General features: G+C 44.9%; 48 protein-coding genes and 5 pseudogenes (1 of these 53 running past the window's edge). 4 read left to right on the top strand and 49 right to left on the bottom strand.

Features of this window, described 5'->3' with window-relative positions; genetic code table 11:
- The 12 genes from HF992_RS08035 to HF992_RS07980 form a co-directional block, all read right to left on the bottom strand.
- Positions 1–6,278: part of a YSIRK-type signal peptide-containing protein coding region (locus tag HF992_RS08035; protein WP_168549523.1), annotated on the bottom strand (this coding region is incomplete at its 3' end). Its footprint begins 1,869 nt before the window's first position; the window shows 6,278 of its 8,147 annotated nt.
- A 470-nt stretch (positions 6,279–6,748) separates the two neighbouring features.
- Positions 6,749–7,753: a FecCD family ABC transporter permease gene (locus HF992_RS08030; RefSeq protein WP_168549522.1), complete on the bottom strand. Its 1,005-nt coding sequence runs from the start codon at positions 7,751–7,753 to the stop codon at positions 6,749–6,751.
- Entirely contained in the window at positions 7,750–8,847 is a 1,098-nt protein-coding gene (locus HF992_RS08025; RefSeq protein ID WP_168549521.1) for a FecCD family ABC transporter permease, read from the bottom strand. The genes HF992_RS08030 and HF992_RS08025 overlap by 4 nt, the downstream gene beginning before the upstream one ends.
- A 1-nt stretch (position 8,848) precedes the next feature.
- A complete protein-coding gene (locus HF992_RS08020; RefSeq protein ID WP_168549520.1) occupies positions 8,849–9,784 on the bottom strand; it encodes an iron-hydroxamate ABC transporter substrate-binding protein in 936 nt (311 codons plus the stop codon).
- A 204-nt stretch (positions 9,785–9,988) separates the two neighbouring features.
- Positions 9,989–10,777, bottom strand: a complete 789-nt coding sequence (locus HF992_RS08015; RefSeq protein ID WP_168549519.1) for an ABC transporter ATP-binding protein — start codon at positions 10,775–10,777, stop codon at positions 9,989–9,991.
- Between the two features lie 138 nt (positions 10,778–10,915).
- Positions 10,916–11,254, bottom strand: a complete 339-nt coding sequence (locus HF992_RS08010; RefSeq protein ID WP_168549518.1) for a YlbF/YmcA family competence regulator — start codon at positions 11,252–11,254, stop codon at positions 10,916–10,918.
- Between the two features lie 17 nt (positions 11,255–11,271).
- Complete coding sequence (locus tag HF992_RS08005; protein WP_168549517.1) at positions 11,272–12,378, bottom strand: prephenate dehydrogenase; 1,107 nt, start codon at positions 12,376–12,378, stop codon at positions 11,272–11,274.
- A 2-nt stretch (positions 12,379–12,380) separates the two neighbouring features.
- The gene (gene aroC, locus HF992_RS08000) at positions 12,381–13,547 is read right to left on the bottom strand and encodes a chorismate synthase (protein WP_168549516.1); all 1,167 of its coding nucleotides are present in this window, start codon (positions 13,545–13,547) and stop codon (positions 12,381–12,383) included.
- On the bottom strand, positions 13,548–14,612 hold the full coding sequence (gene aroB, locus HF992_RS07995; RefSeq protein WP_168549515.1) for a 3-dehydroquinate synthase: 1,065 nt from the start codon (positions 14,610–14,612) through the stop codon (positions 13,548–13,550).
- 158 nt (positions 14,613–14,770) lie between these two features.
- The gene (locus tag HF992_RS07990; protein WP_168549514.1) at positions 14,771–15,622 is read right to left on the bottom strand and encodes a shikimate dehydrogenase; all 852 of its coding nucleotides are present in this window, start codon (positions 15,620–15,622) and stop codon (positions 14,771–14,773) included.
- On the bottom strand, positions 15,612–16,289 hold the full coding sequence (gene aroD / locus HF992_RS07985; RefSeq protein ID WP_168549513.1) for a type I 3-dehydroquinate dehydratase: 678 nt from the start codon (positions 16,287–16,289) through the stop codon (positions 15,612–15,614). The genes HF992_RS07990 and aroD overlap by 11 nt, the downstream gene beginning before the upstream one ends.
- Positions 16,290–16,292: 3 nt before the next feature.
- The gene (locus tag HF992_RS07980) at positions 16,293–17,450 is read right to left on the bottom strand and encodes a class I SAM-dependent rRNA methyltransferase (RefSeq protein WP_168549512.1); all 1,158 of its coding nucleotides are present in this window, start codon (positions 17,448–17,450) and stop codon (positions 16,293–16,295) included.
- A gap of 138 nt (positions 17,451–17,588) precedes the next feature.
- Here HF992_RS07980 and HF992_RS07975 point away from each other — a divergent pair, with 138 nt between their 5' ends.
- Positions 17,589–19,805 (top strand): LTA synthase family protein, encoded by a 2,217-nt coding sequence (locus HF992_RS07975; RefSeq protein ID WP_168549511.1) that lies wholly within the window; start codon positions 17,589–17,591, stop codon positions 19,803–19,805.
- Positions 19,806–20,122: 317 nt separating this feature from the next.
- Here HF992_RS07975 and HF992_RS07970 read toward each other — a convergent pair whose 3' ends face one another.
- From HF992_RS07970 to HF992_RS07920, 11 genes are all read right to left on the bottom strand, one after another.
- On the bottom strand, positions 20,123–21,490 hold the full coding sequence (locus tag HF992_RS07970) for a PTS sugar transporter subunit IIC (protein WP_168549510.1): 1,368 nt from the start codon (positions 21,488–21,490) through the stop codon (positions 20,123–20,125).
- A complete protein-coding gene (locus tag HF992_RS07965) occupies positions 21,483–21,932 on the bottom strand; it encodes a DUF3284 domain-containing protein (RefSeq protein ID WP_168549509.1) in 450 nt (149 codons plus the stop codon). The genes HF992_RS07970 and HF992_RS07965 overlap by 8 nt, the downstream gene beginning before the upstream one ends.
- Positions 21,922–22,266 carry a PTS lactose/cellobiose transporter subunit IIA gene (locus HF992_RS07960; protein WP_168549508.1) on the bottom strand — a complete coding sequence of 115 codons (345 nt, stop codon included), beginning with the start codon at positions 22,264–22,266 and terminating at the stop codon, positions 21,922–21,924. The genes HF992_RS07965 and HF992_RS07960 overlap by 11 nt, the downstream gene beginning before the upstream one ends.
- Position 22,267: 1 nt before the next feature.
- Positions 22,268–22,579, bottom strand: coding sequence for a PTS sugar transporter subunit IIB (locus tag HF992_RS07955; protein ID WP_168549525.1), 312 nt, complete (start codon positions 22,577–22,579; stop codon positions 22,268–22,270).
- Positions 22,579–24,573 carry a BglG family transcription antiterminator gene (locus tag HF992_RS07950; protein WP_168549507.1) on the bottom strand — a complete coding sequence of 665 codons (1,995 nt, stop codon included), beginning with the start codon at positions 24,571–24,573 and terminating at the stop codon, positions 22,579–22,581. The genes HF992_RS07955 and HF992_RS07950 overlap by 1 nt, the downstream gene beginning before the upstream one ends.
- On the bottom strand, positions 24,560–25,666 hold the full coding sequence (locus tag HF992_RS07945; RefSeq protein WP_168549506.1) for a DUF871 domain-containing protein: 1,107 nt from the start codon (positions 25,664–25,666) through the stop codon (positions 24,560–24,562). The genes HF992_RS07950 and HF992_RS07945 overlap by 14 nt, the downstream gene beginning before the upstream one ends.
- A 9-nt stretch (positions 25,667–25,675) precedes the next feature.
- Entirely contained in the window at positions 25,676–27,052 is a 1,377-nt protein-coding gene (locus HF992_RS07940; protein WP_168549505.1) for a glycoside hydrolase family 1 protein, read from the bottom strand.
- Positions 27,053–27,504: 452 nt separating this feature from the next.
- Positions 27,505–27,792 carry a hypothetical protein gene (locus HF992_RS07935; protein ID WP_168549504.1) on the bottom strand — a complete coding sequence of 96 codons (288 nt, stop codon included), beginning with the start codon at positions 27,790–27,792 and terminating at the stop codon, positions 27,505–27,507.
- 771 nt (positions 27,793–28,563) lie between these two features.
- Positions 28,564–28,932, bottom strand: coding sequence for a nuclear transport factor 2 family protein (locus tag HF992_RS07930; RefSeq protein ID WP_168549503.1), 369 nt, complete (start codon positions 28,930–28,932; stop codon positions 28,564–28,566).
- Between the two features lie 142 nt (positions 28,933–29,074).
- A complete protein-coding gene (locus HF992_RS07925; RefSeq protein WP_168549502.1) occupies positions 29,075–30,043 on the bottom strand; it encodes an aldo/keto reductase in 969 nt (322 codons plus the stop codon).
- Positions 30,044–30,045: 2 nt separating this feature from the next.
- Positions 30,046–30,480 (bottom strand): nuclear transport factor 2 family protein, encoded by a 435-nt coding sequence (locus HF992_RS07920; protein WP_168549501.1) that lies wholly within the window; start codon positions 30,478–30,480, stop codon positions 30,046–30,048.
- 147 nt (positions 30,481–30,627) lie between these two features.
- Between HF992_RS07920 and HF992_RS07915 the strand changes: the two genes are divergently transcribed.
- A complete protein-coding gene (locus HF992_RS07915; protein WP_168549500.1) occupies positions 30,628–31,518 on the top strand; it encodes a LysR family transcriptional regulator in 891 nt (296 codons plus the stop codon).
- A gap of 85 nt (positions 31,519–31,603) precedes the next feature.
- Here HF992_RS07915 and HF992_RS07910 read toward each other — a convergent pair.
- The 22 genes and pseudogenes from HF992_RS07910 to HF992_RS07805 form a co-directional block, all read right to left on the bottom strand.
- Positions 31,604–32,734: pseudogene (locus tag HF992_RS07910) on the bottom strand (IS3 family transposase).
- A 103-nt stretch (positions 32,735–32,837) separates the two neighbouring features.
- Positions 32,838–33,067, bottom strand: a pseudogene (locus tag HF992_RS07905) (DUF1797 family protein).
- A 238-nt stretch (positions 33,068–33,305) separates the two neighbouring features.
- A complete protein-coding gene (locus tag HF992_RS07900; RefSeq protein WP_168549499.1) occupies positions 33,306–33,698 on the bottom strand; it encodes a VOC family protein in 393 nt (130 codons plus the stop codon).
- Between the two features lie 9 nt (positions 33,699–33,707).
- Positions 33,708–34,148, bottom strand: a complete 441-nt coding sequence (locus HF992_RS07895; protein WP_168549498.1) for a VOC family protein — start codon at positions 34,146–34,148, stop codon at positions 33,708–33,710.
- A gap of 1,194 nt (positions 34,149–35,342) precedes the next feature.
- Positions 35,343–35,933: a 3-isopropylmalate dehydratase small subunit gene (gene leuD, locus HF992_RS07890; protein ID WP_168549497.1), complete on the bottom strand. Its 591-nt coding sequence runs from the start codon at positions 35,931–35,933 to the stop codon at positions 35,343–35,345.
- Between the two features lies 1 nt (position 35,934).
- Positions 35,935–37,323, bottom strand: a complete 1,389-nt coding sequence (gene leuC / locus HF992_RS07885) for a 3-isopropylmalate dehydratase large subunit (RefSeq protein WP_168549496.1) — start codon at positions 37,321–37,323, stop codon at positions 35,935–35,937.
- Positions 37,320–37,601 (bottom strand): DUF1294 domain-containing protein, encoded by a 282-nt coding sequence (locus tag HF992_RS07880; protein ID WP_168549495.1) that lies wholly within the window; start codon positions 37,599–37,601, stop codon positions 37,320–37,322. Before HF992_RS07880 ends, leuC begins: the two co-directional genes overlap by 4 nt.
- Complete coding sequence (gene leuB, locus HF992_RS07875; RefSeq protein ID WP_168549494.1) at positions 37,598–38,635, bottom strand: 3-isopropylmalate dehydrogenase; 1,038 nt, start codon at positions 38,633–38,635, stop codon at positions 37,598–37,600. The genes HF992_RS07880 and leuB overlap by 4 nt, the downstream gene beginning before the upstream one ends.
- Positions 38,635–40,185, bottom strand: coding sequence for a 2-isopropylmalate synthase (locus tag HF992_RS07870; RefSeq protein ID WP_168549493.1), 1,551 nt, complete (start codon positions 40,183–40,185; stop codon positions 38,635–38,637). The genes leuB and HF992_RS07870 overlap by 1 nt, the downstream gene beginning before the upstream one ends.
- A 680-nt stretch (positions 40,186–40,865) precedes the next feature.
- Entirely contained in the window at positions 40,866–41,627 is a 762-nt protein-coding gene (locus tag HF992_RS07865) for an SDR family oxidoreductase (protein ID WP_168549492.1), read from the bottom strand.
- Positions 41,628–41,651: 24 nt separating this feature from the next.
- On the bottom strand, positions 41,652–43,028 hold the full coding sequence (locus HF992_RS07860) for an MATE family efflux transporter (RefSeq protein ID WP_168549491.1): 1,377 nt from the start codon (positions 43,026–43,028) through the stop codon (positions 41,652–41,654).
- A gap of 203 nt (positions 43,029–43,231) precedes the next feature.
- Positions 43,232–44,158: a dihydroorotate oxidase gene (locus HF992_RS07855; protein WP_168549490.1), complete on the bottom strand. Its 927-nt coding sequence runs from the start codon at positions 44,156–44,158 to the stop codon at positions 43,232–43,234.
- A gap of 714 nt (positions 44,159–44,872) precedes the next feature.
- Positions 44,873–45,379: a GNAT family N-acetyltransferase gene (locus HF992_RS07850; protein ID WP_168549489.1), complete on the bottom strand. Its 507-nt coding sequence runs from the start codon at positions 45,377–45,379 to the stop codon at positions 44,873–44,875.
- A 1-nt stretch (position 45,380) separates the two neighbouring features.
- Complete coding sequence (locus HF992_RS07845) at positions 45,381–46,022, bottom strand: ABC transporter permease (protein WP_018369188.1); 642 nt, start codon at positions 46,020–46,022, stop codon at positions 45,381–45,383.
- Entirely contained in the window at positions 46,022–46,789 is a 768-nt protein-coding gene (locus HF992_RS07840; protein WP_168549488.1) for an ABC transporter ATP-binding protein, read from the bottom strand. The genes HF992_RS07845 and HF992_RS07840 overlap by 1 nt, the downstream gene beginning before the upstream one ends.
- A 9-nt stretch (positions 46,790–46,798) precedes the next feature.
- Positions 46,799–47,716 (bottom strand): glycine betaine ABC transporter substrate-binding protein, encoded by a 918-nt coding sequence (locus HF992_RS07835; RefSeq protein WP_168549487.1) that lies wholly within the window; start codon positions 47,714–47,716, stop codon positions 46,799–46,801.
- A gap of 13 nt (positions 47,717–47,729) precedes the next feature.
- Entirely contained in the window at positions 47,730–48,362 is a 633-nt protein-coding gene (locus tag HF992_RS07830; protein WP_168549486.1) for an ABC transporter permease, read from the bottom strand.
- Positions 48,343–49,338: a zinc-binding dehydrogenase gene (locus tag HF992_RS07825; protein WP_168549524.1), complete on the bottom strand. Its 996-nt coding sequence runs from the start codon at positions 49,336–49,338 to the stop codon at positions 48,343–48,345. The genes HF992_RS07830 and HF992_RS07825 overlap by 20 nt, the downstream gene beginning before the upstream one ends.
- Positions 49,325–49,798, bottom strand: a complete 474-nt coding sequence (locus tag HF992_RS07820; RefSeq protein WP_168549485.1) for a MarR family winged helix-turn-helix transcriptional regulator — start codon at positions 49,796–49,798, stop codon at positions 49,325–49,327. Before HF992_RS07820 ends, HF992_RS07825 begins: the two co-directional genes overlap by 14 nt.
- A 140-nt stretch (positions 49,799–49,938) precedes the next feature.
- Positions 49,939–50,874: a 4-hydroxy-tetrahydrodipicolinate synthase gene (gene dapA, locus HF992_RS07815; RefSeq protein WP_168549484.1), complete on the bottom strand. Its 936-nt coding sequence runs from the start codon at positions 50,872–50,874 to the stop codon at positions 49,939–49,941.
- Positions 50,875–51,040: 166 nt separating this feature from the next.
- Positions 51,041–51,331, bottom strand: a complete 291-nt coding sequence (locus HF992_RS07810) for a hypothetical protein (RefSeq protein ID WP_168549483.1) — start codon at positions 51,329–51,331, stop codon at positions 51,041–51,043.
- Positions 51,332–51,366: 35 nt separating this feature from the next.
- Positions 51,367–52,443 (bottom strand): aspartate-semialdehyde dehydrogenase, encoded by a 1,077-nt coding sequence (locus HF992_RS07805; protein ID WP_168549482.1) that lies wholly within the window; start codon positions 52,441–52,443, stop codon positions 51,367–51,369.
- A gap of 309 nt (positions 52,444–52,752) precedes the next feature.
- Between HF992_RS07805 and HF992_RS07800 the strand changes: the two genes are divergently transcribed.
- Positions 52,753–54,870 carry a 5'-nucleotidase C-terminal domain-containing protein gene (locus HF992_RS07800; RefSeq protein ID WP_168549481.1) on the top strand — a complete coding sequence of 706 codons (2,118 nt, stop codon included), beginning with the start codon at positions 52,753–52,755 and terminating at the stop codon, positions 54,868–54,870.
- A 191-nt stretch (positions 54,871–55,061) separates the two neighbouring features.
- Here the strand turns inward: HF992_RS07800 and tnpC are convergent.
- The 3 genes and pseudogenes from tnpC to tnpB all read right to left on the bottom strand — a co-directional run.
- Positions 55,062–55,676, bottom strand: a pseudogene (gene tnpC / locus HF992_RS12230) (IS66 family transposase); the annotation flags it as partial.
- Positions 55,677–55,776: 100 nt separating this feature from the next.
- A pseudogene (locus HF992_RS12225) lies at positions 55,777–56,441 on the bottom strand (IS66 family transposase); the annotation flags it as partial.
- The gene (gene tnpB, locus HF992_RS12040; RefSeq protein WP_168549480.1) at positions 56,356–56,604 is read right to left on the bottom strand and encodes an IS66 family insertion sequence element accessory protein TnpB; all 249 of its coding nucleotides are present in this window, start codon (positions 56,602–56,604) and stop codon (positions 56,356–56,358) included. The gene tnpB and the pseudogene HF992_RS12225, both read right to left, overlap by 86 nt.
- 316 nt (positions 56,605–56,920) lie before the next feature.
- Between tnpB and HF992_RS07775 the strand changes: the two are divergent.
- Positions 56,921–57,142: pseudogene (locus tag HF992_RS07775) on the top strand (transposase); the annotation flags it as partial.
- 89 nt (positions 57,143–57,231) lie between these two features.
- On the opposite strand, the gene HF992_RS07770 reads toward HF992_RS07775, so the two are convergent.
- A partial coding sequence (locus HF992_RS07770) for an LPXTG cell wall anchor domain-containing protein (protein ID WP_168549478.1) occupies positions 57,232–57,671 on the bottom strand: 440 nt, incomplete at its 5' end.

Raw genomic sequence — 57,671 nt, 5'->3', positions numbered from 1 at the left:
ACGGTTGGCGTGTAAATCGCCTTGGCTGGCGTTCCGTTCTTATCAACACGTTTCACCTCGACACCTGTGCCTTTACCAGTGAAGGTTGAATCTGGTGTGAAGGTTACCGTACCATCTGGGGCAACTTTATAAGTTCCCTCACCTTGGATGGTCTTGGATGTTGTGCCATCTGTGAAGGTAGCTGGAACACTATCATCCATTGGAACCTTCTCATTTCCTGGGGTAAATGGAATCTTAGCTGACTGCGGTTTGCCTTGAGGAGCGGTGGTCTGTTTAGACTCTGCGCTTGGTGTAACCGGAGTTACCATTGGCGTGTAGGTCGTCTTAACCTCAGTACCATTTGTATCTTTTGCACGGATAATTGCTGGTTCTGGAGTACCGACGAAATCTGTATTTGGCTGGAAGGTGATGACGTTATTATTGTCGATAATATAAGTTCCGACTTGTTTACCATCTTTATCCAAAGCAGGAATCTCATCCTCAATCGCTCCATCTTTTCCAACTAGGAAGATGGAATCTGGATTAATTGAAGTTGTCGCACTGCCTGGAGTGAACAGTGCTGTGGCATCCGTTGTTTGTGGTTGACCTTGAATATCACTAGTCGTTGCAGGCTTGACTGTCGGGGTAACAGCAGTGACAGTCGGCGTGTAAATCGCAGTAGCTGGCGTACCGTTCTTATCTTTGACCTGAACGATAACTGCATCAGGTGTTCCAACAAAGCTTGGTTTTGGTTGGAAGGTTACCTGACCAGTCTTAGGATCAATGGTGTAGGTTCCAACTTCTTTATCATCTTTCAGGGCTGGCAACTGAGTCTGATCAGTCTCCTTGCCTGTTGTTGGATCAATAAATTTGGCCGGTTGCTTATCTGTGATGGTGATTGGTGCAGTCTTATCCCCTTCTTCGAAGATCAGATTAGAGGTCTGTGGTTGACCTTGAACATTTGTGGTATCTGAATCCTTACCAGTCGGGTTCACCGGAGTTACCGTTGGCGTATAGGTCGTCTTAACAGTTGTGCCATTTTTATCCGCTGCTTGGACGTTGACCGGCTCTGGAGTACCGACAAAGTCTGGGTTCGGTTGGAAGGTGATAGTTCCTGTTTCCTTATTAAGCGTGTAGGTACCAACTTGTTTGCCGTCCTTCATCGCTGGAACAGGTTGGTTAGTCGGATTACCTTGAGCATCAAGAAGCGTAATACTGTCGTTGTTAATCGGTGCAACTGCATCACCTGCTGTGAACAAGACTTTAGCGTCAGTATTTTGTGCCACACCTTGCTTGTCCTTAGTTGTTGCTGGTTCTGCTGTTGGTGTTACTGGCGTTACTGTTGGTGTGTACGTTGACTCGGCTGGGGTGCCGTTAACGTCCTTGGCTTGAACCTTAATCGGTTGAACTGGAACTTCTCCTATGTAGTCCTTATTTGGCTTGAATGTCACATCTCCAGTCAATGGATTCAGCTCAAATTCACCGATGACGTTACCAGTTGTGTCCTTAGCTGGAACTTTAGTCTCGTTAATTGGCTGATTCTTCTCATCCAAGAATTTGGCTGGCTGATCAGCGTCAATCTTCATCGGTACATCGGCGTGACCTGGGGTGAAGTCGAGTTTACGGCTTTGTTCTTGACCTTGTTTGCCTGTTGACGTTTCTGCCTCACCTGTCGGTTTCACTGGCGTTACGGTTGGCGTGTAAATCGCCTTGGCTGGCGTTCCGTTCTTATCAACACGTTTCACCTCGACACCTGTGCCTTTACCAGTGAAGGTTGAATCTGGTGTGAAAGTTACCGTACCATCTGGGGCAACTTCATAAGTTCCCTCACCTTGGATGGTCTTGGATGTTGTGCCATCTGTGAAGGTAGCTGGAACACTATCATCCATTGGAACCTTCTCATTTCCTGGGGTAAATGGAATCTTAGCTGACTGCGGTTTGCCTTGAGGAGCGGTGGTCTGTTTAGACTCTGCGCTTGGTGTAACCGGAGTTACCGTTGGCGTGTAGGTCGTCTTAACCTCAGTACCATTTGTATCTTTTGCACGGATAATTGCTGGTTCTGGGGTACCGACGAAATCTGCATTTGGCTGGAAGGTGATGACGTTATCATTGTCGATAATATAAGTTCCGACTTGTTTACCATCTTTATCCAAAGCAGGAATCTCATCCTCAATCGCTCCATCTTTTCCAACTAGGAAGATAGAATCTGGGTTAATTGAAGTTGTCGCACTACCTGGAGTGAACAGTGCTGCGGCATCCGTTTTTTGTGGTTGACCTTGAATATCACTAGTCGTTGCAGGCTTGACTGTCGGGGTAACAGCAGTGACAGTCGGCGTGTAAATTGCAGTAGCTGGCGTACCATTCTTATCTTTGACCTGAACGATAACTGCATCAGGTGTTCCAACAAAGCTTGGTTTTGGTTGGAAGGTTACCTGACCAGTCTTAGGATCAATGGTGTAGGTTCCAACTTCTTGATCATCTTTTAGGGCTGGCAACTGAGTCCGATCAGTCTCCTTGCCTGTTGTTGGATCAATAAATTTGGCCGGTTGCTTATCTGTGATAGTGATTGGTGCAGTCTTATCCCCTTCTTTGAAGATCAGATTAGAGGTCTGTGGTTGACCTTGAACATTTGTGGTATCTGAATCCTCACCTGTCGGTTTCACTGGCGTTACCGTTGGCGTGTAAGTTGACTCGGCTGGGGTGCCGTTAACGTCCTTGGCTTGAACCTTAATCGGTTGAACTGGAACTTCTCCTGTGTAGTCCTTATTTGGCTTGAAGGTCACATCTCCAGTCAATGGATTCAGCTCAAATTCACCGATGACGTTACCAGCTGTGTCCTTAGCTGGAACTGTAGTCTCGTTAATTGGCTGGTTCTCCTCATCCAAGAATTTGGCTGGCTGATCAGTGTCAATCTTCATCGGTACATCGGCGTGACCTGGGGTGAAGTCGAGTTTACGGCTTTGTTCTTGACCTTGTTTGCCTGTTGACGTTTCTGCCTCACCTGTCGGTTTCACTGGCGTTACCGTTGGCGTGTAAATCGCCTTGGCTGGCGTACCATTCTTATCTTTGACCTGAACGATAACTGCATCAGGTGTTCCAACAAAGCTTAGTTTTGGTTGGAAGGTTACCTGACCAGTCTTAGGATCAATGGTGTAGGTTCCAACTTCTTGACCATCTTTCAGGGCTGGCAACTGAGTCTGATCAGTCTCCTTGCCTGTTGTTGGATCAATAAATTTGGCCGGTTGCTTATCTGTGATAGTGATTGGTGCAGTCTTATCCCCTTCTTTGAAGATCAGATTAGAGGTCTGTGGTTGACCTTGAACATTTGTGGTATCTGAATCCTTACCAGTCGGTTTCACTGGCGTTACCGTTGGCGTGTAAATGTTAGTTGCTGTTTTAGTAGCTGTTGTTCCATCTGAACTTGTAACTGTTGCTGTAGCAATAACCTTAATACCTCTACCAGTACCTGTAAAGCTTGGCTCTGGGGTGAACGTTACCTGACCTGTTTTTGAATCAAGAGTATAAGTTCCTTCGTTTTCAATTTTTTGTCTAGTTACTCCACCCTCAAATGTATAATTTGTAATAGTAATATTCTCAGGACTAATTGGCCGATTATTATCGTCAACAATAGTTGCAACAAAGTTAGAAGGACTATTTTGTGCTACTCCTTGAACACCCGTTGTGTTAGCTGTCGTTCCTTTAACATTAAAGTCCTTAACCGTTGGGACATAGACTGAGTCCATGGATTTATTCACAGCGGTATGAGTACCATTATTTACGTTATCTTGTCCGTGATAATCCTTATCTGCCGTCCAACCACTGTTAAAACCATTTTTATCTGTCGCTCGAAGAACAATCCCTTTAGCTGTACCTGTGAAACTCGCTTCAGGAATAAAAGTGACAGTGCCATCTGCTTTTACTGTGTAGGTTCCTTGACCAGGTTCTTTCCAAGTGCTAACAAGTTGACCTGAAGGATTTACAATTTGAACAGCTACATTACTATTGATACTATTATCTGTCGTACCGTCAGAAATCAGTTTACCGTAAGCAGTAAAATTGACTTTGCTCTTCTGTTCCTGACCTCTTAATCCTTCTGTCTCTTTTCGTTCACCGATTGGTGGGAATCCTAAAGGAATTTGAAAATCTTCAACTTCTCCCGTCCCTGCTACACCTACTGGGGAACTAATCTCATCTGCTACACGCGAAATACGAATACGCGCACCTAATTTCGCTAAATTAGTATCTTTGATATCTGGCTTATTCCAAGACAATGTGTAGCTACCATTTTGATTAACCGTAACAATGTCAGACGCTTCATTCTCATCAAAAACACCATTATTGTTAAAGTCAATAAAACCACGTGTATAAGCTGTTTCACCATTGCCATTAGCAAGGATTGTTAAATTATATGTTTTTCCATGCCCATCAACTTGTGGCAAAGTAGTACGTCCAGTTAACTGCTGATTCCCCTCATCTCCGCCTACTAAGTCATCAGAATTCCATCCCATACCAGCCGAAATATCAACGTCTCCCGGAACAGTACCTAAGTACGGAGGATTAGGATTTTTTGTTTTGTTTATATAGTGGGTTGCAACGCCATAAGAATCAGGTGCATCTCCCATATCTGGAAGAATAAATCCAATGACAGCGTGTTGTGAACCTCGAGTATTGACATATGTCGTTATTGTTAAACCTTGTTCAGCTGTACCTGTCGTTGTTAGTATTGGAACAGAATTGCCATCAATATTGGTTCGCACAGGACCAAACACTTGAGTCCCCAAGCCTCCAGTCACCTTATCTGGATTAATCCACTTCTCAGCTTCTGCATAAGAGTAGTCTTTACTTCCTAAATAAACTGGATGATAAAAACCATTCCCTTGGTTTTCACTATAAAGTGTATTAGCTGTAATCGGTGCAAAGTTACCAGTTGCATAAGTTCCGTCATGCATTGCTAAATCAGGAGCAGTTGGATCCCCTTTTGCTACATCTGTTTTTACATTAGCAAAGAGCTTAAACGGTGTACCACTGGTTTTAAAAATCAGAACCTCTCGATCACCTTGTTCTTCACCATCTGCCACAACAACTGTAGGCGCTACTGGTTTACCGTTATATTTAGCAGTGATTTTTAAAGTAAAACCAATATTTGCACCATCAATTTCTGAGCCAAAAGCTGCCTTCTCATTACCTAAAACTCCTGCTACACGTAAGTGTGACCACTCCTCACTCGGTGTTTGAATAGACACTCCCACTGGTAGATTTGCAACTTTTTTTCCTTTATAATCACTCGCGTCTGGCCGCATAGTATTTGTTGCATTAATACGGAATGGCTTTAGCTCCACAACCTCTGCGGTAACTACATAACCCGGACCAATCTCATTAACATATTTAGTCCCAACTTTTAAAATTTCCTTACCTGGCTCAAGTGTTCCCTTATCTAAATTAGTAATCACAGCAGTTGGACTAGAAAAATCAATCCAGTTAATTGCTGATGCAAGAGAGGATATTGAAACTTCTTTACCCTCAGCATCTATAGCTGTTGCTTTCGTGACTTGCCCCCAGCGTTCTCGAGAATTTGATCCTGTTAATGTTGCATTATCCGTTGCATAAAAGGCACTAGACTCATTGGTCAAAGAATTATCAATGTTTGAATCGAATACTTCTTTGCGCACATCAAAGTTGACCAGATTGTTCTTGCCACCACGTTCCACAACTACAGCTGCCTTAGCAGTGTCTTGTTCATTAACCAAGCGGTAGTTCGCCAAAGCAGGCGCTGTTGCCATTTCGCTATTGACCACAACATTAAACTGAACAGGCTCTTCTTTGGGTTGAGTCGTCTGCTCACTGACAGAGTGGCTACGACTATAAACCACCTCACTGGTGTCCACATCTGTATAGGTGACTTTGTAGGTTGTCGCAGCAGTACGTACTATAACAGGCTCATTTGCCACTGTCTCTTCCGCTAGTGTTTCTAAATGAGACGCCTCGGTTGGTGCTCCAGTCTCAACGACTGCTTGCGTAGAATCCTCACTGATAGAAGCCGCTACTTCCGATGGCGATTCCGGCTCACTCGTCATTGTTGGCGCTTCAATCGCATTTGACTCCTCTGAGTTAAGTTGCCCTATCTGGTCTTGTGGCGTTACAATATCCGCACTAGAAGACACAGTAGCCAGGGTATCAGCCGATACGGTACCGCCAGCCATGAAAAAGGCCGCTACCGCAACGGAAGCTACCCCAACATTAAATTTACGAATTGAAAAGCGCAATCTTTTATCAGGCTGTTCTGATGAATTATGTCGCATAAATTCTCCCATATTTTTTATTTCATTTAAGGAATAGTATCCCACAATATAATACCCCCCCCCCGAGTTTTTGTCAAATATTTGATCTCAATAAAAATGTACCACACACATAAAGCGCAATTTCCTATTTGTAAACAATAGCCATCATTTATGCTACCAATCTAGTGCCTTTTCAGACTACGAATTGAAATGGGCAACTCGTATTTAAGCAGTTCTTATCCGCTGTTTTATACTATCTACACCAGACTTCAAATACTGTCATTGAAGAAACGTTATCACGACTATGGTGGTCTGTTGAAGAGCTGCCCCAGCCATTGTTGTCCAGCGAAGATTGAGTTTTAGACACCAATTGGTTCGGATATTTCTCATGATTCGCTGTTACTACCTCTAGGACGCTCATGAGATCTCACGGGATAAATCGCACCAAAAAGACAGCCATCTTTATGGGATGACTGTCTTTTTTAAATAACTTAAGACCGAAGTTGGGCCATCAAATAAAGGAAATAAGGAGCACCTAAACTAGCGACAATCAGCCCTGTGGGAATACCAGTGCCCACTAACAGAATTCGACCAATAGAATCAGCTACTAGTAAGAGCAACATGCCAAACATAAGGCTGGCAGGAAGAGACAGCCGATGATTGGCTCCTATCAGCCGTCGGCTGACATGACCTGAAACTAGGCCGACAAAGGTGACATTCCCGACCAAAACAACACTCAAGGCTGCGAGGCCTGTGGCTAAAACAAGCACCCTTAACCGTTCCTTAGGCACATCAAGCCCTAAAGCAAGAGCTGTTTGCTCATGTAAACTGAGCACATTGAGTTTATGGCTAAAATAATAAGTCAAACACCATAAGACTATGAGAAGAGGCACCATAACCGTTACGGTTCGCCAATTTCCCCCAGTTCCTCGGCCGCTCAGCCAATTGACAATAGCCTCGACCTTATACGGGTTAACATTGCCGACTATAGAAACCATCGTTCCAGAAATCATACTGCTTAACCCTACGCCTGTAATAATCAAACGAACAGGACTTAATCCTTGGTCTCCTTTTTTCGCAATATGGTAAACAATAACGATGACCAAACACCCTCCCAACATGGCTAACATTGGCATAAGGCGAATCATCCATCGGCTTTCTAAGGAAAAGTAAGCAATGACAATCGCCACCACGAGACCTGCCCCTGCATTGATCCCCAAAATTCCCGAATCTGCCAGAGGATTCCTCGTCAGGGTCTGTAAGAGGCTACCACTGAGGGCAAGAGATCCTCCAGCCACCATATAGGCCAAGATACGGGGCAGACGAATCCTCATAATAATCTGATAAACTTGCTGGCTCGCTTTGCCAGAAAAGACCCTTAGGACATCCGAAAAATCTGCTCCGCTATCCCCCAAAGACAAGGAAAAAATAAAACTAACAAAAAGTAGGATAGTCAGAATCCCAAAGAGCCACAAATGGTTTTTTGGTTTTATCATAACTGATCCCCCTTTCGGACCAGCCACAAGAAGCATGGCAAGCCGACAAGGCTAATAATTGCATTCAAAGGGGTCTCATAGGGAGGATTGTAGATACGACAAACCAGATCCACCCAAAGCATAAAGGTGGCACCACCAAACAGGGTTAAAGGGAGCAAGATGCGATAATCTTTGACCACAAAATGTTTGACAGCATGCGGTATAATCAGCCCTACAAAAGCAATTGCCCCAATCATAGCTACTCCAGCTGCAGATAAGAGCAAAGTGATCCCCAGTAGAACAACGGTCATAAGGTTAGTTCTCTGCCCCAAGGATTTGGCTATCGTTTCGTTAAAGCTAAGGATGGTTAACTGATGGGCGAAAAGTTGAGCAAGACTAAGCCCTACTATGATAATCGGTCCGATGATTCGAATCATCCCCCAATTAACACCGATCAGACCACCAGCCTGCCAACCAATCACTGCTGTCGATAATTTAAAGTAGATAGTGATCGCTTGGCCGATGGCTGAAAACAGCGAAGACACCATAGCGCCGGCTAAGAGCAGACGTAACTGGTTGTAACCTCTCCCAGGCACATAAGATAACCCATAAACCAAGGCACTCGAAAGGACAGAGCCTAACAGGCACAACAGCAATATCCCGCTATAATGCATGCTGCCAAAAAGCGCGTAACCAATTACCAATGCCAGTCCAGCCCCTGCGTTAATCCCTAAAAAACCTGGATCAGCGATAGGATTTCGGGTGATTCCTTGCATCATGAGACCAGCAGTGGCCATGGCCGCACCAACCAAAATGGCCGCCACCATTCTTGGCAGGCGCAGGTCGATGATAACATCCTGTAATTCGTTGGAGACCAAGGGCTGTCGTAAGACTGACCAAATCTCTGCATGGCTATAGCTCACTGCTCCAAAACGTAAGGATAGGTAAAAGCCAATGGTAAAAAGCACCAGCAGGACAAGAAAAAGTCGGATAGGCCCTTTGGCTTTAGAAGGATTGCTTTGGAAAGAAAGTCGAGACGGCACTAAATAGCCTGCTCTCGACTCGCTTTTTATCAGTGATTGATCAGCTTTAAAAGGATTAAACGTTCGGCTCATCTTATTTTACAGTTGCTAAAATAGCTTCTCTCAAGGTTTCTAATTCATATTCCAAGGACATAGGATCGTTGAAATAGAAGGCATTAGCATCTACACGGATCACATGACCGTTTTTAACGGCAGGAATGGCCTGCCAAACGTCGCTTTCATAAAGAGCAGTCCCTGTCTGATCGTCTTCTGCTGCGACCACCAGATAATCTCCAGCATAGTCGCCAACCACTTCTTGCGAAATCGCCAAATACCCAGGTCCAAAGACTTCATCAACGACCTTTTGAGGGGCTTTAAACCCTAAAGCTTGGTGGACAATCTCGCCACCTCTGCCCCAATTTTCTCCAAAGAGGTAGATTTCCTTCTCATAGAGCCCCATGATCGTAAAGGTCGAGTCTTCACCGATGGCTGCCTTGAGTTCCTCGGCAATTGCTTTGGTCTTAGTTTCCCAATCGCTTAACCACTTAGCAGAAGCCTCTTCCTGATCAAAGATTGCTCCAAAGTCTGTTACCAATTCAAGGTAACTTCTAGCGCCATAATCAATAGCAACAACAGGGGCAATCTCTGCCAGTTCTGATACATTTTCTTCGGTTGTCCCTACCACAATAAGGTCAGGCTCTAATGCTAAAATAGCTTCTAAATCAGTCGCCGCGACTTCCTTAGCTTGGGTCAGATGGTCCTTCAAAACAGGATTTTTCTTGTCGTAAGAGGTCACCCCAACCAAATTCAAGTCCAAATTCAAGAGATAACCTGTATAGGTTGACGACACAACAACGACTCGCTGAGGATTTGCAGGCACATCGCCGTAATAGGTAAACCCTTTGATTTCAGGCTTTTTCGACAAGGTAACTTGGGCTGTCGATACGTCCTTCGTTGGTTTTGCTTGACCACAAGCCACTAGACATAAACAGGAAAAAAATGTCACTACTAACATCAAATATTTTTTCATAAAAACTCCTTTTCTCTTTTCTTAAAAACTGTCCTTAGCAGTAAAGGTCTTGGCTAAACTGCTCATTATTGCTCATTCTCGTCTCAATCAACATCCATTTCCTTAACCCAAGTCAACCAAAGTTGTAAAAACGATTGATGAATGAGACGCAAGGCAACCATCCGTCACGCGCTGAGGCATGTTTCTCATTTTTCGATCATAACTTCAGGATTTGTCTAAGCGGTAGGTTAGCAGGATTGGACAATGGTGAATCGGATCTTGAACAATTTCAACCTCCACCTTAAATAGGTCTTTCAGGATTTCCTTGGTCATCACCTCAGCAACCTGCCCATGTAGTTTGATTTTTCCATCCTTCATGGCAATCAACCGGTCTGAATAACGGGCTGCTAAATTAAGATCATGCAACACCATGACAATCGTTTTTCCCATAGTTTGGTTTAAGTGCTTGAGCAGGTCTAAAACCTCCAATTGATGGTTCATATCCAAATAGGTGGTTGGTTCATCCAGAAAGATAATGTCGGTGTCCTGCGCCAATGCCATGGCAATCCAAACCCGCTGCCTTTGACCACCGGACAAACTATCCACATGAAGTTGAGAATAGCTCTTCGTCCCTGTTGCCTCTAGCGCCCAGTCAATCCGTTCGCGGTCAACATCCGTCAATCTCCCCAAACCTGACTGATGCGGAAAACGTCCATAAGATACCAGTTCGTAAACGGATATCCCTGCAGTGGCTTCTAAAACCTGAGGAAGCAGAGCCATTTTTTGAGCGACCAACTGCGTCGGCATCTCCGCAATGATTTGGCCATCTAAATAAACATGTCCTGCTCTAGCAGGTATGATGCGTGTCAAAGCCTTAAGCAAAGTAGACTTGCCACAACCATTTGCTCCAATGATGGTTGTGATTTTCCCATCCTCTATGGCTAGGGTTAAGTCTGATAAAATGTGCTGTTCGGCATAGGCAACTGTTAAGTTTTCTGATTGAATCCTTGACATCTTACCTCCTTGATCCGTTTCATATAAGATAGTCTATCCTTAGTTTAGCACATCTTTCGAAAAAAGAAAAGATAAAATTAAAGTTTTCAGATAATTTAATCAAAATAAAAACAGACAGGAAATCCTATCTGCTTCTTCTTAAATCAAGTCCTGCAAAGGCTTGAAGACAATACGTTCAATATCTGACAAATAGACCGATAATTGCTGTTGCTTAACCAAATAGTTTGACACGATTGCATTAGCTTCCAAACGCTGGCTCAACTCTTTCATCCGATCTTGCAAGTCTTGACTGGGCAGTTGTCCTGTCTGCATCAAGCCCTGTAATTCAGCCTGAAAGTCTGTGTATTCTTTGAACAGGGTTGCCGCTTCAGGATTCTGTTCAATTTCTTTTTTAGCACTGGCCACCGCTTCATATTCTGGCAACTTGCGAATGGCACGTTCCAAATGATTGGCTAAATCATAAATGTTTTCTGACATATTCCTCTCCTTTTCATTTAGTGGTCAATAAAGACCTGATAATCTGTTGCTGCCTCAATGATTTCCTTGGAGCGCAACTGGTCTGCCTGAGTCTTGAAGGTAATCTGTAAAATGCCATGGATATCTTCTCGGTTTTCTTCGTTGATGCGTAGATTCATTAGTGAAGTTCCTCTGAGCAATTCCATGATCTTAAGGATTTCATCTTCTTCATCAGGGATGTTGACATAGAGATCGTAGAAACTATCAACTCCACCACGCTTGTGAATTTCCATTTCTTTTCGGGTTGCTCTGCCCTGATCAAAAAAAGTCCATAAAGCGTCTTCGTTACCGGTTTTTAAAAGAGTTGCCACCTGGTCTAACCGCTCCTTGAAATCCTCAATCCGGTCTAACATCACCGCTTGATTAGTCAATAAGATACTCGTCCACATGCCGGGTTCTGCTTCTGCGATCCGCGTCATATCCCTGAAACCACCGGCTGCTAAGTGCTGAGTCAAGGCATACCTTTCTCGATAATCACCAGCCTGAAGCATCAGACTTGAGGCCAAAAGATGTGGGAAATGGCTCACCTGTCCCGTCACCCGATCGTGCTCGCTTGGATCCATCTGGATTAGGCGGACATGAAGTCCCTTGAGCAAATCGCCCAATTCTTCAATCGTATCAGGAGTCGTTAGGCGCGACGGGGTCAGAATGTAATAAGCATTTTCAAATAGGTTAACATCCGCTGCCTGAGCACCAGACTTATGGCTCCCTGCCATCGGATGACTCCCGATAAATCGGACCTTTGTCGGATCCAAGTAGCTGTCAGCCACATCAACAATGGCCTGCTTGGTTGAACCAGCATCTGTAATAAGGACATTAGGTTTGAGGTCCAGCTGAGCCAGTTCTTTAAGAAAGGCCATGGTTTGCTTGATCGGAACTGCCAAGATAATCACATCTGCTAAGGGAGCAAAACTCGCAAAATCATCTGTTACCTCATCTACCATCTGACGGTCAAGAGCGATCTTACGAGACTGTTCCCCGCGGTTATACCCTAAAAGGCGGTAATCCGGATGTCCTCGCCTGATGCCAAGGGCCATAGAAGCCCCTATCAAGCCCAACCCTGCAATATATACGGTCTTGCTCATGGTTAAAATTCTTTCGTGTAACGCCTATGGGCTTCAACGGCAGCTTTCAATTCCTCCAAATTATCCGAAGAAAATTTATCGAGGATTTCGGTTGCCAAGACAGTTGCCACAACAGATTCCATAACAACGGCAGCAGCTGGAACAGCCGTCGGATCTGAGCGTTCGACGGTTGCCTTATAGGGCTCATGGGTGGCAATATCGACACTCATTAAGGGCTTGTAAAGGGTTGGAATTGGCTTCATGACCCCACGAATGACCAGAGGTTGGCCATTGGTCATCCCACCTTCAAAACCACCTAGGTTATTGGTCCTTCTGGTATATCCTTCTGCTTCTGACCAGAGGATTTCATCCATCACCTGACTGCCCTTGAGGCTTCCTGCCTTAAAACCAACCCCGAATTCGACCCCCTTGAAGGCATTGATAGAAACCACCCCTTGGGCTAATTTAGCATCCAGCTTTTTATCCCATTGCACAAAGGACCCTAGACCGACTGGAACACCACCAACCACGCATTCGATAACACCGCCGATGGTGTCACCATCCTTTTTGATTTGGTCAATATAGGTCTTGATCGCGTCCTCGTGTTTGGAATTGACAATAGAGACCTCTGATTGACTGCTCAGTTCTTTAATTTGTCTAACCGTCAAACCGTCTGGTATTTCTACCTCAATCCCACCAAAGGTCACGATATGACTTGCAATTTCAACACCAATTTCTTCTAGGAGACGTTTCGCCACCGCACCAACAGCTACCCGCATGGTGGTTTCACGCGCTGATGAACGCTCTAGAGAATTTCGCAAATCATTGAAACGGTACTTGATTCCACCGACCAAATCTGCATGACCAGGCCTAGGCTTAGTGATTTTGCGCTTGGTTTTAAGGCGGTCCTCAATATCCTCAACCGCCATAATATCCAACCATTTTTCATGATCCTTGTTGGTAACATTCAGGGTAATCGGTCCTCCCATGGTCACTCCATGGCGAACCCCTGATGTGATCTCCACTTGGTCGCTCTCAATCTTCATCCGACCACCGCGCCCATAGCCCCCTTGACGGCGCTTTAATTCGACATTGATGTCAGCTGCGGTCAAAGGAAGACCTGCTGGTACTCCTTCAATGATGGCTGTCAATCGTGGGCCATGTGACTCTCCTGCTGTTAAATACCTCATTTACTTCACCAAATACTCTCTCATTTCATCCAGGCTAACCTCGTTGATAGCAGCCTTCCCCAATTCAGGCACAATCACTGTTTTAATCTTACTGCCGCGCGCCTTCTTATCGTGGGATAGGGCTTGATGAAGGGCCTCGACATTCCAAGGTTCATGGCTAACTGGTAGACCAAATTTTTGGCACATACGGCTAATTTGTTCTGTTATCCCCTCTGGCATCAAGCCTTTTTGTTCAGCGACACGAGATAGTTGGACCATCCCGATAGCGACCGCTTCTCCGTGCATGACCTGACCATAACCAGCGGTTTGTTCAATCGCATGGCCAATGGTATGACCAAAATTCAGATAAAGGCGGATGCCATTATCCAACTCGTCCTCTACAACATGCTGGCGTTTGACCTGACAGGAACGGTAGATAATCTGCTCTGCGTTTTGCAGAATTTCATCTGGACCATTCATCTTGGACAACATTTGCCACAGGGCAACATCAGCAATCAAGCCATACTTGATGACTTCACCCATGCCTTCGATCAATTCCCTACGACCAAGGGTGGCAAGGACATCTGGATCAATCAAGACACCATCTGGCTGGGCAAAAGTACCAACCATATTTTTAGCAAAAGGCGTGTTGACACCCGTCTTCCCACCAATCGATGAGTCTACCTGAGCTGTTAAACTGGTCGGAATTTGCAAGAAATGGATACCCCGCATGTAGGTTGAAGCCACAAAGCCAGCAAGGTCTCCGACAACCCCACCACCCAAAGCAATAATCCCGTCCGAACGGGTAAGTCCTTGATCAACTAAAAAGGCATACGCTTGATTAACCACTTCTAAGTTTTTCTGGGCTTCCCCCTCTGGAAAATCAAATACCGAAACTTCAAACCCTCTGGCTTCCAGACTTTTGACCACACGCTCCGCATAGAGGGAACCAACATGGTTATCCGTAATGATGGCAATCTTTTGGGGTTTCCAAAGCAAAGAGACCCATTGACCACACTGGTCCAGGCTACCTCTCTCAATGACAATATCATAGGGGTGTTGAGGGAGGTTAACAGATACTTTCATAGTCACTCCTTTTTCATTGTTTTGATGTTCTGATGTTTTTAGAGCAAACAGAGATGTTTCTGGAAAACCACCCCCTCTGCTAGAAGGTTTATAAGCTCTGACAAGTGTTATTTATTTTAGCCTAATATGCCTTTTATAGATGGACATACAAGACCAACCTATAGCAAGGTAAGGAGGTCTGGCCAAATGTCCTCGACCGGCATCGGCTGTCCGGTCCAGAGTTCAAAGGCAATCGCCGCCTGATGTAAAAGCATGCCTAAGCCATTAACAGCTATCAGGCCTTCTTTCTTGGCTCTAACTAGCAAGGGGGTTTCTAGCGGTCGGTAAATAATGTCTGCCACTAAGAGAGAAGCATCTAACGAACACCCCTCTGGTAAGGGATTGGACTGCCCATCCATTCCGACACTAGTCGCATTGACCAAGAGGGCTGACTGCTCAAGGCAGTTCTGCACAGCTATTTGGTCTTCTAAGGCAGAAAAGGTCAGCCTTATCCCAGTTTCTTTGGCAATCGAATCCAACTTATGTTTGGCCTTGTCAATAGAGGTTGAACGGGTAACAATATGGATTGCCTTAGCTCCATTCAATGCCGCTTGAGCAGCAATAGCCATGGCAGCACCACCTGCCCCTAACAAGGTCATTTCCTTGTCTTTAACGACAAAGTCTCCCAGACTAGCAAAAAAACCCAGCCCATCTGTATTATAGCCGACTAATTTTCCACCTTGATTGACCACGGTATTGACCGCACCAATCAAGGCTGCTTCTGGACTAAGCTCGTCTAAGTAGGGAAGGACTTTTTCCTTGTAGGGCATGGAGAGATTAATGCCAAACATATCATAACGCTTGATGTTCAAGACCGTCTCGGCAAGATCCTCTTCCTTGATCTCAAAGGCCAGATAAACCCCATTTACCCCCGTCTGCTCAAAGGCTTTATTGTGAATAAAAGGCGACAGGCTATGCTTGATGGGGTCAGCCACCACAGCAGCCAGTCGTGTATGACCGTCAATCCTCATTGAGGACCTCTCGGATCTTGACCATGTCTTTGAGTTGGACTTGACCTGGCGCACTTTGCTCATCCACACAGGCAAAGGTCCACGAAGATCCCGTCAAGAGCGCAGACAAGCGAGTCACTCTTCCTAGTTTACCCATGGACATGGTCGCAAAATTTTGCTCAGGATTCAGGCCCTTGAAACCTCGGGTGAAATTCATCAGGTCCAACACATCCTGTTCACGGTTCGGCATGACCGCTAATTTCACCATTTTAGGCGCAAGAGCTGTCAATTCTGACATGATTTCCATCAAGTTGTCTGGCGTCTCCTTGAAATTATGGTAACTGAGAACCAGATTAGAAGAATCTAACATTTGATCAAAGACAGACGGGTAAGAGAAATACTCAAAGTCCAAGTAGTCTGGTTCATACAAATGATTGATTTCCTTGATTAGGCCAACATATTCCTCATCAGAAAGCTCAATGCGGCCACCTTCTTTAACGGTGCGCAGGGTAAAAATCACCTCTCGCCCTGAAAATTTTTCAAAAATAGCTGGTGCTACCTGCAAAATCTCTTCCTTAGGCAAATAATCCGCCCGCCACTCAATCAGGTCAGCGTCTTGGTATTTGTCAACATCAAGAGCCAGCGCATCTTCCAATGACTCTGGCATAATCGGTACAACTATTTGCATCTTCTAAGCCCTAATGATAACTACCTTGAGGTAGTTACTGCTTTCATCTTTTTTATTGATTTGAAAATCATCAGGAAGACGGTAGGTCCCAAAATAGACCGGTTTTTGCTTCCCAAAGCCTTTTTCAATTTGTTGTTTAAATTTTTCTAGTGTCACATTACTTGCGTTGGTTGAGGCGATTATCGTTCCACCTTCTGCCAATAGGTCCAAACTTTGGGACACTAAGAGGTGGTAGTCTTTGGCTACCGAAAACGTTTGTTTCTTATTGCGTGCGAAACTAGGCGGATCCAGGATGATCAAGTCAAACCTCATCTGATGGCGCTTAGCGTACTTAAAATACTCAAACACATCCATGACCACAAATTGGTGGTCACTGACATCTAGCTGATTGGCTTCAAAATGAGCCCGAGATAAGTCTCGGCTACGTTTAGCCAAGTCAACCGAGGTCGTCGCTCTAGCTCCTCCCATCGCTGCAGCAACTGAAAAGGCTGCAGTATAAGAAAACATATTGAGAACAGATTTTCCACTGGCAAGGCCATCCACTAATAAACCTCTGATCTCGTGCTGATCCAGAAAGATTCCTGTCATCAAGCCATCATTCAAGAAAACGTCAAAGGCTACGCCATTTTCTTTAATGACCAATCGATCTATGCCTGCGGGTCCAAAAATCTGCCTGCTTTCAAACGCTAAACCTTGAAAACGGATCTTCTCATAGGCAGCCACAATATCTGGTAAGACTGCCCTTGCTGCTGTGATTATTTGGTCACGAAGGCTGTAAACGAACGAATTATACCAAGAAAAGACCAACTGCCCTTGGTAATAATCAACGGTCAAGCCACCAAAGCCATCACCATCCTGGTTAAATATCCGATAAGCTGTCGTATGTCCTGACTGATGGTATATCTGGCGCTTTTCCCAGGCTTTCAAAAATAGACTTTCAAAAAAGGATTGATCAATCGTAATGGGTTGCTTGCTAACCACCCATCCTATCCCCTTATGTTGTTTGGAAAAATAAGCCAGAGCTAAAAAGGTCCCATCCTTGTCATAAAGATGAGCCCAGCCATCCGTCAACTGCAGATCAGAAAAATGATTGCGATCCAAAAGGCAAATGCCATTACAAATCGCGCGTTTTGCCTCTGGATTAAGGGTCAGTTTCTTCATAAAACATATTATACCAAAATTTACATTTTTTCTCAAAGTGAAGGTTAGATTCCGGCAATTTTTAAAAATATGATATAATTGGAAGAAGACATTTGAAACATTTAGAAACTTATGGCTTAAGGAAACTACCATTAAAAAATGAAAAAATTGTTAACTCATCTTGTACGTATACTCCAAACGAGACTAGGCTTCGTGCTAGCGCTCGTTTTTCTAGTCTGGTTCAAAACCATGACGGCCTATCTACTAGACTTTAGTCTGGATACTGCTGGGATTTATCAGAACTTTCTTGCTCTGGTTAGCCCAATTGCAACCAGTCTCTTTTTCATCGGTCTAGCCCTCTATATAAAACCTACCAAACCCTTTTATATCACTGCCCTGATCCTCTATGGAATCATCTTTGCCTGGCTCTTTGCCAATGTGACCTACTACCGGGAGTTCTCCGATTTTATCACCGTTAATACCATTTTGGCATCTTCAAGTGTTTCTGCAGGACTTGGCGAAGCCTTTATCAAGCTCTTTCGCTTTCAGGACATCATCTACTTCTTTGACTTTATTTTATTGGCCTATCTAGCCATCAAGAAAAAGATCCGAATGGATCATCGTCCCTTCAATCCACGAGCCAGTTTTGCTGTCACAGCTCTTTCGACCATGGTCTTTTCTGCCAATCTCTTCTTGGCAGAGATTGACCGCCCTGAGCTATTGAGTAGAGGATTCTCTAGCACTTATATCGTTCGCAGTATCGGTCTGAATGCCTTTTTAGCTTACAGTGGCAATCAAACTTACAAGACCAGCAAGGATCGAGCCGGCGCCAGTGCCGAAGACATCGTTCCAATCCAGTCCTACGTCAGCGAACACTATGCCAAGCCTAACAGTGAGTATTACGGCATTGCCAAAGGTCGCAATGTCATCTACGTTCACTTGGAAAGTTTCCAGCAATTCTTGATTGACTACCATCTGGAAGTAGACGGGCAATCTCACGAAGTGACTCCTTTTCTAAACTCGCTCTACCATTCTGACACGACCCTGTCCTTTTCCAATTTTTTTAATCAGGTCAAGGCAGGTAAGACGTCTGATGCAGAAACCCTCTTAGAAACGGGTCTCTTTGGCCTGTCTCAAGGCTCATTCATGGTAACTTACGGCGGTACCAACACCCAGGACGCTGCCCCACGCATTCTCAATCAAACAGAAGGATATACTAGCGCTGTTTTTCACGGTAATAGTGGCAGCTTCTGGAACCGAAACCAGACCTATAAACAATGGGGCTATGATTATTTCTTTGATGCCTCCTATTTTTCAAAACAAACTGAGGATAATTCCTTCCAGTACGGTCTCAATGATAAAATCATGCTCAAAGATTCCATTCAGTACTTGGAACGCCTCCAGCAACCATTCTACGTTAAGTACATCACGGTCTCCAACCATTACCCTTACACGACTAGTCTAGTCGGTGATGAGGTCGGCTTTCCATTAGCCCAGACAGAGGACGAAACCATCAATGGTTACTTTGCAACTGCTAATTATCTAGATTCTGCAGTTGAGGCCTTTTTCAATTACTTGAAGGCTGCTGGTGTCTATGACAATTCCATTATCGTCCTTTACGGTGACCATTATGGCATCTCCAACTCTCGGAATCCAAATCTGGCCCCTCTCATCGGTAAAAACCCAGAAACCTGGTCCGCCTATGACAATGCCATGCTCCAGCGTGTCCCTTATATGATTGTCATTCCTGGCATGAACAAGGGCAAAATTATCGATACCTATTCAGGTCAAGTGGATGCTTTGCCAACCCTTCTCCATCTCTTAGGTATTGATGCCAGCAAGTATCTCCAAGTCGGTCAAGATATCCTCTCCCCTGACCATAATCAAGTGGTTGCTCTGAGAACCTCGGGACAATTTATCACGCCCAAATACACTAGCTACAGTGGTCGCACCTACTATAGTGACACAGGTGAAGAAATCACACTCCCAGATGAATCAACCACTGCAGAACTGCAAGTGGCTCGGGAGGCAGCTAACCTCCAACTTCAAACTAGCGATGCCATCCAGACCGGAGACCTGCTACGCTTCTATCAAGGAAGTGGTTTACAAGCGATTGACCTAGAGAAGATTTCTTATCAAAACTCTTTAGACCAGCAAATTGCCATTGAGCAATCCCTTGGTGATGCTTCAACCAGCATCTACAGTCAAAATGGTAAGAAAACGACCTTGTCGCTCTTTGAGGCTCCAAGCTATCGCGCCTTGCACCCTGAACCAACTGATGCAGAGCCCAAAGAATCTTCTTCAGATCCTTCAAGCTCAACGAATCCTTCAAGCACGACAGAGGAACAGGCGAACGTCACCACCGCTTCTCCCTAGCACCGATACTTGAAGCATTCCTCTAGGGTCCTTTCCTAACAAAAACCGAGTTCGGCTAAATGAGCCAGACTCGGTTTTTCATTTTTCGCGCATGCTTTCTAGGTCATTCACAGGGACTACTGAGCGGCGGACAAACGCGGAGTCTTCTTTGTTGTCAGCAATGAGGACACGTTTTCACCGCTAAATGATCACAAGTATAGCTACGCAGGCTAGTAGTCTTCCCGCAACCAACCTAAAACTCCCTTCCCACTCTAACACTTGAGCCTTGCTCTGCTATTGGAGTGCGAAGGGATGGGACTCTCTTTTTTGATCTAATCTTACTCGTTTTCTGCTTTGACACGATTAGCCGCAATGACAAATGGTGCCCAAATCAAGAAGGCAACAAAGACATTAAAGAGAGAAACCAGACCAGCCATGAGGTTGTTCCCAGTTGCTAGAAAAGCATAGAGGCCTGGAGGAGTAATCCATGGAACTGTCAAGTAAACTGGAGGAACCAATCCTGTATATGTTGCAAAGTAACCGATGGCACAGCAAATTGGTGGAACGATTAGCCACGGGATGGCAAAGAGGGGGTTAAGCACCATCGGAATCCCAAAGGTTATCGGTTCATTGATATTGAAGACCCCCATTGGAGCCGACAACTTGGCAACAGTGCGGTATTCCTTACGTTTAGAGAAAATAAAGATGGCAATAATGAGCGCAATAGTCACACCTGAACCACCCATCTGTGCATAGGCGTCAAAGGAACCACGTGTCCACAACCATGGCAGTTGGGTCACATCCTTAGTAGCCTCATAGACGGTTGTATTCTCAAGAAGGGCAGGCCCATATACCCCATCCATGATTGGCGCAAGAACATTGTGACCGTGAAGGCCAAAGAACCAGAACAACTGCACTAAGAAAGATAACAGCAAGACACTGAAGCTGCCTTGAGAAAGGTTCATTAACGGTCTTTGGATATAGGTTGAAATCAAATCATTTAATGGTGTGTTGGCTAAAAGCACTGGCAAGTAACCAATCAGTGCAGACACATAAATAGCAACAGTACCTGGGATGATGGCTGCAAAGGCCTTATTCACAGCAGGTGGAACGTTATCAGGCATTTTGATGGTAACATTCTTCTTCATCAAATAGCAATAAATCATTGATGCTAACATACTGATCAACAACGCTGCAAAGAGACCTGTCGCACCAGCATAGGCTGTTTTAATGGCACCCCATTCAGAAACTTCTAGAGTAGACCCATTAAGAGATAGACCTAAATCTGCCAAGGGAGATAAGACAGATTTATCCAATCCCGTTAAGTCTGTTGCAATAGTAATAGTTTGGGGAATGGTTGCAACAAAAGAAGCAAAGGAAATCAGACCACCTGCAATCGGATTAACTTTTTCAATTGAAGAATAATTATAACCAACCGCAAACGAAAAAATAAGAGCTGTAATGGCAATCGTTCCAAAGTAGACATAGCCGTTCAAGGTGATCAGGGGCTCCAGTGCCTTTGCAACTCCAGTCCAACCCAGGTTGTTGGGAACATCTCGAAAGAAAACATTCAGCAATACAGCAATAGATCCCGCCATAGTTAATGGCATCATAGCGATAAAGGAATCCCTGATAACGACCAGATGTTTCTGAGAACTCAACTTCCCAGCAATCTGCATAAACTTGTTCATGAACGCATTATTCATGGTGTAAATCCTCCTTATTTTTAGCGAATTCTGCTATTTTCTCAATTTGAAGGCGCATGCGACGCTCCAACGATTTTTGCATCAAGGGAAATAGCAATTTATAATTCCAAGCGTTAAACTTCCCCTTTGGGGAATACTCTTCGGTATAGGTCACCTGACAGGTATTCTCCTCAACGGCTGTTAAGTGATAAGTAACCCACTGGGTGCCTCGACTTGATTGAAAAGCTAACGCATAACACTCATTTTCAATCAAATCAACCACCCTGATGTCCATAGTGCTTTCTTGTTTCTTCCCAAAGCGCTTTTGAAAGCTCAGACCAGGCTTAAGATCAGAGTCTTTCACCGGAGCTTTGTTAGCAGCCTTGTAGTCCTCTCTGAGAGACTCCAGCAGAAAGCGATAAAAGGTCGAGGCTGAAACGGGAACCTGTTGGTTAAGCTTCATGGCTGGCCTCTTTCAATTCCTGCATCTCCTGATAAAGCGCAATCACTTCCTTGGCTAGATCAATAAAAGTGATGGCATTCATCAAGTGATCTTGACCGTGAATCATAAGAAGACTGGCCTGAATATGTTCTCCACTAGCTTCCTTGGTTAATAGACCCGTTTGCGCATGGTGAGCCTGGCTCAATGAGGCGTTCGCTTCAGCTATCTTGGCTTGAGCTGATTCAAACTGACCTTGCTTGGCCAGGTGAATGGCTTCCATAGCCTTGCTCTTGGCATCACCGCCGTACATGATCAGTTGCATGATGACTTCTAACAAGGGTGTCTCTTCTGTCATGCTAGTCACCTATCAAGGCACGCGCCTGGTTAAAGACGGCTTCCCCATTCATAATGCCATAATCCATCATATTGATATCAACGACCTTTGTATCTGGTTCAAAGTTTTGCTTGTATTCGTCCAACATGAAACGTACTTGAGGACCGACCATCAAGACGTCAATGCGCTTGTTGGCCATTTCTTGAGCAACTTCTGAGACAGGAACCGCCCAGATAGTTGCTTCATACCCCTGATCTGCCGCAGCTTTTTCCATTTTTGTCACCAAAAGACTGGTTGACATCCCTGCATTACAAACTAACATAATATGTTTCATCATGATTCCTCCTTTGATGATGTGTTTAGAATTAACTGTTTAAAATTTTGATAGGTTGGTTGAGCCAGAAGATCCTGCACAAAGTCTTCTCGATCTACCCATCTCGCTAAAATGTGTGAGATCCGTTTTAAGTCCTGATTGCGATAGCGCGAAGGCGACAAGAGAAAGACCAAACGGATAGCTGGATGAGCCTCGTCCCAGAACAGATGATCTCTAAGAACCGCTACGACCACTTGCCCACGTTGCCCCAAGGATTCCATTAGATGAGGGAAGGCCATGCTATCTGAAAAAGCCGTTGAGCTTAGTTGTTCTCTTAAACAAACCTGATGATAAAACTCCTGCAAATCCTGCTCTGATCTGACATCGTCCAGACAGGCTAACATCGTTTTAAGCAAGCCCTCCTTGGTCTGAGGCTCTGCTATGACCAGAAACTGCCCCTCTGAGCAAGAAGCTTCGAAACTCGCTAATAGGTCCTGGTCAAGCTCCTTGTTCGACCAGGTTTGACCACCATCCACCTGCCCTAACGTAAGAGCATCTATGGTTTCATTGAGGAGAGCCTTATCTTCCGGCCGTAAAAAGACGCTGACAACCACAACTGGAACCCTGAAAATCAGTTGTCCCAAGTCAACTGAAGAAATCAACAAATCAATCCCCGAAAGATAGCTATCCGATAATTCGTGGTAACTAATGCAGGCCACAATACTAAGCCGCTGGCCAAACTGACTTTCCAAGCGGTAACGAAGGACCTGGGCACTCCCTAGTCCTGTCGCACACACAACCAGAACCTTGAGTTTCTTTTGAGACGCTTGACGGTCAAGGGCTCCAATCACATGTAAAGTCATATAAGCCCACTCATCATCGCTGATCTCGTAAGATGCGAAACATTCTAGAGAGGCGAAAGAGCGCTTGGTTACCTCAAACAGCCATCCGTAGTCTCGCAAAATATCCTCTAACAAAGGATTTTCCAAACGGATACCGTACTGAAGACGTAACAGCAAGGGATTAAGATGGGTGGTCAGCCCCTCTAGCAGGCGATAATCCTGAGCCAGCTTGCTTCCTAACTGCTTGTCTAAATCTTGCAAGATAGCCACTATTGCGTTTTTATGTGCTGGTTGCGCTTCTTTAACTCCTTGTCTTTGATGAAACTTCGTCAACAAGTGCAGAGCTAGATACTGGGTCTCTCCAGCTGGGAAGGTTAGGTCGAGTTTTTCCTCTAAACCTTTCAGAATCCTGGCAGCTACCTCGTATTCCAAACTCTCTATCACCCTATCTTCTAAGGGAAAATCAGACAGTATGTGACCCGATCGTTGCCGCAAAATGCTAAGTCCCAGATGAAGCACCAAATTCGTCAAGGTAAAATCAGACAAGCTGACCTGCCCTTTTCGACACTCTTGCAAAATCACTTCTGTCAAAACAGATAAATCAAGGGCCTCTAACAGTGAACTAGTATTACTCTCAGATCTTAGCACTTCCTGAAAGGCATCCGCTAAAAAATAATCAGCTATAAACTGGCGCTTCTTGCGCTCCTCGCCTGAAACCTGATAAGTAGACGGTGCCAGACGCTCTAATGTTAACTCATAGGCCGCCAATTGGTGGCGAACTTGACCAAGTAACTGAGCCATACTGCTCTTGCTGATATAGAAGCTTTCTTGTAACTCAGCCACCTGAATAACCTGATCTTCAAAAAAGAGTTGGTTGAGGAGATAACGTTGCCGTTCCTGACTATCGTTTAGATGAATAGGATGGTTAATTTCCTTTCCTTGATTATAAAAGTCCTGAAAGGTTTCGCTCCACTGAATGGTTAATCTCACTCCCTGCCCGTACTTGTAGGTCAACTTTGCCCCATACTGAGGCAGTAACGATTCTAACTGTTTCAAATAGGTTCTCACCGTGCGTTCTGATAAACCTAGCTGTTCAGCCAGAAGTTGACTGGTTTGAAAATCTGTCGCTCGGTACAAGAGTTGCAGGAGACGCCACTCCTTATTCGTCAGCATGGCTGTCTCCTTGAATAACTGGATTTAAGGAAAATGCCTGCCACGGTAACAACAGATCTAGAAGGGGCAAATCATAATCACAGATTTGACCAACAAGATTGGTTTTATGACTTGCTGTAAACTCCATCAAAGCCAGTTGTAATTCCCCACAGTAACGCGCATAATCCTGATTATCAATCAAAATCGTCCCTCGTTTCACAGCCTGGCCAGCTTGTCTTGGTAAAATCCTTGCCTGGCTGTAACGTGCCCGATGCCCGGTCGAGCGAACCACATAATCTGAAACATCCCCACGATAAGCATGAGGCTCTGTCACAATTGCAACTTCCACTTCAGAAAGGCCCTCACTCAGTTGGACGTCAAAGGTCATCGTATCATTTTGGACAATACTAGCTAACTCTTCAGCTGAAATAAATTGGTTGGAAATGATGATGTGGTCAACCAAACCGGTTGCTGCCAACCATTTGTACTGGGCATGAATCGGGAGATCCCGATGCATCTCAAGAGTCGGCAACCCCTCAAACACTGGCCAAGGACCCGTAGTTGCGGTTTTAGCACTGATAAAAGCAGCTCGTTCAATGCCATAGTTACTATAAGCCTGACTGATGTTTTGGAAATAGGTCGTTCCAAGACCTGTAAACCGCCGTGGATAAAAATTGTGGCAAGCTGTTATTTGGCTGAAATTAGCTCCTTTTGTTCTTAAACGATCCAGCAGATCAGGCTCGGTACTCATGTTTAGTTCGATTTGGATGCCTAAAGCATTTTTGGTCAGCTCTACCAGCTGGTCATCGTCGTAGGATTCATCCAAGCGAATGCCGGACAAGCCAAATGCCGCTGCTCTCCCAATTAAATCGTCCTCCCAGCCCATCTTTTTAATAAAGTCTGGGTTAAGATCCGCAAACACCCTAAAACCTGCTTGCTGACAATAGGCGACGATCCGACGGTAGTGGTCAAAGGTCTCCTTGTCATCAACACCTAATTGTAGCAGGCTGAGAAAGACACGCTCACAATCGTAGCCTTTAAAGCCATCAATGTAAGCAAACATCCTCTCTAAATCTTGCCCCTCAGGGTAGAGTGAAAATCCTAATTTGACCATTTGCCCCTCCTAAAACCCATTGTTCTGGCTCAGTTCCTTAAACCAGTAACCAGACTTCTTCAGCCGTCTGCTCTGGTCTGCTAGGTCCAGCTCGACCAAGCCATAACGGTTTTTATAACTGTTGAGCCAGGACCAACAGTCAATAAAGGTCCAAAGCAGGTAACCTTGGCAGTTGGCCCCTTCTTGGATTGCACGGTACAGTTCTTCCAGATGGCCCTTGATAAACTCAATTCTATAATCGTCTTGAATAATGCCGTTCTGGCGGAATTTTTCTTCTCCTTCAACACCCATACCATTCTCCGTCAGAATCCACTCAATATTGCCATAATTTTCCTTGATATCAAGAGCAATGTCATAAATTCCACGCTCATAAATCTCCCAGCCACGGTGGGGATTCATCTTGCGACCAGGCATGACATAATGGTCAAAGTAAACCTCTGGAAAGAAGGGCGAGTCTGGGTGTGGTTGGTATTTAGGTGCAGCCACACGGAGCGGTTGGTAATAGTTGACCCCCAAATAATCTACAGTGTTTTGACGGATAATGTCCAAGTCTTCTGACTGGTAGGTCGGCAGCAAATCATGTTCTTTGATTATGGACACTAACTCGGCAGGGTATTCTCCCTTAACAGAAGGATCCAAGAATGACTTAGCTTGAAAAAGTTCTGCGATTCGAGCCGCCTTAAGATCAGCTGGATGTTGGCTTCTTGGATAAGCTGGTGTCAAGTTCAAGACAATGCCAATAGGAGCATCTGGATTGATCTCATGGCTAGCTCTAACAGCTAAACTACTAGCCAGCTGGGTATGATAAGCCACCTGAATACCTGCTTTGGGATCTACCGTTGCTGGATAATGAAGTTGGTAAAAATAGCCACATTCAACAGGGACAATGGGCTCATTGAAGGTAATCCAGCGGTCTACTAAGTCACCAAACCTTTCAAAGCAAGTCCTAGCGTAGCGCTCGTAAGCTTCTACGGTTGCACGTTGGGTCCAGCCTCCTTTTTCTTCTAAAGCCATGGGTAAATCAAAGTGGTACAGATTGACCAAAAGCTCAATCTTGCGATCCTTAACCCCCTGAAAGACCTTTCTATAGAATTCAACAGCTAATTCGTTGATCACTCCATCTCCATCGGGAATCAAGCGCGACCATTGGATTGACGTTCGAAAGGCCGTATGCCCTGTCTCTACCAAGAGGTCCAAATCGCTCGCATAATTCTGGTAAAAGCTCGACGTAACCTCAGGCCCTACCCCGCCATGGAATTTTTCAGGATTAGTCCGAAACCAATGGTCCCAGGTATTGTCTCCCTTTCCATCTCCAGCAATCCGCCCCTCAGATTGAGGCCCTGAGGTTGAACTGCCCCATAAAAACTGATTCGGAAACGTTAGCATGTCAAAACCTCCTTGTTCTCTTTGGTTTTATCATACACCTTTTTACCAACTATGTAAACGCTTTTAAAGTTATTTATTTTCCATTTTAAAATGGAAATAAGATAAACTTGGCCATAATAAAAAAAGCCAAGGAGAACCCTTAGCAAGGTCCTTCTGGCTCTATCAACTGCTACTTCCTTTTTACTCTAGCCATTCAGGACTGCTTTGACTAGTCTTCCTTTATAGTGGCTAAAAATGTCTAAAAGCGTATACAGGTAGACTTCTCAAACAAGAATTTGACCACCATGCCTTAAGAATAGCCCCTGAAATTTAAACAACGATTTCAGTCCTTTCTTACTGTTGAGGCACACCTTTCTCTGAAGTATCAAAACTCGTTCCATTTTTAAAATCTAGCAGACTTGCTCATTAAAACCATCCCTTACGCTTGAATGCTATATGCCTCTTTCACTTCCTTAATCTTCTTCAATAACATCTGCTTCTTTGCGCTTACGCGATTGGTAAGGGTCGCTCTTGTAAGAACCAACCTCATCTTCAAAGTAAGTCTGCTCCTCATAGAAGGATTGGGACTTTTGGCTGATAACGACAGACCGAATCCAACCACTGACTGTCACCACTAATAAGAACAGTAGAACTGGTCGCCAAAAAGATTTAAGAACTAACAACCCCAAGATTAATCCAAATGCTAAACAACCACAGCCACCTTGCTGTTGACGTGTAGAAAAATAAACCGTTCGTGACATTACGGGTCACCTCCTCTTTGAATCCTATTGTAGCATTTTTGGAGATATTTTTCTGCCTACAACCAATACCTCATCTAATTTTGCTCGTAGGCGGTAATGACTTCTTCATACGGAAGGGGGATGCCAATAGTATCCAAGCCATTGAGTAGCTTGTGTTGATACTCAATGGCAAGCGCCCCTAGTCCTAAAACAAGACTGGCAAGGCATCTAGTAAACCGAATACCTTAGGCAAGAATTGGGTGCGGATATAAGAACCTGTATTCATAATAGGAATACTAAGTTAATTAGGCTAGTTTTTGGCCAACTGAGGACAATTTTTGCGGGCATAATGGCCGTACTACCAGAACATCTGATAGTGAGTAAGCTAAAATTCGCCCATTCTAGTCAGTATTTCTATTGTGAATACAGGTTCTAAGGCTTTTCACCTTATGCACCTGAAAACCATTTCACTTCAAGAGTTATTCCCAGGATCTTGATAGCAAGCCTTTTCACTATACTTAACCTTCCCAGTGAGGCTTCTCTACAAAATTGTTCTTTGACCAGCAACCTTATTTTTTAGGATGGCCAGCATTTAAACCAATGCGATGATTACCAAACCATTAAGACGCGCTGTACTTACCTTCTGCTTATTGGCACTAAATGTTCTTACCAGTCGATTTATTTGACATCAAAACTAAAAATCACAAACCATTAGCGCTACTTATCTCTCAGTAGACTTATCTACAGCTTAGAACTAATGATCGAAAGGTCTTTTTTGACGTAGCGCATCATTCAGAAAGTTGAAGCAATTTGCTTCACAATCTTCCAATCCCCGTCTTTCTTTTCGAAATGGACGTCCATCTTCAAGCGCCAAGTATGGCGGGTACTTCCCCAGATAGACGCTTCTACCAAATCATAGCTCGTCATCTTTGCACGATTTCCTTCAATCTTAACGTTTTCTACTTTTTCATGCGTAGAGCTAAAATAGCTCATTTGACCTGAAGCAATATCTGCCAACCATTCGGCCTTAGGCTGCACATAGCCGGTCATATGGATCAAGCTCATCTCCTTATCAAGGAGTACTTCTAAGGTGTCAATATCTTGGTCAACCATAGCACGGTTAACTTGTCTAAAATGCTTTTCTAGTAATTGCTCGGTCATTGTTTCTCCTTCTCCTTGACTGAGTCGTAAGTCCTCTACCCCAATCGCACTGCTCACTAACCAGCCTGACCATTGACCTTGCATGAGAACAGGCAAGCATAGCTAAGGGGATGATGATGACTATCGTTTTCTGGCGTTTCATCTAACGAAATCCGTATTGTTTGTGAGGCACATAAGGTGCTTCCAGATAAGCAATGTCCTCAGCGGATAGAACCAACTCAAGCGCATCAATCGCTTCTTGGACATAGGCAATCTTGGAACCACCAATAAGCGGTGCTGTGACACCTGGTTTAGCATAAACCCAAGCAAGAGCAACCTGTCCAGGACTAACCTGGTACTTAGCCGCTATTTCTCTGGTTCGTCTGATAATTTCTCTGTCATGTTCTAAAACATAGGGACTTTGCAATTGACTACTAGATGACCTTCCAAGTTCCTCTGGGGGGCGAGTCAAGGCACCGTGAGCAATCGGTGAATAGGGGGTTACAGCGATACCTTCAGAAAGGCACATCGGAAACATCTCCTTTTCCTCTTCCCGGTAAATTAAGTTTATGGTATTTTGCATAGAAACAAATTTTGCCCAACCTCTCTTGTCAGCGATACTATTAGCTTTTACAAATTGCCAGGCATACATGCTCGAAGCACCAATGTAACGGACTTTTCCCATACGAACCAAATCATTAAGCGCCTCCATTACTTCCTCAATTGGCGTGGTATAATCCCACCGATGGATAACATAAAGATCGATATAATCCGTTCCTAATCGCTTGAGCGAGTTTTCTACTTGGTCAAAAATAGCCTTACGCGATAAACCTTTGGCATTTGCCCCATCAAACATAGGGTAATAAAGCTTGGTCGAGATGATCACTTCTTCCCTATTGGCAAAGTCTTTTAGGGCGCGTCCGAGAATTTCCTCACTCAAGCCCAATGAATAATAGTTGGCCGTATCAAAAAAGTTAATCCCTGCATCAAGAGCATACTTTACAATGCCACGCGCCTCTTTTTCAGTGACCTTTCCTGGAATCCCTCCAGCATCCGGTGTCCCAAAACTCATACAACCAAGACCAACTCGTGATACCTTTAGCCCTGTCCTTCCCAAATTCACGTATTCCATTCTCAGTCCTCCTCTATATTAAGATGTGTTTGCCAAATAGTTTCACTAATCCGATGCTTGATGACCCATTTACCGTCCACCTTAGCATAAGTATCGTAATAGACGATTTGGCTGGTTTGCCTTTGAAGCTTGCCATCTAAGACATTTACATAAACCGACTGACAATAACTGATACCTCTAGCCAATGTTTCAGACTCAATCAGTAAGATCAGCTGCCCGTTTTGATGAGATACCACTTTGGGTGTTGATAGCAACTGGTTAAACAGTTGTTCCAGTGCTTCATGCCCTCTAATTTGCATATCACCTGCTTGAAGGATAGCATCTGGATGATAATAAGCCAAAACGCCTTCAACATTCCGTTGATCAGCCAGATATGCTGAATGATCCACAAGATAACGAATCTCTCGTTCTGCCATTAACTGCTCTAAATCTGTCATTTAACATTCTCCTTAACATCTCGAAATCGCTTTTAAAGCTGATTCCCGTTTGTCTTTTTATTGTTAAAATCAGTATAAGGGTTTATAATAAAATTATCCAATACATTATTTTTATAATCAATAAAATAATTTTATAAGGAGATGGTGATGAACAGTAAACAAATGGACTACGTGATTGAAGCAGCTCAGACCCTGAATTTTAACCGTGCCGCCGAAAATCTATTTATTTCACAACCAGCACTTTCCTATCAGATCAAGAGTGTTGAGGAAGAAATCGGCTTTCTTATCTTTGAACGCCTCGGGAAATCTATACGCCTCACCCCTGCTGGGCAAGGCTTTTATCAACAACTCTTGGGCATCCGCCAACAGTTACTGGGGGCTATCGAGCAGGGACAAAATTTTTCCAGCCAATACAGTGATAATATTACGATCGGCTATCCTTTTCGCTCTCACCTCCATTTTCTACCACAGGCTATCAAAACCTTTCGAAAACAGCATAAAGATGTTCTCGTCACACCAGACATCGCCCAAAAAGATTGGCTTACACGTTTTCGAGAAAAGCAAGTAGACCTTATTTTCACCACCAGAGAAATGGCTGAAAAATTGCCAAATGCCTTTATCCATCCCCTCTACACTAGCCATATTTATCTCTTAGTCAATCCCCACGATCCTCTTGCCCAACTCACTCTAGCAGGGGCTCAGGACCTCATTGATCGGACACTCCTCGTCAACGGAGGATCTAGCCAAACCCTTAGACGGGTACAAAAAAAAGTCCTTGATCAAGTCAAACTCCAGACTCTCAATAGTCCAACTCATGATTTTACGATGGTTAGTGTCGCTTCAGAGCAGGCAGTCTGCCTGAGTCCTGGTTATCTCAAAGATTTTTCAAGAGAATTCCGTTGGATTCCCTTTGACACTGAGGAAACATTTGACTGTGTTTTAGTCAGCCATAAGGATGACCAACGTCAAACCATCACTGATTTCATCAAACTTCTCCAAGATGTCTACCAAGAAAAGGCACAAACCCATCAGTTATAATCCGAGAGTAAAGGCTTCTCTGACTCAATTAACAAACAACGGTTTAGGCACTGCACCCCACTAATGGGACAGTAGAAAACACTCTTTAGGTGGCCAGTTTTCTGTATTGAACAGGAGACTGGTCGTTTAATCTCTGTTGAATTCTCATTTATTATAAAATATGATGTAATTTTGCACAATATCTGTTATACTATTCTTAGTTAGATTTCTCCACTTGTGGAGATAGAAGGTTTCAGACTTTAGGACGGAATGAAACCATTCGATGCAGGCATTGTCCGCTGGTGTTCCCTTACGGGACATGGAGCGGGTAATGCCTTTTTCTGTACAAGCCCGAAAGCAGGCCTTCGAGGTATAGACAGAGCCTTGGTCGCTGTGTAATAGTGCACCTTGAGGTAATTCTAGCTGATTAAGCGTATCTAATACGACCTCCGTATCTTGGCAATCCGAAATGGTATCAGCCACAATTTCACGGTTATGGAGGTCCATGATAGAGGATAAATAGAGCTTACAGTTGCCAAAGTAGAGATAAGTGATATCTGTGACAAGCTTCTGCATTGGTTTATCTGCCTGAAAGTCGCGGTCTAGCTTATTTTCTGTCACATAGTAGTATGGCTTTCCTAAATTGGGCGTCTTCTTAGGCCGTGTTCGACAGAGCCAGCCCTTTTCCTTCATGATACGATAGACTTTCTTACGATTCACGACGAGATCAAAACTCTTCTTGAGCAGTCGAGTGATGGTACGATAACCGTAGATGAACTGACTTTCCATACAGAGATACTCGATTTTATCTATCACTTCCTCTCTTTGTTGTGTCCTCATCCCTTCAGATTTCCAACGGTAGAAGGTGGAGCGTTTGACATCGAAGCATTCTAGAATAAGGGACACTGGATACAGTTTCTTGTATTCTTCCACTAGCTTGATAAGACTTACTTTGTCGAGTTTCTTATCAAGCTTCGATACTTTTTTAGCAGTTCCACTGTAATCTCAACTGTTCTACTTCAGACAGTTGCTTCATCCCTTTGCCGTAGGTATATTGTTTTCCTACAGGTTAATGAAGACGGTGCATTTCATCCTGTTTATGCCACTTCATCCAAGTATAGATTTGACTCTTATTTTTAATCCCTAGAGTCTCTTTGATGACCTTATTGCTTTTGCCTACTTTTTTCATCTCGACACAGGCTAACTTAGTTTCTACCGAATAGGCTTGTGTAACCATAATAAAACACTCCTGTTTCTAGTTTACTAGATTTCAACAGGAGTGTTTTTCTTGTGTCTCATTTTTAGGGGCTAGTGCCACAGCCCAGTCGTCTCATCTTTGCTTAATACAGCAAGTCGTAGATTTCCATCGCAATGAGGTCAATGCTGTCAAAGGTATAGGTTTCGCGAGCCACAACATCACGCAAGGTAAAGGTCGGACCATTTTCAGGGGCGTTGCTGAAAGCCACTTCTGCCACCACAACATCGTCACGCTCAAATTACATTTTAAGTTACCACCATCAGTCACCATAAGCTCTAAGCGATTAATGATTCTTACCAAATGTGATTCCATCAGGGTATTCTCCTCGTTCTTATAATTACCTTATTATTTGACCATGGAATACCTAGAATAAAAAGTAAAATCGCTAAAATGAACCATTTTTACTCATGGACGAGCCTCTTAGGCACAATAAGGAGCTCCAGAAGGACTAGTACATGGTTTGACCTTACAACTTCCGAACAGACTATCGTGGAAAAACCAGCGACTAGGATAGCAAGCTGCCGTTATCGAAACGCTCTTTAAATTTCCCTTAGTTGGTGGTTGACCCATCTGATGAGCGCCCTTTAACCGCAAAATACTGCCCACTTGGGCTGGCAAAGTTAAAGGTCAAAAAAGGTTCCGTTTGGACAGGGCTTGCGGTGTCGGTCTGCTCTGCTATTTTTGCCTGCAAGGCATAAATGTCGTCGCTCTCAAAGAGAATGCTAGGCACATGGTTCGCTACCTCAGGCGAGACCTGTTGGATAAAGGCCTTGTCGTATACCGTAATGGTTGTGCTACTTTTGGCATGTGAGCGCATCTCAAAGCTCTGGTAGCCCATCTGCTCACTTGTTGCTAAAATCTCAAAACCAACCGCCTCCCAAAAGGCTTGTTCGGCAGCCACATCAGCAACATAAAGCATCAGCGAAAACTGTTCTGTAAACATGACCCCTCCTTAAAATTGGACAGTTTGTGACACAAAGCCTGCGATGTCAGTGTTGATCTGCCAGGTCATCCCAAACTGATCGACCACAATGCCATAGGCTGGGCTCCAAGGCGTCTCTTGAAGTTCCAGCTGAATTTCCTTGGCGTCTTGGCTAAGTTTTTTGTAAAGCGCAGTCGCTGTTTCAGCACTATCTAGCTGAATGCAGGCGGTCATATTAGTCCCTTGGATATAAGGGTAGTCAGGATTGTTATCTGAAATCTGCAAACGAATGCCATTGATATTAAGGTTGGCGTTGAGGACTAAATGACGTTTTTCTTCTGGTGTATTTGGAATGGCTTGACCAAAGGTCGTCACTGCTACCACTTCAGCATCAAAAACATCTTTGTAAAAGTCAACAGCTTCTAAGCCATTTCCGTCAGTCACCAGGTAAAGTTCAATAGATTTAATCAAAAGTAATGTTCTCCTTAAATTGTTTAGAGCTCATTATAACACATTTAAAGCTAAACTTTCTCGCAAAAGATTTGAAATGATGATACCGAGATCCCATCAGTCGTTGATGAACGTTAGAAATAAAAGAAAAATCGCTAGGCACTGCCCCCACTAATGGGACAATAGATGAACCAAATCCAGCACGTTAAGTGTCTAATCAACTGATAAGCCTTTTGCTTAGATTGTCGAACAAACGCCTATATTGCCTTGCAGTTTATGGCGTTCTGGAGAGCGATTATCCTTTGATTTTGAATCCGCTTAAACCGCAGGGATTTCTGGAGAAGCGTTTTATACTAGCTTAATGATTGAAACCGTCAGTGAGAATTACTCAAACCAAACGTTTATTCCTGCAAGCTATTTCCGCTCTGCTCCGTGACCAGCTCTGCACGGCAGGTATTGTGGTCCTGGACATACGGGCAACAACTTTACTTTAGAGCCTATCGACTTATTAGACTGGGACTGTCGTGACTACGATAGATGCTACAAACATTCTAGCCTTGGACAAAACTGTGATTGCAAGGGACAATTAATTTAGTTTATTGCAACTCATAAGCCTTATATGATAAATCAGATTCTTTCATTTTGAGACAGTAAATCCCACAGGAGGTTAAAAATGAGACGTTTCATCGAGACTTATTCCCCTACTACCTAATCGTTGTCGTTTGTTTGTGGGGCACTACCTTATTTCTTCCTTGGGACCTTCAGTTAGGAAGTTTTCCGATATACCCCTTTGTATTGCAGAACATTTTTCCTGTATTGGGGATTTTTGATAGACATATCTTTCATTCTAAAAAAGGTCTCCGTTGTTCTTTTAGGCGTAGCCGTAACAGTTGCGTTTTAGATGCATTTATTTTTGATGTTCGCCAGTTTTCCAGCCCTATTTGGCAGCTAATTCTAGTTTGACCAACAGAAACTCAAAATAATCTATGTGCTACCTGCATGGGGTGCGCATTACTCAATTCCCAAGAAACCCAAACTAAACGTCTCCCCTTTGGAAGAATGCAAGCCTATTATCGCCAAAGACGCTGGTGTATCAGGAAGCACAACCTTCTTGCAAAGATTGCTCAATAAAAACGCAACAATGATAAAAGTGTCGAAATCAAACGACACTTCGCTTAAGTCTTTGATAAAGTTATCGGGGTGCTTCGTGTTTGCCTAGAGCCAATAACTCGGTCGGTTTTGCTCGTAGGCGGTAATGAGTTCTTCGTACTGAAGGGTGATGCCAATATCATCCAAACCATTGAGTAGCTTGTGCTTCCATTGCCCATCAATCTCAAACTCAAAATCTCCAAAAGGGGTCAGGAGTTTCTGCTCAGGCAGATTAATAGTAATCTCCTGGTCAGGCGCTAACTGGGCCAACTGCTCCCTCACTTCCTTTTGTTGAACAATCGGTAACATGCCATTATTGAGTTCATTATTGTAGTGGATATCCCCAAAAGACCCCGCAATCACTACCTTAAACCCATAATCCGCCAGGGCCCAAGCAGCGTGCTCTCGTGATGAACCAGCCCCGAAATTGTCACCTGAAATTAGGATAGTTGCCGCCTGATAGGCTGGTTGATTGAGGATAAAATCGGGGTCATCTGTGTAGTTTTTGTCCGTGTACCGCCAATCGAAGAACAGGTACTTCCCAAAGCCTTTTTTATCAATCAATTTTAGGAATTGTTTGGGCAAAAGTTGATCCGTGTCAATGTTATCGTACATGATTGGGACTGTTTTCCCGCTGTAAATCGTAAAGGGTTCCATCCTAACCTCCTACTATATCTGTCATCAAGCGGACATCCACAAAACGTCCTGCAATAGCTGCTGCAGCGGCCATGGCAGGGCTGCAAAGATGGGTCCTTGAGCCAAAACCTTGGCGGCCTTCAAAGTTACGATTACTGGTTGAAGCGCAGTGAATTCCTTCTGGGACCTTATCCTCATTCATCCCTAAGCACATGGAGCAACCTGGATCGCGCCATTCAAAACCAGCTTCTAGAAAAATCTTATCTAAGCCCTCTGCTTCAGCAGCCCGCTTAACCGGCCGGCTTCCTGGAACCACAATAGCCGTCACATGATCTGCAATCTTCTTACCTTGGACAAATTTAGCCGCCAGCTGCAGATCACTGAGCCTAGCATTGGTACAAGACCCAATAAACACGTAACCAATTTGGATGTCTTCGGCAGTCTGACCTGGTTTAATGTCCATGTAGGTGTAGGCCCGTTCATCATTCATATCTCGAATGTCTGGGAAAGGTTCATTAAAAGCGACAGCCATTTCTGGATTGGTTCCCCAGGACACCATAGGAGCTAACTCTGACACATCAATTGTGATTACCTTGTCATAGACCGCATCAGGGTCGGAAACCAGGGTCTTCCAGTCTGCAACAGCCTCATCAAACGCTTCTGGCACGCATTCTCTGCCTCTCATGTAGGCAAAAGTTGTCTCATCAGGCGCAATAATGCCATACTTGGCACCAAATTCGATGGTCATGTTGCAGATAGACATGCGCTCTTCCATGCTGAGTCGCTCAATCGCTTCACCAGTGTATTCAACAGCATAGCCAACACCTGCTCCCACCCCATACCGGGCGATAAGTGCCATGACAAAATCTTTGGAGTAAACCCCTGCTTGTGGTTTGCCCATAAACTCGACCTTCATTTGCTTGGGTTTGACCTGCCAGAGCGTTTGGGTGGCAAAGACATGCTCAACTTCAGAGGTCCCAATTCCAAAACCAATTGCGCCAAATGCGCCGTGAGTTGCGGTATGACTATCTCCACAGACGATGATTTTTCCAGGCTGAGTCCGCCCGGTCTCTGGCCCAACCACATGAACAATCCCTTGTTTTTCACTCCCGTGAACCGCTGTCTCTATCCCAAATTCTTCCACATTACGTGTCAAGGTGTCAATCTGCTTTTTGGAAATCAAATCCCGAATGTTAAAAATATCTTTGGTTGGGACATTATGGTCAATGGTTCCAAAGGTCAAATCTGGTCTGCGCACACGTCGTCCTGCTTCTCGCAAACCATCAAAAGCCTGAGGTGTTGTCACCTCATGAATATAGTGTTGATCAATATATAGGAGCTGGGGTTGGCCAAGATCGCCTGTAATGACATGTCGCTCCCAGATCTTATCAAAAATTGTTTGTCCGCTCATAGATAACCTCCAAACCAGATCATATAAAGGCAAGCTAGAAGCACAACGAACCCTAACCACCACGTTAATTGAAAATACCACTTGCGTACCTTATGGCGTAAGGAATGCCCAGCTAAGAGCGCACCGAGTCCCCCTAGCCCCAATGCTAAGCTTAGCAAAACCCGTTCTGACACGCGCCAGCGCTGATGGGTTGCACAATATTTGTCCCAGGCATAAACACTGTATACCAAGGCATTCCATGTCAATACCATTAAGGTCAAAACCTCTTGAATCTTCATAAAGCCTCCACAATCGCTCGTGTCATAGCTTGAGTTGTCGCACTGCCGCCTAAGTCTGGAGTCAAGATTCCTGCTTCAAGAACCGACTCAACCGCCTGTTCAATCCGACTGGCGACAGCTTCTTCACCAAAGGAAGACCGTAACATCATGGCAACGGATAAAATCATGGAGATAGGATTTGCGATTCCTTTTCCAGCAATATCCGGTGCTGAGCCATGAATGGGTTCATATAGACTTGGCCCCTGAACCGAATGGCTCGCAGACGGCATGACACCCAAACTTCCCGATAGGACAGAGGCCTCATCTGATAGAATATCCCCAAACAGATTTTCAGTCACAATCACATCAAATCGGGCAGGATTAGTAACCAATAACATGGCAGCTGAATCCACCAGCTGATGCTCTAAAGTCACATCTGGAAAATCTTTAGCAACTTCTTCGGCTACCTGACGCCAGAGCTTAGAAGTGGCCAGAACGTTTTGCTTGTCAATACTAGTGACCTTGCCAGAACGTTGTTGGGCTAACGAAAAGGCTACACGCAAGATACGCTCAATCTCTTTTCTGGAATAATAGTTAAGATCATCCGCCCAGTCTACCTCTAAGCGGTGCCGACCAAAATAAATACCACCTGTCAATTCCCGAACAACAACAAAATCAACACCATCAATCCGCTCTGGTTTCAAAGGCGACAAATGCTTGAGCCCTGAAAACAGTTTGACAGGTCTAACATTAGCAAATAACCCCAACTCCTGCCTCAAGGCCAACAGACCTTGTTCCGGTCTGATCGGCGCCTGATCGTACTTAGGACTTCCGATAGCCGCCAGTAAGATAGCATCCGCCTCACGAGCAGCTGACAAGGTCTCTGCCGGAAGCGGATGACCACAGGCATCAATACCTGCTCCACCAAAAGGCATCGCCTCTGTCTGGTAATCAAAGGATAAATGAGGAGCTGTAGCCTTCAGAACTTCTAAGCCTGCCGCCATAATTTCAGGCCCAATACCATCTCCAGCCAAGGTTATAATTCTCTTTGTCATTACGCTTTCTCCGATAAGGGCTGCCCCATCAAGCCAGCCTGTTCTTTTTGAATGAGGGCATTGGCCTTGATATAGGCCTCTGCCGAAGCTTTCAAAACATCAAAATCAACACCCGTGGCATTAAAAAGACGACCTGTCTCTAAATTCTCCACAGTCACATGTACAGAGGCCTGGGCATCAATTCCTTCTGTAACCGCCTCAATCAGGTAACGCTCTAAGCGAACAGCCTGTTGAAAGAAGTGGTCAACAGCGTTAAAGATTGCTTCAACCGATCCTTTCCCTCTAGCAGTCAACATTTCCTGCTCCTGTTTTTGATTGACCATAAAGACTTGAGCTTCAACAGTCTTGTCTTCCAAGGTCCTTACTTTCAAATCCTCAAACTGGAAGCCTTCCAAGTCCTGCACCTCACGGTCTAGGACCAGGGCTCTGATATCTGCATCGGTTATTTCCTGCTTCTTGTCTGCCAAGGCCTTGAATTTAGCAAATAAAGCAGATACTTCCGCTTCCTCAACCTCAAGACTGAGCTCTTTTAATTTGTCAACAAAAGCATGACGCCCAGATAATTTCCCTAATGGAAGAGAATTTTTCATTACACCGACTAATTCTGGCGTGATGATCTCATAGGTCAATGGGTTTTTCAGGACCCCATCTTGATGGATGCCTGACTCATGTGAAAAGGCATTGCCACCAACCACTGCCTTGTTCTTAGGCAAGGGAAGACCTGACGCCTGCGAGACGAGTTCTGCCAAAGCCATGGTCTCCTTAAGGACAATCGGGCTAGTTACTTGGAAATAATCCTCTCGAATCTTAAGAGCCACAGCCACTTCCTCCAGCGCAGCATTACCAGCCCTCTCCCCGATACCGTTGATAGTTCCTTCCACCCTGCCTGCGCCATTTTTAATAGCAGCCAAGGTATTAGCGACAGCCATTCCCAAATCATCATGGCAGTGAGGGCTAAAAATAATCTCTCGCTCTGATCGAATATTCTCTGTCAGCATCTTAAAAATAGCGCCATAAGCTTCTGGAGTAGTAAAGCCAACTGTGTCTGGAATATTGATATAGGTTGCTCCCGCATCAACAGCCGTCTGGACTACCTCCAAAAGAAAATCGAGCTCAGTCCGTGTCGCATCTTCTGGCGAAAACTCAACCACGTCAAACTTTGAGCGCGCATAGGAAACGTGCTCTTTGATGGCTTGCAAAATTTCTTGCTTAGACTTTTTAAGCTTGAATTCCCTATGAATGGGACTAGTGGCGATAAAGACATGAATCTGAGGGTATTTGGCATCTTTCAGGGCTTCGTACGCAATATCAATGTCAGACTTGACTGACCGTGCAAGACCTGTGACTGCTGCACTGGTAATCGTCTCAGCAATCGCCTTGACAGCTTCAAAAGAATCTGGACTAGCAGCCGGGAACCCTGCTTCAATAGCAGAAATCCCCCACTTTTCTAGCTGCTTAGCGATGGTTACTTTCTCACGAATGGAAAAATTTACCCCAGGTGTCTGCTCTCCATCTCGAAGAGTGGTGTCTAAAAATTGAACTGTTCTCATCTTAAATTCCCTTTCAAATTCTTTTCTTAAGTCAAAAGGAGGCATCTCATTTGCGAGACACCTCCCTCCCGCTTGGTAAACCAAACAGGACTAATGCAATTGCACTAGCCCTCGGGTCGTAACAAAAGAACGGTTGTCAGTTTTGTCATCAGTTGGCTCCCTAGTTTTGATGGTATCTATTCTACCATCTTCAAAATTTTCTGTCAATAGTTTAGGTGGAATTTTCTGATTTTTTCAAAAAAACCAAACACATTTTCTTATTCGGAGATAAATTGTCCCTATAATGTTCCATCTCCTTTTTAATAGAGCAAAACAGCAACCACGCTTTCGCGATTGCTGCCCTACCTTACTGATACTTATTTAAATTCTAAACCTGAACATAGGGCCACTTCAAAGAGGTTTTGGGGCCTTGCTACCTTAGTCAAAAAATACTTACTCAATACTCACCAAATCACTCCGATTTTGATGGTCAGTTAGTCATCAGTGATATTTAAAGCCCTGATGGACAAAAAAATTGAACCCTTAAGTAGGAATCTGCTCCAAAGACTAACTTGATCTCTTCGATACGAATGCACTGATCAGGTCCATTCTTCATCTTCAGGAAAAGAGACGATCGCACCACTGGAGTCACACTCCTCTCTTATTTCGAGAGGGCGGTTGAATCATGCCACTGGAATGTTTTAATCCCATAGGTCACGATGAATGGGTTGGGGACCGAAGGTTTGAGAGACAGGCATTAATTCGATACGGTTGATATTGACATGAGCTGGTTGTTGCAACACCCAAAGGACGCTTTGTGCAATATCTTCTGGCTGAATACTGCCCGCACCATCATAAAGTTTATCAACGCGTTCTTGGTCTCCCTTAAAGCGAACTGCGGAAAATTCTGTTCCTCCACAAAGTCCAGGTTCAATATTGGTCACACGTAAGCGTGTTCCAGCTAAATCCGCCCGTAAATTTAAACTGAACTGTTTGACAAAAGCCTTACTAGCTCCGTAAACATTCGCTCCTGGGTATGGGACGGTCCCAGCAGTGGATCCAAGGTTAATGATATGGCCATGATTTCTGTCAACCATGCCTGGAAGAACGTTTTTCGTGAGGTAGGTCAAGCCGATAATATTGGTCTCAATCATGGTTAACCAATCTTGAAAGTCTGCTTGATGGGCTGGCTCTAATCCCAAAGCCAAGCCTGCATTATTAACCAAACCAGTTAGTGCTTGCCAATCCTCAGGCAAGCTGGCCAGGGCCTCATCAATCGAATCGGTCTTTGAAACATCCATTTTCAAAGGGTAAAAGCAATCTCCCAGTTCTCCTTGAAGTTCCTGTAGTTTCTCTAAACGTCTAGCCGCTCCGATCACTCGGTAGCCCTTATCAACTAACAAGCGGCAAATCGCCTGACCAAAACCAGCTGAAGCTCCTGTTACTAAAATGATTTCTGTCATGACAGTCTCCTTTATACTTTCTTCTTAAATGAAGGCATCAGGTACCTGCTCCACCTTGATGACTTCAAGATTAGCCTGTACTTTTTTCAATCTCAGCGCTAGCAAGGCGCCACTGGCGACAATGCCTAAAATCAAACCAATCCAATAGCTATAGGGACCCAAACTCGTCCAATGCTCCAATATCAAAGCAACGGGAAGCGAAACTCCCCAGTAAGCTGTCACGCCTAAGATAAAAGGCAGGCGAGTATCCTTGTAGCCCCGTAAAATACCTTGAATCGGTGCCGTATAGGCATCCGCTAGCTGGAAACAAAGGCTATAGGTAAGAAAAACACCTGTCAGCTGGATAAAGTCTGTGTCTGTCCCATATAAGCTAGCAATCCACTGTCTGAAAAGATAGAGAAAAGTCAGGGTAAATCCAGCAAAAGCCAAAGCCAATAGGCGTCCGATCCGCGCATAGTGACGGGCTCCTTCCAAGCGACCAGCACCGATTTCGTAGGATACGGTAATCGGCAAAGCTGTTGCGATACTCATAGGGAAGGCATACATCAAGGTTGCAAAATTCATGGCTGATTGATGGGCGGCAATCATTTGAGTACTGTAATTCGCCATCAATAAGCCAACTACGGCAAAAATAGCAACTTCAGCAAAAATGCTCCCTCCAATCGGCAAACCAAGTAGAAAACCCGACCAGAGCAACTGACCATCAAAGGCAGATAATTGGCCTAAACGATAGGGACGAATGCGTGGGTGGGTAATCATCACTCCTCCTACGACTATCATTAAAAGCCAATAGGCTAAAGCTGTCCCAAGCCCCGCTCCTGCTCCTCCCATCTCTGGCAGGCCAAACTTTCCATAAATAAGTAAATAGTTTAGTCCTGTATTAAAGGGGACCAAAAGCAGCATCAGGTACATGGATAGTTTAGTCAAACCTAAGGCATCAAAGAATCCTCGGCACACACTGAAAAGAAAAAGAGGAAAAATCCCTAACGAAAGGTAGGCCAGATAAGCTCTGGATACTTTAAAAACAGCTGGTTCCAAATCAAGTGTCGCCAAAACTGGCCGGGCAAACAAAAGAACCAAAACCAAAAGAAGAAGCGACAACAGCAAACTCATATAGACGAATTGATGAAATTCTTGGCGAATCTTAGACCGATCGCCCTTCCCTAAATGCTGACCAATGATCGGGACAAGAGCAGAGACAATACCTGTCAAGAAGGAAAAAAGAGGATTCCAAAAGCTGGTCGCCATGGATACCCCAGCCAAGTCTACGGTGCTGTACTGGCCCGTCATCATGGTGTCAATAAAGGAGGCTGAATAATTAGCCAGCTGATATATCAAGATCGGCAGAAAAATCGTTACGAACAAAAAGACTTTCTGCTTGATACTTGTTGTTGAATACATGATAACTCCTTCGAAAGATCTCTTACCTACTATTATAGCAAAATTCTAAGCGAATACGCTACTGAGCTCAACGGCTTATTCCCCAAAAACTACTGAGATAACTGCTACATCTGCAAACATAATTTGGCTCAATAAACAACAGCCAAATAGACTGGCCTATCCAGCCAGTCTACTATCGCTATCTCTAAATCCCTCTCGCCAAATTATAGATACTGCAACTTCCCACGAAAATCGTCTAGGCTCTGATAGCCTTTTGTTGCCATAATGGCCAGCAACTCTGCCTGAAGGCGGTCAAAGATGGCTGGCCCTTCTTCCTGCAAGGCCGTTCCCACCTGAACCAGACGAGCCCCACAAAGGATGTGCTCAAAAACATCGCGACCACTAGTGACACCACCTGTGCCAATAATGGCGATAGAAGGGTCAAGCCGTTGGTAAAAAGCGTGAACATTGGCTAAGGCTGTCGGCTTAATATAAGCACCGCCCAGGCCGCCAAAGCCATTCTTAGGCTTGATGACCACCGTCTCGTCTTCGATATAGAGAGCATTGCCAATGCTATTGACCGTATTGATAAAGGTCAGTGGAAATTGATTGAGTACCTCAGCAATCTGGTCAAAGTGGGTTAAATCAAAATAAGGGGGTAGCTTAACGCCCAATGGCTGGTCAAAGTAGATGAAAACCTCGGTTAAGAGTTCTTTAACACCTTCGGTGTCATAGCCTAGCTGGGGTTTGCCGACGAGGTTGGGGCAGGAGAGATTGAGCTCCACAAGACCGTCATAGTTAGAAGACTGAATTCGTTTTAAAAGGACATGAGTCTCCTCACGAGACAGGCCAGTAATAGATAAGAAAGGCGAACTCTCCCCCACCTCAACCGATTTGAGGTAGTCCAGGTAGAAATCGATGCCCAAATTTGGCAGACCCATAGAATTGATTGAGCCCAGCGGTACCGGTTTATAGCGCGGTGTCGGATTGCCTTCCCGCGCGTGAAGCGTAGCTGACTTGGTCACAAAGGTCCCCGCCGATGAAAAACGTAACCCATCTAACTCTGCCTGATCATAGCAGTGTACACCTGAAGCGTTCATCACACAGGTATCAAACTGAAACTGTCCAATGCTTGTCCTTAACTTGCTCATCTTCATTCTCCTTGTAAACGAATTTGCCCTAGCAGATAGTCGCCTCTGCCTTACCGTAAACCTTTTGCCTACCGTAAGGGGTTGCTCAAAAACTGTTCGGAATCAAAAGTATAGGCCGTCTCCTTATCTAACATAAGCCAATTCTTTGACATTTATGCTGTATCACCGTTAGATTTGCACAATGTCAGGATTGTTCCATAAACTAAGGTACCGTCAATAAGTTTATAATGTCGGCTATTTCTTTCTCCCATCATCTCACTGTTCTTGAATCGTTGACCTCCCTTCTCATGCAAAGAAAGATAGTGACCAGCTGTTCTAGCCCCTGTTGGAGAGGTGTTAAACCAGCTCAGCTAGATAAACTCGACCATTATCCTTCTTAAAACATCCTCTTTCAGGTACAAAAATAGGACCTTATCACTGACAAGGTACCTGTAAATCCTTTGCAAAAAGGGCAACTCAGCTGGATTGGCCAGCGTCCGTTTTTCCTTAGACTAGTCTACAAGACCTACCGCAGTAGATCAGCAAGCATTGCCTCACATGACAAATCATGCGTTACTTGTAGCTGATTTTGTTACCTTGCTCGCCTCTCTGGACGAATTTAAAGATGTTCTAAGGTGATATTAGCATATTTGCAGTTAAATGACAAGAAAAACCCAAACCTTAACGCCTCTCTCAAGCTTTTTCCGAACATTGCCTTGGAAACTCCTCCCTCTTTCAAACCAGACGTTCAAAACTAAGATTTTCTTTGCCTCCTTGATGATACCAGTTGGGAATTTCTCCTTGACAGACGAAGCCCATCCGCTCATAAAAAGGAATGCCCATCTGGTTGTTCTTGGCAACGGTGACTTGTTGGCGGTTAATCCCGTAGGTCGCCTTCTGGTGGTCGGTCAGAAAGTCAACGAGAGCACGTCCCAAGCCCTTTCCCTTGTGGTCTGGGTGAACATAGAGGACATAGATATGCCCAAAATTACCCTCACTGACACCGCCACCGATAGCCCCTAAGACGTGACCGTCTAGCTCAGCGACCATGTAGCCGTGCCAGTGCTGATCACTGGTTGAGCATTCTTTAGTCACTCGGTCGAGGGTGTAAAAGTCAGCGATCACCTGCTCGATATACTCTGGAGGATTCAAGTCCTTATAGGTCACACGCCAAGCGGCCGAACAGATAGCACAAATAGTAGCTGCGTCAGCTGGTGTTGCAAAACGGGTGGTGACGGTCATCTTAATTCTCCTTTTCTGATAGAGACGACTGTTTCGGCGTCGCCAAGTCTTCTAAAAAATCAATCAAGAGGGAAAAGAGCCCACTCAAGCTGACTGTTAGCCCGATGCCCCAGATGAGCTTGGTCAGAGATGCGGTGCGCAAGCCATCAAACAAGAGCGTCCCCAGTCCCCCTGCATTGATGGTCGCCCCAATGGTCGCCATAGCGATGATGGAGGTCGCTGCTAGCTTAATGCCTGCAAAAAGAGCAGGTACGGCTAAGGGCAGCTGAACGGTCACTAACAACTGCCCCTCGGTCATGCCCATGCCGCGTCCAGCCTCCAAAAGAGCTGGGTCAATCTCGGTCAAACCCGATAAGAAACTTCGCACCAAGATATACTGGGCATAGAGGGTCAAAACGATAACCGTGGTCGTCTGCCCCAGACCTGTCAGGGGAATCAGCAGAGCAAAGAGGGCAAAGGAGGGCACCGCGTACAAGACAGACAAGAGATAGACGGACACTTGCTGCAAGCGAGGAAAGCGCCAGAGGAGCAAGGTCAACCCAATTCCAAAGACCAAGGCAAATCCCAGAGCCAGCAGGGTCAATTGGAGGTGTTCCAAGACCAAGCGAAAAAGCTCCTCACGATGACTGAGTACATACGCCATCAGGTCAATCCTCCTACTAGCCTGTCCTGCCGCTGAACCGTTTCGAGCAGGGATTTGACAAAGTCCGTCTGAGGGGAAGCAATAATCTCCTGCGGACGGTCAAACTGCACCAACCGCCCCTGATCCATGACCATGACACGGTTGCCCAGATAGAGGGCTTCATGGATATCATGGGTGATGAGGACAAAGGTCTTGTCAGCCAAGGACTGGTGGAGAGTCTTGAGCTGGTCTTGCAGGTGATGGCGGGTGATGGCATCCACCGCCCCAAAGGGCTCATCAAACAACACCATCTGCGGATCAGCAGCTAGTGCTCTGGCTACTCCGACCCGCTGCTGCTGTCCACCTGAGAGTTCCTTGGGGTAGCGATGGGCAAAGTCTCTAGCAGGGAGCTGCACCATGGTCAGCAACTCCTCTACACGCTGGTCAATTCGCTCGTTTTCCCAGCCCAAGAGTTTAGGGACAGTGGCAATATTGTCTCGGACAGTCAGGTGGGGAAAGAGCCCAATCTGCTGAACCACATAGCCGATTTGCCGACGGAGGGCAACAGGATCGGTCGCTGATAAGGGCTGACCATCTAACAAAATCTGCCCTGTATCTGGCTCTAAGAGGCGGTTCATGAGCTTGAGCGTCGTCGTTTTCCCAGACCCTGATGTCCCTAAAATGGTAATAAACTCACCCTTAGAGAGGGTAAAGGTCAGATCGGACAAGACTGGGGTATCGCCGTAGGTCTTTCCCACCCCCTCAAAGGTCACTAATGCTTGCGTCATCTGGTCTCCTTAGTTAGCGATGCTCTTGTAGAAGTCTTTGGCAACAGCTGTATAATCCTTACCGTCAACATCGACTTGAGCGTTTAGTTCGGTGACTTTTTCAGTCGTTAATTGGCTGGAAATCTTGTTCAAGGCTTGAGCAAGATTTGGCTCTTTCTCAATCAAGTCGCTCTGGGCAACAGGGGCAATGTTATAAGGTGGCCAGAAGGCCTTGTCATCTTCCAGCAGGGTAAACTCATCTGTCTGAATGAGCTGACCTTCGGTAGTGTAAGCTGGCGTCACATCTGCTTCGTCGTTTTTCAGCACGCTGTATTTCAGGCTGTTGTCGTAGACCTTAGACGATTTCCAGTTAAACTCACCGTAAGCCGTCTTCAAGCCTGCCAAACCGTCCTCACGCTGGTCAAATTCCCCTTGGGACGCAAAGCGGAGTTCGCTCGCATGTTGTTGCAGGTCAGAGATGGTCTTGATGCCCAACTGCTTCGCCACGGCTGTCCGGATAACCAAGCCCTGACTGTCTGTCGCTTGTGCGTAGTCTAACCACGTCAGCTTAAAGTCTTTGGCATAGGCGGTTTTAACCGTCTGATAGACCTGCTCAGGGTCGGTTTCCAATGGCAACTTCAAAATAGCTAACAGCCCTGTCCCTGTGTACTCTGGGTAGAGGTCGATTTCCTTATTGGTCAAGGACGTATGCACCAAAGAGCTGGCGATGTTAAACTTGCGCTCAACGGTGTAGCCCTCATCTTCCAAGGCTAGGGCATAAAGCTCGGCAACGATAAGGTTTTCAGTGAAATCTTTTGAACCTATCCGCACGACTGGCTTGTCACCAGCTGCAGGTGCACTCTGCTTTTGCCCAAAGAGGGCAAATAATCCTAAACCAGCTAGGACAAGGAGGGCTAACAGACCTCCGAGGCGTTTTTTGTTTGTCATGTTTAACTCCTTTTTAGTGTCTTTGTTTGATGTGATGGATGAGCCCATCGAGGCTCAACATAGCAATGAGCGAGAGCAGGGCAACGGAGCCACCCCCCAAGAGTAAGAGATCATAGCGATAGAGCCCCAACCCTGTGAAAATCAGAGTGCCCAGCCCTCCTGCTCCGATGTAGGTCGCTAGGCTAGCGGAGGCGATGATTTCCACTAGAGCCAACTTGAGCCCGGTCAAGAGATGAGGAAGAGCTAGCGGAAAAGCGACCTTGAGCAAGACCTGCCTATCGGTCATCCCTAATCCCTTGCCCACTTCTTTCAAGCTCTCCGGGACTTGTACTAAGCCGACCAAGGTTTGTAGGATAATGGGCGGTAAGCCTAGCAGGACAAGGGCGATGAGGGCTGGCACTTGCCCGACGCCGATGAGGGGAATGAGGAAGAACAGCACCCCCAGCGAGGGAATGACCCGCAGACCACCAGACAGGCCTGTGATGGCTTGCCGAAGTTTGGGGCGCTGGTAAGCCAGGTAACCCAAGTAGGTCCCCAAAACCAGAGCGATTCCCAGAGCCAGAAGGCTGATCCAGATATGCTCCCAAAGGTAGGTCAGGTACTGGTGGCTGTTGTGCGCTAGGTAATCAACCAGTCTGGTCCACATGCGTAGCCTCCTTTACTTCTTCTGACAAGAGCACGACAACCTTGCCAAAACTACCCCGGCTCTCTAAGTAACGATGGGCGTCTGCCACTTCTTCTAAGCCGTGAAAAATCCGTTCAGGGCTTGTCTTGACCTCATGTTTGCCTACAAAGTCAAGAAGTTCCTGCACCTTTTGTGGGGAGACATTTCCCGAATAGAAGGTTGTCAGATAGACATTGTTAGCTAGTTGCTCAATTGGGTCAAAATCATCCAAGTACCACTGACCTCCCAACTGACCGCAGGAGCAGAGAATGCCCCCTTCCTCCAAATAGCAAAAACTGTCCTTAATGGTTTTCGGCCCAATGAGCTCTAGTATCTTAGTAAATGACTGGGATGATTGGAGTTGATTATCCTCATCGAGAAAAACCTCATCATACCCCTCAGCTAGAAGCAACGGCTCTTTTGCCCTGTCTCGGCTAGTCCCTACCAGATAAATGTCTGGATGCTGAACCTTGAGAAGTCGGGCAAAAGCCTGACCGACACCGCTTGTCGCGCCCCTGACCAAAACCTTATCTGTAGCACTGATATTCAAATTTTTGAGTGCGCCAAAGGCAGTATAATAAGTCTCTGGCAAGGCGACCAAGGTCGCCAAATCGAGGTCGCTCACTACAGGATAAAGCTGTGAATTAGGTAGCAAGGCATAATCAGCATAAGAGCCATCAAAGGCACGCCCCATCTCCCCCATAAAGGAAATAACCAGTTGCCCAGCGACCAAATCAGGAGAAGTCGTCTGCTCAACTTGACCGACGCATTCGATGCCCAGAATCCGTGGAAATTGTACACTTGGTGACCAGCCCTTACGGGTAAAAATTTCTGAGCGGTTGATTCCAAATCCCAGCACTTTTACCAAGGTCCAGCCATCTTTTAGTTTAGGCAGGGGAACTTGTGAGACTTGTAAGACGTCTGCTTCGCCAGGCTTTTCAACCCTAACAGCCTTCATCAGCTTCATCAATTTTCCTCCTTTGCAGATTAGCTTTTAAATTAGCCAAGATTCGCTCTTGATAGCTTTCAAAGGCAGCTATTTCTTCCTCACTAAATCCCTCGTAAAAAACCTTGGACAAGCGCTCGCTAACCCGCTTTCCGATGACTTCTTGCCCCCACCCCTTATCCGTCAGGTGCCAGATTTTTTTCCGCTTGTCATTGGGACAGGGCTGCTGCACAATCAAACCCTGCTCCTCCAAGCGTTTGAGCATAGAGGTCAGGGTATTGTTAGCAAGCCCTGTGTGAATGGCAATGTCCGTCGCTGTTCCTCTCCCACCATGTAACCAAAGACAGTGGAGAATCTTCCCTTGTTCTCCCGTGTAAAGTGCCTCTGGCTCCTGTGCTAGCAAGTGCTGAAACAGACGACCATTCAAGAGGCTAATGTGGGTCGCGCGATAGCCCCCTTGTTCTTTTGTCATAGGAGTCCCTTTCTTTTTATTTCTATATCGAACAATAATAATTGTAGCATCTCCTTTTTTCTTTGTCAACTATTTCGATATAGAAATACTATATTCCACAAAAAAGAGCAGGATTGTCTGCTCTTTGGTATCATCATATTTTAGTACCGTGGGCGAATCACACCTGTCACGGTTGCTTTTGTCGCTTCATAATCACCATCAACGACGACCTTGATAATGCGCTTAGCCTCTTCTTCTGGTGCTGCGACAAGGGGCAAGCGAAGCGGCCCGACATCAAAGCCCAGATAGTTCAGCACTGCCTTAACAGGAGCAGGGCTCGGATAGCTAAAGAGAGCGTTGACTTTAGGGATAAACTGGCGCTGAATAGCCGCAGCAGCCTTGATGTCGCTGCGCTCAATTGCTTCAAACATGGCGTGCATCTCGTCACCATTAGTGTGCGAGGCTACCGAAATTACCCCATCTGCTCCCAAATTCATGGCATGGAAGGCATCGCCATCCTCACCTGTATAGATGAGAAAATCATCTGGACGGTGCTCAATCAGATAGGCAATATTAGCGAGGGTTGTACACTCCTTGACTCCGATGATATTGGGATGTTCTGCCAAACGCAGCATGGTCTCAGGCGTCAACTCCACCACGACCCGCCCCGGGATATTATACAGAATAATCGGCAGGTCAGACGCATCCGCAATGGCCTTAAAATGCTGATAAAGCCCCTCTTGAGATGGCTTATTATAGTAAGGAACAATGGCAAGGCCCGCCGCAAAACCACCGAATTTAGCCACTTCCTTGGCAAACTCGATGGAATCCCGCGTATCATTGGTCCCAATCCCTGCAATCAAGGGCACTCTGCCCTTAACAATAGCTTGCACAACTTTGAAAATTTCTAACTCTTCCTCATGGGTCAGGGTCGGACTTTCCGCTGTCGTCCCTGCCAGCAAGATGGCATCTGTATGGTGCGCCAGCAAGTGCTCAATCAGAGCTGGGAAAGCCTCAAAATTGATAGTGCCATCTTCATGAAATGGGGTTACTAAAGCCGTGATAATTTTAGCATTTCTTAATTGGTCAATAGACATAGATTCCTCCTAATCTTTTTGTCAATCGGCGTGTGAGCAGATAGTGTGGTTAAACAAATGGTTTCAAATATTAGCAGACCACAAAGAATTAGTAAACAGGAAATGAAGTCCCACTATCACAAATTAGAAAGTGAAATCTATACTCTTCCTCCACTAATCAGAGCGTTTATTTTTTATTGAAGCGTAATTGTTTTATTAACCGATAAGCATGAAAAAAGAATAGTAAGCTTGCTAAAGAAAATAAAATCGCTGGGGCGTTAACCCCTCCAATACTGTAAATCCAGTAGATAAAGCGAGGCATAGTAAGCTCACCGCCAGTTGACTCCCACTGAACAAGTTCTTGTCGTTTTATCCAAGGAAAGATAAGGACAAACAAACCCGCAGAAATATTTAAAAGAATTTGAAACTTAGGATGGTTGTTCATATAGTTGGCAACTTTCTTTTCTACTTTATTCATAAAACATTCTCCTCTATCTTTAAGTAATCAAATTATTATTTCAGCTCAAAAACAAGCTCTGCTGTCGGGCGAACCAAACCACGCTCGTGAAGGGTCTCAGCGATTTGAACGGAATTCCAAGCAGCCCCTTTGAGGAGGTTGTCAGATACCACCCACATGTGAATACCATTTTCCTTGTCCAAATCCTTACGAATACGACCAACAAAGGTATCACGGCTACCGACCGCATTGATAGCTTGTGGGTAGATTTGGTTGGCAATGTCATCTTCTAAAACAGCACCTGGGAAGCTCGCAATTGCTGCTTTTACTGCTTCAATGTCTGCGACTTCCTTGGTTTCGATGTAGACAGATTCAGAGTGGGCAGAGAGAACTGGAATCCGCACACAGGTCGCAGAAACAGCAATGCTGTCGTCTTCCATGATTTTCTTGGTTTCCTTGGTCATCTTCATCTCTTCGTAGGTGTAAGCATTGTCCGTGAAGAGGTCGATTTGTGGCAGTGCATTAAAGCCGATAGGATAGTGCTTCTTATCGCCACCTGAAGGCAGGATGTTTGCTTCTACCTCTTTTGGTGCCACGCCGTCATTCAACACCGCACGCAACTGCGCCTGGGTTTCCAAAATAGCTCCCATACCTGCCCCAGAGACCGCTTGGTAGGTTGACACGATGATGCGTTCCAAGCCCCACTTCTGACGGACAGGCTCCAGTGCCACCATCATCTGGATGGTAGAGCAGTTTGGACAAGCGATAATGCCTTTGTGGTCATCCATGGCATGGGCATTGACCTCTGGAACAACCAAAGGCACATCTGGATTCATACGGAAGTAAGAGGTGTTGTCCACCACCACAGCGCCTGCTTTCACCGCATAAGGGGCAAACTTAGCCGATGTCGACCCACCTGCGGAGAATAATGCAATATCCACGCCATCAAAACTGTCCTCTGTGGTCAACTCAACAGTGACATCTTGGCCCTTGTAAGTCAAGGTCTTACCAGCAGAACGAGCTGACGACAGCAACTTAATCTGGTCAATCGGAAGCGTACTCTCTTCTAGCATCTTAATCATCTGTGTTCCAACGGCGCCTGTCGCACCAACAACGGCAACTGTATAGCCCATGTTACTTACCTCATTCATTTGTTAGTCATTTTATTGTACTATATTATACTATGAATTGACCAAAAAGGAAAGTAAGCCAAGCACTTATTTTGAGAATTTTCTCAAAAAACTAGCACCTCATTCGTTCAATTTTTCGATGTCTTTTCAGTGTTTTTTCAAAAACATACAGAAAACAATCGCTTTCTCTCGTTTTTTCGACAAAAGAGTTCGTTAACTTAAAAAATAATGGCTTTTTTTGAAGTTAATCGAGACAAATGTCCGTTTTTTATTGTATAATAGTATAAATAAAAATATTTTTAAGGAGATCTTATGAAACGCAAAACAGTGTTCCTAACATCGTCCATGTTACTCTTATCTTCTCTGGTGATTGATGAGAGTCATAAAGTCTTAGCTGAAGGGCCAAATGCTCCAACGCCTTTGGTTACTGAAACAGCCACCACGGTCCCTGACAGTACTACTGTCAGCACAACAGATCCAGGTTCTGTTGAACCCGCAGAAGCTGAAGAAAAGGCTCCTTTAGAGGAAGCAAAACCTGTTACTGCTACACCAGAAACACCAAGTGCGGTTATCCTCCATACCAATGATATTCACGGACGGATGCTGGAGGAGCGCGGTGTCATCGGTCTTGCTAAATTAGCAACTGTTGTTGAAAACGAACGTGCCAATACTGACCAAACGACACTTGTCTTGGATGCTGGTGATGCCTTCCAAGGCCTACCAATTTCCAATGCCAGCAAAGGAGCAGAAGTTGCTAAAGCCATGAACGCAATTGGTTACGATGCGATGGCTGTCGGCAACCACGAGTTTGACTTCTCACTTGAAGAAGCAAAAGCATATAAGGAAAAATTAACCTTCCCTCTCCTTTCAGTCAACACCTATGTTAATGGTGTCCGTCTCTTTGAAGCCTCAACAATTGTCGATAAAACGCCTGATGTAGCTGGAGACGAATTTGTGGTTATCGGTGTTACCACACCTGAGACATCGACCAAGACCCACCCTAGAAATGTGACTGGCGTCACCTTTGCAGATCCTATTTCAGAAGTGAAAAAGGCGGTCGAGCAAATTGAAGCTAACGCCTTGGCTGAAGGCAAAAGCTATAACAATTATATTATCCTGGCCCACCTAGGGATTGACAAGAGTACTCCTGCTGAATGGCGTGGGGACACACTTGCTAAAGCCCTTTCGGAATACCAAGCCCTATCTGGTAAAAAAGTCATTGTGATCGATGGGCATTCTCATACGGTTCACACTGCCACCTACGGTAATAACGTCACCTATAGCCAGACCGGTAAGTACCTCGAAAACATCGGTAAAATCACCTTGTCTGCTGACGGTCAAGTGACACCAACATTCATCACCCCAAATGACACCAAAAACCTTGTCCCTAATGAACAAGTGGCCAAAATCGTCGCTGACGCTAAAGCTGCCTTTGATCTGGAAAGTGCAGCAGTTGTTGTGGCCAATAATACTGTTGAATTTAACGGCGATCGTGAAAACGTCCGTGTCCGTGAGACCAACTCTGGAAATGCCATCACAGATGCGCTCTATGATTATGGCCGCAACGGTAATTTCAAAAATCCAACTGACTTAGCTGTCACTAACGGGGGTGGCATCCGTGCTACCATCGCAGCCGATAAGCCAATTACTAAAGGCGACATCATTGCTGTTCTGCCTTTTGGTAATATTATTTCTCAAATTGAAGTTAAGGGTAGTCAGATTCTAGAGATGTTTGAAAAATCATTAAGTTCTACCCTACAAACCAAGGAAGATGGTAGCTACATCACTGATGATCAGGGCTATCCGCTCTTCACCGCTGCTGGATTCTACCTGCAGGTATCTGGTGCTCGCGTTTATTATAACCCTCTAGCTGAGGCTAACCAACGTGTCCTTAAGGTCGAAATTCTTAATCCAGAAACTGGTAGCTACACTCCACTGGATAAAGAAAAAACCTACTATCTGGCAACCAATGACTTTGTAGCTGCTGGTGGAGATGGCTACACCATGCTCGGTGGAGCTCGTGAAGAAGGTCCTTCAATGGACGAGGTCTTTGCTGATTATTTGGCTAAAACCCCTGATCTTTCTAAGTATGTTTCTGTCAATAGTAACGAACGGGTGATCCCTTCAACACCTACACCAGAACCTGCTCCAAATCCAGAACCAACACCTAGGCCAGAACCAAAACCTGAGCCAAAACCAAATCCAACACTTCCAACATACCGTCCTGGCTATTATAAACCAACTGAGAAGAAAGACGACCAGCAACATCCTGCTGCCACTACAGAGACTGAGACAACGGTCCACCATTCCTCCCCTAAAGGAACTACAGCCATTCTTCCTAAGACTGGTGATGCCGCTTCCCTCCTGTCTCTTATTGGACTCAGCCTATTCTCTGGCTTAGCCTTGCCTAAGACTCGAAAAAAAGACTAGGCGACTGTAAACCTTGACTTCCTACTACAACCCATTTACCAGGCTCATTGTCAACTGTAGTGGGTTGGTGAAAAGCTAACATCTGGAGAGAATCAAATTGTTTCTCTCCTTTTTAATGTTTAAAGGTAAGCGTCCAATAACAGAGTATATTGAAAAAAGTTCCAGAGTTAATATTAGCTCCGGAACTTTTTCTATTTGCAATTTTTCTGCATGTTTTTTACCCATGGCAAATACCCCTCTAGCACCTCCTTTTTTGCGAGTGTCTTCTCATTTGGAAGATGTTCTAGAAAATGGATGATGTATTTTTCAGTATTCAAGTCGTGTCTCTTGGCCGTCTCAAGTAAACTCATAATGATGGCTGTTGACTTGGCACCCTCAAAGCTCTGAGAAAACAACTCATTTTTTCGCCCCATCACCAAGGATTTAATGGCTCTTTCTGCCAGATTATTGGAAAGAACAAGTCTGCCGTCTTTCAGAACAGTCTTGAACGTCTCCTCGTGATTGAGACTGTAATCCAAAGCTTTCCCTAGCGAGGAACCTGGCAAGACCGTTTGTTTTCGACACCAGTCGAAAAACTCAGTCATCAAGGGAGCTAACTCTGCCTGTCGGTTGTCCAATCGCTCCTCAGCTGATAATCCCTCCCATTCCCTTTCAAGGCGAAACAATTGGTCACAATACTTGAGACCCTTAGCACCTAAAGAGCTTTTATCAGCCTTTTTCGGAGTAGCTTCAAAGAACTTTCGCCTCACATGTGCCCAGCAACCGACTAATGTGGCATTGGGTAACTGTCGGTAGGCACTCCAGCGGTTCGCAGTTAACCAAGATTATCATCACTTCGTTTTTCAATCTTAGACTGCTAGCGTATAGGCAGAACTAAAGGACTAAAGTCCTAAGTTACTGCCGTAACATGTCACAGTGAACATAACCCTCATAATTCCCAAGAACTTCCTGAACAACCAAACCACTTCGGCGCTTGTCATGGTGATAAAGGGTAATCCCTTGTTCTTCCTGCTTGCCTGATAAAAACGTCCAATAGTAGGTCTTCTGCCTGTCGCTTTCTAAGACCTGATAAGAGGTTTCATCCGCATGAAGAATAGGCTGCGCCAATAATTTCTCACGTAAAAGGTCATAAAGAGGCTCAAAATAGTATTGACTTGATTTGATATGCCAGTTGGCAATCTCTTTACATGTAATGGAATGGGCAAGCCCATTTTATTCCAATCCTCTTCTTGACGATAATTCGGAACCTTCAAATTAAATTTCTGATGAATCGTATGAGCGATGATAGAAGCTGACCCAATGCTATGAGCTAACGGTGCTTTGGGTACAAGTGCCTTAATGATTTTATCAACATGGCCCTCCTCACTGCAACTTTGACATTTATAGGCATGTTGGACATGGTCAACCCGTTTTAATTGGGCTGGAATAAAGACCAACTCTTGTCTTTGGACACAAGAGCCAATCTCTTTAAGCTCACCCTGACAATCAGGACAACTGCCACCTTCTAATTTGTGGTGCACCTCTTCTGGGCTGGACTGATTGAGAATAGCTTGGCCAGGTGAGTGTCCCATTTTCAACCCGCTTATAGAGCAACCAAAATCCTTGACCACCCCAATAAAGAGTCTTAAAACGGTCTTTGCGTCCGCCACAAAAGAGAAAGACTTGACCTGAGAAGGGATCAAGGTCAAAGTGACTTTTAACCAGATAAGCTAGTGAGTCAATTCCTTGCCTCATATCCGTTTTCCCACAGACAAGACAAACATGCCCTAAATCATTGAGCCTGACGGTCATAAGTAAGTACCTTTTCTAAAATAAGTTCTAGTTGGTCTTGACCAAGGGGATGAAAGCAACTGATTTCTAGTTGACCTAATCTTAGTTTGAGGAGAAAATTATTTTTGCTTTTCTTTTCAAACTGACGAGATTGACGAGACGAATCCAAGGGGACGATAGGGAGTAACATGATAAAAATCCTCCATTTCTATTTTCTAATGACAGTATAACGGAGGCGGAAAGAGTTTTACAGGTACTTCGTTATTAGATGCTTACAACCTTTCAAACAGTCTTTAAGGCCTTTAAAAAATATAAAAAAGACATTACTAATGCCCTGGAATTAGCTTACTCCAACGCTAAACTAGAAGCCACGAATAAACTGATCAAAGACATCAAACGAAATGCCTTTGGTTTTAGAAAATTCAAGAATTTTAAAACTAAAATTTTGATTGCTTTGAATGTGCAAAAAGAGAGAACCAAGCTGATTCTCTCGCGTACATGATATAAGTCACCCACTACAGTCATATAGAGCCAATTTTCATTGTTTTTCGGATATGAGCGATGCACACATGCCGATTTGCCCCACTATTATTAATCTTCTTTACGACGACGTTTTATCATTACGGCAATTAAAGCTAATAAACCAAAACCTGCAACAAGTGATGTTACTTCGCTTGAATCACCCGTCTTAGGTAATTGTTTAGAAGACTGTTCAGAAGATCCTGACAGTGAAACGGTTTTACGATTACCTTTATCATTACCAGGTTGCGTTGTTTGAGATGGTTTTGGTGTAATGATATCTGGTTTACCATCTTGGTCTTTGTCAGTTGGAGTCGTGCCATTAGGATCTGATTCGTCCTTGTTCTTGATTCCATCGTTATCACTGTCCAATTCACCATCTGGAGTCTTGCCATCTGTCATTGGATTCTTAGGATTTGTACCGACTAATTCCTCATCCTTATCATTGACACCGTCGTTGTCATCGTCTGGATCCTGATCATCTGAAATACCGTCGCCATCTGTATCCGTTT

Source organism: Streptococcus ovuberis (assembly GCF_012396585.1).
Classification (GTDB): domain Bacteria; phylum Bacillota; class Bacilli; order Lactobacillales; family Streptococcaceae; genus Streptococcus; species Streptococcus ovuberis.
The sequence above is the reverse complement of the archived record's forward strand: the minus strand, read 5'-3'. Positions and strand labels throughout refer to the sequence as shown.

Excerpts from the sequence above, each read along its gene's own strand:
- HF992_RS07980 (WP_168549512.1), bottom strand. The coding sequence starts at position 17,450 with ATGAAGAAACTGACCCTTAATCCAGAGGCAAAACGCGCGATTTGTAAT.
- HF992_RS07800 (WP_168549481.1), top strand. The coding sequence starts at position 52,753 with ATGAAACGCAAAACAGTGTTCCTAACATCGTCCATGTTACTCTTATCT.
- HF992_RS07855 (WP_168549490.1), bottom strand. The coding sequence starts at position 44,158 with ATGAGCAAGTTAAGGACAAGCATTGGACAGTTTCAGTTTGATACCTGT.
- HF992_RS07925 (WP_168549502.1), bottom strand. The coding sequence starts at position 30,043 with ATGGAATACGTGAATTTGGGAAGGACAGGGCTAAAGGTATCACGAGTT.
- HF992_RS08005 (WP_168549517.1), bottom strand. The coding sequence starts at position 12,378 with ATGAGCAAGACCGTATATATTGCAGGGTTGGGCTTGATAGGGGCTTCT.
- leuB (WP_168549494.1), bottom strand. The coding sequence starts at position 38,635 with ATGACAAAGAGAATTATAACCTTGGCTGGAGATGGTATTGGGCCTGAA.
- HF992_RS08025 (WP_168549521.1), bottom strand. The coding sequence starts at position 8,847 with ATGAGCCGAACGTTTAATCCTTTTAAAGCTGATCAATCACTGATAAAA.
- HF992_RS07940 (WP_168549505.1), bottom strand. The coding sequence starts at position 27,052 with ATGCTAACGTTTCCGAATCAGTTTTTATGGGGCAGTTCAACCTCAGGG.
- HF992_RS07970 (WP_168549510.1), bottom strand. The coding sequence starts at position 21,490 with ATGAATAATGCGTTCATGAACAAGTTTATGCAGATTGCTGGGAAGTTG.
- aroC (WP_168549516.1), bottom strand. The coding sequence starts at position 13,547 with ATGAGGTATTTAACAGCAGGAGAGTCACATGGCCCACGATTGACAGCC.
- HF992_RS07860 (WP_168549491.1), bottom strand. The coding sequence starts at position 43,028 with ATGTATTCAACAACAAGTATCAAGCAGAAAGTCTTTTTGTTCGTAACG.
- HF992_RS07825 (WP_168549524.1), bottom strand. The coding sequence starts at position 49,338 with ATGAAGGCTGTTAGGGTTGAAAAGCCTGGCGAAGCAGACGTCTTACAA.
- HF992_RS07865 (WP_168549492.1), bottom strand. The coding sequence starts at position 41,627 with ATGACAGAAATCATTTTAGTAACAGGAGCTTCAGCTGGTTTTGGTCAG.
- HF992_RS08015 (WP_168549519.1), bottom strand. The coding sequence starts at position 10,777 with ATGTCAAGGATTCAATCAGAAAACTTAACAGTTGCCTATGCCGAACAG.
- aroD (WP_168549513.1), bottom strand. The coding sequence starts at position 16,289 with ATGCAAATAGTTGTACCGATTATGCCAGAGTCATTGGAAGATGCGCTG.
- HF992_RS07960 (WP_168549508.1), bottom strand. The coding sequence starts at position 22,266 with ATGACAGAAGAGACACCCTTGTTAGAAGTCATCATGCAACTGATCATG.
- HF992_RS07820 (WP_168549485.1), bottom strand. The coding sequence starts at position 49,798 with ATGACAAAAGAACAAGGGGGCTATCGCGCGACCCACATTAGCCTCTTG.
- HF992_RS07950 (WP_168549507.1), bottom strand. The coding sequence starts at position 24,573 with ATGCTGACGAATAAGGAGTGGCGTCTCCTGCAACTCTTGTACCGAGCG.
- HF992_RS07920 (WP_168549501.1), bottom strand. The coding sequence starts at position 30,480 with ATGACAGATTTAGAGCAGTTAATGGCAGAACGAGAGATTCGTTATCTT.
- HF992_RS07810 (WP_168549483.1), bottom strand. The coding sequence starts at position 51,331 with ATGAATAAAGTAGAAAAGAAAGTTGCCAACTATATGAACAACCATCCT.
- aroB (WP_168549515.1), bottom strand. The coding sequence starts at position 14,612 with ATGAAAGTATCTGTTAACCTCCCTCAACACCCCTATGATATTGTCATT.
- HF992_RS07830 (WP_168549486.1), bottom strand. The coding sequence starts at position 48,362 with ATGTGGACCAGACTGGTTGATTACCTAGCGCACAACAGCCACCAGTAC.
- HF992_RS07965 (WP_168549509.1), bottom strand. The coding sequence starts at position 21,932 with ATGAAGCTTAACCAACAGGTTCCCGTTTCAGCCTCGACCTTTTATCGC.
- HF992_RS07935 (WP_168549504.1), bottom strand. The coding sequence starts at position 27,792 with ATGTCACGAACGGTTTATTTTTCTACACGTCAACAGCAAGGTGGCTGT.
- HF992_RS07870 (WP_168549493.1), bottom strand. The coding sequence starts at position 40,185 with ATGAGAACAGTTCAATTTTTAGACACCACTCTTCGAGATGGAGAGCAG.
- HF992_RS07845 (WP_018369188.1), bottom strand. The coding sequence starts at position 46,022 with ATGGCGTATGTACTCAGTCATCGTGAGGAGCTTTTTCGCTTGGTCTTG.
- HF992_RS07840 (WP_168549488.1), bottom strand. The coding sequence starts at position 46,789 with ATGACGCAAGCATTAGTGACCTTTGAGGGGGTGGGAAAGACCTACGGC.
- HF992_RS07990 (WP_168549514.1), bottom strand. The coding sequence starts at position 15,622 with ATGAGGATTGACGGTCATACACGACTGGCTGCTGTGGTGGCTGACCCC.
- HF992_RS07975 (WP_168549511.1), top strand. The coding sequence starts at position 17,589 with ATGAAAAAATTGTTAACTCATCTTGTACGTATACTCCAAACGAGACTA.
- HF992_RS07835 (WP_168549487.1), bottom strand. The coding sequence starts at position 47,716 with ATGACAAACAAAAAACGCCTCGGAGGTCTGTTAGCCCTCCTTGTCCTA.
- tnpB (WP_168549480.1), bottom strand. The coding sequence starts at position 56,604 with ATGAGGCAAGGAATTGACTCACTAGCTTATCTGGTTAAAAGTCACTTT.
- HF992_RS08020 (WP_168549520.1), bottom strand. The coding sequence starts at position 9,784 with ATGAAAAAATATTTGATGTTAGTAGTGACATTTTTTTCCTGTTTATGT.
- HF992_RS07900 (WP_168549499.1), bottom strand. The coding sequence starts at position 33,698 with ATGTTTACAGAACAGTTTTCGCTGATGCTTTATGTTGCTGATGTGGCT.
- leuD (WP_168549497.1), bottom strand. The coding sequence starts at position 35,933 with ATGGAACCCTTTACGATTTACAGCGGGAAAACAGTCCCAATCATGTAC.
- HF992_RS07850 (WP_168549489.1), bottom strand. The coding sequence starts at position 45,379 with ATGACCGTCACCACCCGTTTTGCAACACCAGCTGACGCAGCTACTATT.
- HF992_RS07805 (WP_168549482.1), bottom strand. The coding sequence starts at position 52,443 with ATGGGCTATACAGTTGCCGTTGTTGGTGCGACAGGCGCCGTTGGAACA.
- HF992_RS07945 (WP_168549506.1), bottom strand. The coding sequence starts at position 25,666 with ATGGTCAAATTAGGATTTTCACTCTACCCTGAGGGGCAAGATTTAGAG.
- HF992_RS07915 (WP_168549500.1), top strand. The coding sequence starts at position 30,628 with ATGAACAGTAAACAAATGGACTACGTGATTGAAGCAGCTCAGACCCTG.
- HF992_RS07930 (WP_168549503.1), bottom strand. The coding sequence starts at position 28,932 with ATGACCGAGCAATTACTAGAAAAGCATTTTAGACAAGTTAACCGTGCT.
- HF992_RS07880 (WP_168549495.1), bottom strand. The coding sequence starts at position 37,601 with ATGAAGATTCAAGAGGTTTTGACCTTAATGGTATTGACATGGAATGCC.
- leuC (WP_168549496.1), bottom strand. The coding sequence starts at position 37,323 with ATGAGCGGACAAACAATTTTTGATAAGATCTGGGAGCGACATGTCATT.
- HF992_RS07955 (WP_168549525.1), bottom strand. The coding sequence starts at position 22,579 with ATGAAACATATTATGTTAGTTTGTAATGCAGGGATGTCAACCAGTCTT.
- dapA (WP_168549484.1), bottom strand. The coding sequence starts at position 50,874 with ATGTCTATTGACCAATTAAGAAATGCTAAAATTATCACGGCTTTAGTA.
- HF992_RS08030 (WP_168549522.1), bottom strand. The coding sequence starts at position 7,753 with ATGATAAAACCAAAAAACCATTTGTGGCTCTTTGGGATTCTGACTATC.
- HF992_RS08010 (WP_168549518.1), bottom strand. The coding sequence starts at position 11,254 with ATGTCAGAAAACATTTATGATTTAGCCAATCATTTGGAACGTGCCATT.